The sequence below is a fragment of the Gloeobacter kilaueensis JS1 genome, assembly GCF_000484535.1.
Lineage (GTDB): Bacteria > Cyanobacteriota > Cyanobacteriia > Gloeobacterales > Gloeobacteraceae > Gloeobacter > Gloeobacter kilaueensis.
On the sequence record NC_022600.1, the window covers coordinates 3,118,014 to 3,174,071 of the forward strand.

Annotated in this window: 56 protein-coding genes (1 of these 56 cut by a window edge); 28 read left to right on the top strand and 28 right to left on the bottom strand. The window is 61.2% G+C overall.

The genetic code is table 11. The features are described 5' to 3' along the window. Positions 1-27: 27 nt before the first annotated feature. The 4 genes from GKIL_RS22790 to bchM form a co-directional block, all read right to left on the bottom strand. Positions 28-2,469, bottom strand: a complete 2,442-nt coding sequence (locus tag GKIL_RS22790; protein ID WP_023174423.1) for an SBBP repeat-containing protein — start codon at positions 2,467-2,469, stop codon at positions 28-30. Positions 2,470-2,590: 121 nt separating this feature from the next. After that, positions 2,591-5,017: a DUF7948 domain-containing protein gene (locus GKIL_RS22795; RefSeq protein ID WP_187293821.1), complete on the bottom strand. Its 2,427-nt coding sequence runs from the start codon at positions 5,015-5,017 to the stop codon at positions 2,591-2,593. Positions 5,018-5,142: 125 nt separating this feature from the next. Continuing rightward, on the bottom strand, positions 5,143-5,835 hold the full coding sequence (locus tag GKIL_RS14415; protein WP_023174425.1) for a response regulator: 693 nt from the start codon (positions 5,833-5,835) through the stop codon (positions 5,143-5,145). 65 nt (positions 5,836-5,900) lie between these two features. Beyond that, entirely contained in the window at positions 5,901-6,566 is a 666-nt protein-coding gene (gene bchM, locus GKIL_RS14420) for a magnesium protoporphyrin IX methyltransferase (protein WP_023174426.1), read from the bottom strand. A 121-nt stretch (positions 6,567-6,687) separates the two neighbouring features. Between bchM and GKIL_RS14425 the strand changes: the two genes are divergently transcribed. The 3 genes from GKIL_RS14425 to GKIL_RS14435 are packed head-to-tail and all read left to right on the top strand — an operon-like array spanning position 6,688 to position 11,183. Beyond that, positions 6,688-8,355: an FAD-dependent oxidoreductase gene (locus GKIL_RS14425; RefSeq protein ID WP_023174428.1), complete on the top strand. Its 1,668-nt coding sequence runs from the start codon at positions 6,688-6,690 to the stop codon at positions 8,353-8,355. Further along, a complete protein-coding gene (locus GKIL_RS14430) occupies positions 8,355-9,737 on the top strand; it encodes an ATP-binding protein (protein WP_023174429.1) in 1,383 nt (460 codons plus the stop codon). The genes GKIL_RS14425 and GKIL_RS14430 overlap by 1 nt, the downstream gene beginning before the upstream one ends. Before the next feature lie 12 nt (positions 9,738-9,749). Then, entirely contained in the window at positions 9,750-11,183 is a 1,434-nt protein-coding gene (locus tag GKIL_RS14435; RefSeq protein ID WP_023174430.1) for a sensor histidine kinase, read from the top strand. A gap of 34 nt (positions 11,184-11,217) precedes the next feature. Here the strand turns inward: GKIL_RS14435 and GKIL_RS14440 are convergent, their stop codons facing one another. Beyond that, positions 11,218-11,502, bottom strand: coding sequence for a BrnA antitoxin family protein (locus GKIL_RS14440; RefSeq protein WP_023174431.1), 285 nt, complete (start codon positions 11,500-11,502; stop codon positions 11,218-11,220). Beyond that, positions 11,483-11,773, bottom strand: coding sequence for a BrnT family toxin (locus GKIL_RS14445; RefSeq protein ID WP_041244805.1), 291 nt, complete (start codon positions 11,771-11,773; stop codon positions 11,483-11,485). The genes GKIL_RS14440 and GKIL_RS14445 overlap by 20 nt, the downstream gene beginning before the upstream one ends. Positions 11,774-11,999: 226 nt before the next feature. On the opposite strand from GKIL_RS14445, the gene GKIL_RS14450 reads away from it, so the two are divergent. After that, entirely contained in the window at positions 12,000-12,395 is a 396-nt protein-coding gene (locus GKIL_RS14450) for a hypothetical protein (protein ID WP_023174433.1), read from the top strand. Here the strand turns inward: GKIL_RS14450 and GKIL_RS14455 are convergent. Beyond that, positions 12,365-12,940, bottom strand: coding sequence for a GNAT family N-acetyltransferase (locus tag GKIL_RS14455; RefSeq protein WP_041244806.1), 576 nt, complete (start codon positions 12,938-12,940; stop codon positions 12,365-12,367). The genes GKIL_RS14450 and GKIL_RS14455 overlap by 31 nt on opposite strands. Positions 12,941-13,296: 356 nt before the next feature. Here GKIL_RS14455 and aroB point away from each other — a divergent pair, with 356 nt between their 5' ends. Next, complete coding sequence (aroB, locus tag GKIL_RS14460; RefSeq protein ID WP_023174435.1) at positions 13,297-14,382, top strand: 3-dehydroquinate synthase; 1,086 nt, start codon at positions 13,297-13,299, stop codon at positions 14,380-14,382. 6 nt (positions 14,383-14,388) lie between these two features. On the opposite strand, the gene GKIL_RS14465 is transcribed toward aroB, so the two are convergent. Together GKIL_RS14465 and GKIL_RS14470 are read right to left on the bottom strand one after the other, a co-directional pair. Next, entirely contained in the window at positions 14,389-15,123 is a 735-nt protein-coding gene (locus GKIL_RS14465) for a pentapeptide repeat-containing protein (protein WP_023174436.1), read from the bottom strand. A 56-nt stretch (positions 15,124-15,179) separates the two neighbouring features. Beyond that, on the bottom strand, positions 15,180-16,457 hold the full coding sequence (locus GKIL_RS14470) for a polysaccharide deacetylase family protein (RefSeq protein WP_023174437.1): 1,278 nt from the start codon (positions 16,455-16,457) through the stop codon (positions 15,180-15,182). Positions 16,458-16,507: 50 nt separating this feature from the next. On the opposite strand from GKIL_RS14470, the gene cysE reads away from it, so the two are divergent. After that, positions 16,508-17,278 carry a serine O-acetyltransferase gene (gene cysE / locus GKIL_RS14475; RefSeq protein WP_023174438.1) on the top strand — a complete coding sequence of 257 codons (771 nt, stop codon included), beginning with the start codon at positions 16,508-16,510 and terminating at the stop codon, positions 17,276-17,278. Here cysE and GKIL_RS14480 read toward each other — a convergent pair. Continuing rightward, the gene (locus GKIL_RS14480) at positions 17,275-20,007 is read right to left on the bottom strand and encodes a glycerol-3-phosphate acyltransferase (RefSeq protein WP_023174439.1); all 2,733 of its coding nucleotides are present in this window, start codon (positions 20,005-20,007) and stop codon (positions 17,275-17,277) included. The genes cysE and GKIL_RS14480 overlap by 4 nt on opposite strands. Positions 20,008-20,091: 84 nt before the next feature. Beyond that, a complete protein-coding gene (locus GKIL_RS14485; protein ID WP_023174440.1) occupies positions 20,092-21,207 on the bottom strand; it encodes a 3-deoxy-7-phosphoheptulonate synthase in 1,116 nt (371 codons plus the stop codon). Positions 21,208-21,296: 89 nt separating this feature from the next. On the opposite strand from GKIL_RS14485, the gene GKIL_RS14490 reads away from it, so the two are divergent. The 6 genes from GKIL_RS14490 (at position 21,297) to GKIL_RS14515 (ending at position 25,530) form a co-directional block, all read left to right on the top strand. Next, positions 21,297-21,854 (top strand): Uma2 family endonuclease, encoded by a 558-nt coding sequence (locus GKIL_RS14490; protein ID WP_023174441.1) that lies wholly within the window; start codon positions 21,297-21,299, stop codon positions 21,852-21,854. Between the two features lie 5 nt (positions 21,855-21,859). After that, entirely contained in the window at positions 21,860-23,314 is a 1,455-nt protein-coding gene (locus GKIL_RS14495) for a pyridoxal phosphate-dependent decarboxylase family protein (protein ID WP_023174443.1), read from the top strand. Positions 23,315-23,434: 120 nt separating this feature from the next. Further along, on the top strand, positions 23,435-23,809 hold the full coding sequence (gene crcB / locus GKIL_RS14500) for a fluoride efflux transporter CrcB (RefSeq protein WP_051382829.1): 375 nt from the start codon (positions 23,435-23,437) through the stop codon (positions 23,807-23,809). Positions 23,810-23,992: 183 nt separating this feature from the next. Then, positions 23,993-24,274, top strand: a complete 282-nt coding sequence (locus GKIL_RS14505) for a hypothetical protein (protein ID WP_023174446.1) — start codon at positions 23,993-23,995, stop codon at positions 24,272-24,274. Positions 24,275-24,296: 22 nt separating this feature from the next. After that, positions 24,297-24,977 (top strand): 5'-methylthioadenosine/S-adenosylhomocysteine nucleosidase family protein, encoded by a 681-nt coding sequence (locus GKIL_RS14510; RefSeq protein WP_023174447.1) that lies wholly within the window; start codon positions 24,297-24,299, stop codon positions 24,975-24,977. A gap of 103 nt (positions 24,978-25,080) precedes the next feature. Further along, positions 25,081-25,530: a fasciclin domain-containing protein gene (locus GKIL_RS14515; protein WP_420841367.1), complete on the top strand. Its 450-nt coding sequence runs from the start codon at positions 25,081-25,083 to the stop codon at positions 25,528-25,530. 37 nt (positions 25,531-25,567) lie between these two features. Here GKIL_RS14515 and GKIL_RS14520 read toward each other — a convergent pair whose 3' ends face one another. Then, complete coding sequence (locus GKIL_RS14520; RefSeq protein ID WP_023174449.1) at positions 25,568-25,822, bottom strand: hypothetical protein; 255 nt, start codon at positions 25,820-25,822, stop codon at positions 25,568-25,570. A gap of 69 nt (positions 25,823-25,891) precedes the next feature. Continuing rightward, positions 25,892-26,665 carry a hypothetical protein gene (locus GKIL_RS14525; RefSeq protein ID WP_023174450.1) on the bottom strand — a complete coding sequence of 258 codons (774 nt, stop codon included), beginning with the start codon at positions 26,663-26,665 and terminating at the stop codon, positions 25,892-25,894. A gap of 51 nt (positions 26,666-26,716) precedes the next feature. Here GKIL_RS14525 and GKIL_RS14530 point away from each other — a divergent pair, with 51 nt between their 5' ends. The 3 genes from GKIL_RS14530 (at position 26,717) to GKIL_RS14540 (ending at position 29,584) form a co-directional block, all read left to right on the top strand. Continuing rightward, positions 26,717-27,013 carry a hypothetical protein gene (locus tag GKIL_RS14530; RefSeq protein ID WP_023174452.1) on the top strand — a complete coding sequence of 99 codons (297 nt, stop codon included), beginning with the start codon at positions 26,717-26,719 and terminating at the stop codon, positions 27,011-27,013. 116 nt (positions 27,014-27,129) lie between these two features. Continuing rightward, positions 27,130-28,650, top strand: a complete 1,521-nt coding sequence (exaC, locus tag GKIL_RS14535; RefSeq protein ID WP_023174453.1) for an acetaldehyde dehydrogenase ExaC — start codon at positions 27,130-27,132, stop codon at positions 28,648-28,650. A gap of 247 nt (positions 28,651-28,897) precedes the next feature. Beyond that, positions 28,898-29,584, top strand: a complete 687-nt coding sequence (locus tag GKIL_RS14540) for a Uma2 family endonuclease (protein WP_023174454.1) — start codon at positions 28,898-28,900, stop codon at positions 29,582-29,584. Positions 29,585-29,599: 15 nt separating this feature from the next. Here GKIL_RS14540 and GKIL_RS14545 read toward each other — a convergent pair whose 3' ends face one another. Next, the gene (locus tag GKIL_RS14545) at positions 29,600-30,724 is read right to left on the bottom strand and encodes a PstS family phosphate ABC transporter substrate-binding protein (RefSeq protein WP_023174455.1); all 1,125 of its coding nucleotides are present in this window, start codon (positions 30,722-30,724) and stop codon (positions 29,600-29,602) included. Positions 30,725-30,966: 242 nt separating this feature from the next. On the opposite strand from GKIL_RS14545, the gene dnaG reads away from it, so the two are divergent. The 3 genes from dnaG (at position 30,967) to GKIL_RS14560 (ending at position 35,135) form a co-directional block, all read left to right on the top strand. Next, on the top strand, positions 30,967-32,883 hold the full coding sequence (gene dnaG / locus GKIL_RS14550) for a DNA primase (RefSeq protein ID WP_023174457.1): 1,917 nt from the start codon (positions 30,967-30,969) through the stop codon (positions 32,881-32,883). Between the two features lie 75 nt (positions 32,884-32,958). After that, entirely contained in the window at positions 32,959-34,452 is a 1,494-nt protein-coding gene (locus GKIL_RS14555) for a sensor histidine kinase (RefSeq protein WP_023174459.1), read from the top strand. Then, positions 34,449-35,135 carry a response regulator gene (locus tag GKIL_RS14560; RefSeq protein ID WP_023174460.1) on the top strand — a complete coding sequence of 229 codons (687 nt, stop codon included), beginning with the start codon at positions 34,449-34,451 and terminating at the stop codon, positions 35,133-35,135. Before GKIL_RS14555 ends, GKIL_RS14560 begins: the two co-directional genes overlap by 4 nt. Here the strand turns inward: GKIL_RS14560 and phoU are convergent. Further along, complete coding sequence (phoU, locus tag GKIL_RS14565) at positions 35,132-35,767, bottom strand: phosphate signaling complex protein PhoU (protein ID WP_023174462.1); 636 nt, start codon at positions 35,765-35,767, stop codon at positions 35,132-35,134. The genes GKIL_RS14560 and phoU overlap by 4 nt on opposite strands. A gap of 72 nt (positions 35,768-35,839) precedes the next feature. Then, complete coding sequence (locus tag GKIL_RS14570; RefSeq protein ID WP_023174463.1) at positions 35,840-36,871, bottom strand: hypothetical protein; 1,032 nt, start codon at positions 36,869-36,871, stop codon at positions 35,840-35,842. Positions 36,872-36,895: 24 nt separating this feature from the next. Between GKIL_RS14570 and GKIL_RS14575 the strand changes: the two genes are divergently transcribed. Both GKIL_RS14575 and GKIL_RS14580 read left to right on the top strand, forming a co-directional pair. Then, on the top strand, positions 36,896-37,507 hold the full coding sequence (locus GKIL_RS14575; protein ID WP_023174464.1) for a hypothetical protein: 612 nt from the start codon (positions 36,896-36,898) through the stop codon (positions 37,505-37,507). Between the two features lie 52 nt (positions 37,508-37,559). Beyond that, positions 37,560-38,822 carry an ArsB/NhaD family transporter gene (locus GKIL_RS14580; RefSeq protein WP_023174465.1) on the top strand — a complete coding sequence of 421 codons (1,263 nt, stop codon included), beginning with the start codon at positions 37,560-37,562 and terminating at the stop codon, positions 38,820-38,822. Here the strand turns inward: GKIL_RS14580 and GKIL_RS14585 are convergent. From GKIL_RS14585 to hemL, 3 genes are all read right to left on the bottom strand, one after another. Continuing rightward, a complete protein-coding gene (locus tag GKIL_RS14585; protein WP_023174466.1) occupies positions 38,819-39,580 on the bottom strand; it encodes an HAD family hydrolase in 762 nt (253 codons plus the stop codon). The two genes, GKIL_RS14580 and GKIL_RS14585, sit on opposite strands and share 4 nt — an antisense overlap. A 65-nt stretch (positions 39,581-39,645) precedes the next feature. Beyond that, positions 39,646-40,155, bottom strand: a complete 510-nt coding sequence (gene lspA / locus GKIL_RS14590) for a signal peptidase II (protein WP_023174468.1) — start codon at positions 40,153-40,155, stop codon at positions 39,646-39,648. Between the two features lie 48 nt (positions 40,156-40,203). Continuing rightward, positions 40,204-41,502 carry a glutamate-1-semialdehyde 2,1-aminomutase gene (gene hemL, locus GKIL_RS14595; RefSeq protein WP_023174470.1) on the bottom strand — a complete coding sequence of 433 codons (1,299 nt, stop codon included), beginning with the start codon at positions 41,500-41,502 and terminating at the stop codon, positions 40,204-40,206. A gap of 102 nt (positions 41,503-41,604) precedes the next feature. Between hemL and GKIL_RS14600 the strand changes: the two genes are divergently transcribed. From GKIL_RS14600 to GKIL_RS14610, 3 genes are all read left to right on the top strand, one after another. Beyond that, entirely contained in the window at positions 41,605-41,943 is a 339-nt protein-coding gene (locus GKIL_RS14600; RefSeq protein ID WP_041244813.1) for a hypothetical protein, read from the top strand. A 5-nt stretch (positions 41,944-41,948) separates the two neighbouring features. Further along, a complete protein-coding gene (gene proB, locus GKIL_RS14605) occupies positions 41,949-43,058 on the top strand; it encodes a glutamate 5-kinase (RefSeq protein ID WP_023174472.1) in 1,110 nt (369 codons plus the stop codon). A gap of 64 nt (positions 43,059-43,122) precedes the next feature. Next, positions 43,123-44,043: a hypothetical protein gene (locus GKIL_RS14610; protein ID WP_144080404.1), complete on the top strand. Its 921-nt coding sequence runs from the start codon at positions 43,123-43,125 to the stop codon at positions 44,041-44,043. Here GKIL_RS14610 and GKIL_RS23685 read toward each other — a convergent pair. The 5 genes from GKIL_RS23685 to GKIL_RS14630 all read right to left on the bottom strand — a co-directional run bounded on the left by GKIL_RS23685 (position 43,978) and on the right by GKIL_RS14630 (position 49,040). Continuing rightward, on the bottom strand, positions 43,978-45,198 hold the full coding sequence (locus GKIL_RS23685) for a DNA cytosine methyltransferase (protein ID WP_023174474.1): 1,221 nt from the start codon (positions 45,196-45,198) through the stop codon (positions 43,978-43,980). The two genes, GKIL_RS14610 and GKIL_RS23685, sit on opposite strands and share 66 nt — an antisense overlap. A gap of 51 nt (positions 45,199-45,249) precedes the next feature. Next, positions 45,250-45,495: a helix-turn-helix domain-containing protein gene (locus tag GKIL_RS25935; RefSeq protein ID WP_023174475.1), complete on the bottom strand. Its 246-nt coding sequence runs from the start codon at positions 45,493-45,495 to the stop codon at positions 45,250-45,252. Between the two features lie 79 nt (positions 45,496-45,574). After that, positions 45,575-48,268: a M1 family metallopeptidase gene (locus GKIL_RS14620; protein ID WP_051382830.1), complete on the bottom strand. Its 2,694-nt coding sequence runs from the start codon at positions 48,266-48,268 to the stop codon at positions 45,575-45,577. An 86-nt stretch (positions 48,269-48,354) separates the two neighbouring features. Continuing rightward, the gene (locus GKIL_RS14625) at positions 48,355-48,735 is read right to left on the bottom strand and encodes a VOC family protein (protein ID WP_023174477.1); all 381 of its coding nucleotides are present in this window, start codon (positions 48,733-48,735) and stop codon (positions 48,355-48,357) included. Then, entirely contained in the window at positions 48,735-49,040 is a 306-nt protein-coding gene (locus tag GKIL_RS14630; protein WP_023174478.1) for a hypothetical protein, read from the bottom strand. Before GKIL_RS14630 ends, GKIL_RS14625 begins: the two co-directional genes overlap by 1 nt. An 85-nt stretch (positions 49,041-49,125) precedes the next feature. On the opposite strand from GKIL_RS14630, the gene GKIL_RS14635 reads away from it, so the two are divergent. The 3 genes from GKIL_RS14635 to GKIL_RS14645 are packed head-to-tail and all read left to right on the top strand — an operon-like array spanning position 49,126 to position 50,638. Further along, positions 49,126-49,416 carry a hypothetical protein gene (locus GKIL_RS14635; RefSeq protein ID WP_023174479.1) on the top strand — a complete coding sequence of 97 codons (291 nt, stop codon included), beginning with the start codon at positions 49,126-49,128 and terminating at the stop codon, positions 49,414-49,416. Between the two features lie 12 nt (positions 49,417-49,428). Beyond that, on the top strand, positions 49,429-49,875 hold the full coding sequence (locus GKIL_RS14640; protein WP_023174480.1) for a hypothetical protein: 447 nt from the start codon (positions 49,429-49,431) through the stop codon (positions 49,873-49,875). Positions 49,876-49,888: 13 nt separating this feature from the next. Continuing rightward, the gene (locus GKIL_RS14645; protein ID WP_023174481.1) at positions 49,889-50,638 is read left to right on the top strand and encodes a hypothetical protein; all 750 of its coding nucleotides are present in this window, start codon (positions 49,889-49,891) and stop codon (positions 50,636-50,638) included. Here the strand turns inward: GKIL_RS14645 and GKIL_RS14650 are convergent. Then, the gene (locus tag GKIL_RS14650) at positions 50,606-51,385 is read right to left on the bottom strand and encodes a YdcF family protein (protein WP_023174482.1); all 780 of its coding nucleotides are present in this window, start codon (positions 51,383-51,385) and stop codon (positions 50,606-50,608) included. The two genes, GKIL_RS14645 and GKIL_RS14650, sit on opposite strands and share 33 nt — an antisense overlap. Before the next feature lie 193 nt (positions 51,386-51,578). Further along, complete coding sequence (locus tag GKIL_RS14655) at positions 51,579-52,496, bottom strand: NADP-dependent oxidoreductase (protein ID WP_023174484.1); 918 nt, start codon at positions 52,494-52,496, stop codon at positions 51,579-51,581. 97 nt (positions 52,497-52,593) lie between these two features. On the opposite strand from GKIL_RS14655, the gene GKIL_RS14660 reads away from it, so the two are divergent. After that, positions 52,594-53,352 carry an AraC family transcriptional regulator gene (locus tag GKIL_RS14660; protein WP_223173774.1) on the top strand — a complete coding sequence of 253 codons (759 nt, stop codon included), beginning with the start codon at positions 52,594-52,596 and terminating at the stop codon, positions 53,350-53,352. 199 nt (positions 53,353-53,551) lie between these two features. Here the strand turns inward: GKIL_RS14660 and GKIL_RS14665 are convergent, their stop codons facing one another. Further along, positions 53,552-54,259, bottom strand: coding sequence for an endonuclease III domain-containing protein (locus tag GKIL_RS14665; RefSeq protein WP_023174487.1), 708 nt, complete (start codon positions 54,257-54,259; stop codon positions 53,552-53,554). 98 nt (positions 54,260-54,357) lie between these two features. On the opposite strand from GKIL_RS14665, the gene GKIL_RS22800 reads away from it, so the two are divergent. Next, positions 54,358-55,755, top strand: a complete 1,398-nt coding sequence (locus GKIL_RS22800; protein WP_023174488.1) for a serine/threonine-protein kinase — start codon at positions 54,358-54,360, stop codon at positions 55,753-55,755. On the opposite strand, the gene GKIL_RS14675 is transcribed toward GKIL_RS22800, so the two are convergent. Further along, positions 55,752-56,058, bottom strand: the final stretch of a protein-coding gene (locus GKIL_RS14675) for a c-type heme family protein (protein ID WP_023174489.1). 683 nt of this gene lie beyond the right edge of the window; the window shows 307 of its 990 coding nt (coding positions 684-990); the start codon falls outside the window, past its right edge — the gene reads right to left on this strand; it ends in the stop codon at positions 55,752-55,754. The genes GKIL_RS22800 and GKIL_RS14675 overlap by 4 nt on opposite strands.

Here is a 56,058-nt window from a genome sequence, read left to right on the forward strand (position 1 = left end):
CATGTGAAATTCGCGCACCAGTCGCTCTCAGGGCGTAACCGTAAAAGCAGTGGGACTCTGGGCTTTGCCGAAGGGCACGTACACGTCAATCTTGGCAGTTGTTGCTCCCGTCGGGACAGTAACCACCAGTTGGGTGTCCGAGACGATGGTGAAAGGAGCCTTCTTACCGTTGGCAAAGTAGACATAGGATGTCTTCGAGAAGCCAGTGCCGGTGAGGGTAATCGCTGTTCCGACGGAGCCACTCGCAGGAGAAAAGCTGTTAACTAAGGGTGTGGAGGGGTTGATCTTTGTGATGAAGGCGTCGAGATTGCCCTTGCGTGTTCCCTGCGGAGCACCGGGAGTGGCTGGGAAGTCTGCGGAAGCAGTAAACCCAGTTGCGTAAGCATTGCCTGCGCCGTCTACTGTAAGGCCGTAGCCGACATCGTTGCCTCCGCCTTTGAGGAGGGTAGAAAAAGCAAGCGCAGAGCCAGTGGGGTTTAGTTTGCTCACAAAGATATTGTCATTCGCTGTATCTGGACTGAAGTAAATGGGATTGACCAGCGGGAAATTGGTGGAATAGGTTTCACCGATCACGAAGGCATTGCCAGCCCCGTCCAGCACAATGGTAGAGCCATAGTCAGTACCACTACCTCCCAGATAGGTGGAGTAGACCAAGGCAGTTCCCGCCGCATTCAACTTCGACACGAAAACATCCGTAGTACCACCTAATTTGGTCTGTCGTGCGCCGGGTGTGGTCGGGAAGTTGGAGGAATAGGTGTATCCAGTTGCGTAAGCATTGCCCGCACTGTCCACAGCGATGCCATTGCCATAATCAGTGTTCCCGCCTCCCAGATAGGTGGAGTAGACCAGAGCAGTTCCCGACGCATTCAACTTCGATACAAACACGTCGAGGTCACCACTGAGTTGAGTTTGCGGTGCATCGGGAGTAGTTGGGAAGTCGATAGCATCGGTGTAGCCGGTCACGTAGGCATTTCCCGCACTGTCTACTACCAGGCTTTTGCCATAATCGCCATTCTCACCTCCTAAATAAGTGGAATAGACCAGGGCAGTTCCCGATGCATTCAACTTCGCTACGTATGTGTCGTAGGAGCCAGCAGATTGAGCCTGTAGGGCACCAGGGGTCGTCGGGAAGTTATCGGAAGAGGTATAGCCGGTCACATAGGCGTTGCCCGCATCGTCCACGGCGACGTCGTAGTTGAACTCATCGTACCTGCCTCCCAAATAGGTGGAGTAGACCAGGGCAGCTCCCGCCGCGTTCAACTTCGCTACGAACGCATCGAAGTAAAAGCCACCGCTAATGGATTGAGTCTGCAATGCGCCAGGAGTAGTCGGGAAGTTGGTGGAATTGGTAAAGCCAGTCACGTAGGCATTGCCCGCATTGTCCACTGCAATGGAACGGCCGTAGTCAGCGTTCCCGCCTCCCAGGTACGTGGAGTAGACCAAGGCGGTTCCCGCTGCGTTCAACTTCGCCACATACGTGTCGATACCACCACTGGATTGAGTCTGAAGCGAACCGGATATGCTCGGGAAGTTGGTAGAAGCGGTTTGGCCGGTTACATAAGCATTACCGCCCCCATCCACTGCGACGGCGTAGCCATATTCGTCGCTATCGCCCCCTAGGTAGGTGGAGTAGGACAGCACCGGGTCGATGATTAACGTTCTATCCTGCCTACGTCCTTGTACTGCAAAACCTACTGTCTGCGCGTCCAGTTGCACATATCGACCCTGCAACTGCCTCTTACTGCCGGAACCGTACTCGTTGATTACAGGCGGCAACTGCCGAATTTGTCCCGCTTCGCTGTTGACGACTAGTCCGCCTTGCTTGTCGATGAAGACGCGCTGTGCTCCACTGAACCGTAAGCGGATGCGGCTCGGATCTGCTTTCGGTGCTACCACAAAGTCGTACTCTAGCTGCCCGTGCTCACTGTGGTAGATCAGGTCAACGCCAGGATACACACCCTTGCTTTCGACACGAGCATAGGTAGCCACATCGGTGTGCCACTGGCTTGGGTCGTTGCCTTTCAGATAGTTGACCTTGCCTGGCAGGGCATCAATTCCTGCTAACTGTGCCTGACTGTTGGCTCCCAGCAGTTGCATCTGTACCAATGCAGTCTTTGTGTTTGTCTTTGGACGCAAGCGGGAAGGTTGGATTTTACCCTTGTCTTTGGTCAAGCCCGGTGTAGCGGACTGAAAAGCAAACAGTGCCTCAGTCGGCAGCAAAGCCACTCTGTAGCCACCTGTACGCGCCAGAAAGCGCACAGCAGCAGGTGCTTGACCGACGTTGGGCTCGAAACTCACAGGCAACTGGCCGTACTGCTGATGAGCAACGCTCAGCTTCTCAGCCGAAGCAGGTACTGGTGCAGGAGAACTCTTTACCGCTACGACTGGTGGCAGCGGCGCAGAAAGAACCTGGGTCTGGGACAAGAGAGTAGCGACACTGAAAAAAGCAGCAGCGCGGCGGTAGAACATGGGGAGACCTCGGTAAACAGAATCGTGCGCATTATAAGAGAACCACTTGGAGCCCAGTCGGTAACCTGCAAAACACTTTACATCTTGTAAGCAGAGCCAATGCGCATCAGCTGTCAACTGCTCAAGGGGTGATAGTGAAAGCGGTAGGACTTTGCGCTTTGCCGAAGGGCACATACACGTCGATCTTGGCAGTTGTTGCTCCGATTGGCACAGTAACGACTAGTTGCGTGTCTGAGACGATGGTGAAGGGTGCCTTCTTACCGTTGGTGAAATAGACGTAGGAGGTCTTCAAGAAGCCGGTGCCGGTGAGGGTAATGGTGCTACCAACTGGGCCGCTGGTCGGAAAGAAGCTGGTGATCAAGGGCGTCGAGAGGCTGATCTTGGTTATGATTACATCGCTGTAGCCGCCCTTGAACGTTGCCTGCGGAGCACCAGGAGTTACTGGAAAGGTTGGCCCGGCATAGCCCGTTACGTAGGCGTTCCCCGACTTGTCTATTGCCAGGCTATATATGTACCCACTGTTTTTGAGATAGCTAGAGAATAGTAAGCCGGAGCCTGTAGCATTCAGCCTACTGACGAAACCGCTACCGCCGCCAGTGTAAATACCGTTAACTGTTGGGAAGTAGGTTGAGTCGGTGAATCCGGCCACATAAGCATTGCCTACTTCATCCACCGCTATGCCAAAGCCATAATCAGTGCCATCGGCACCCAGGTAGGTAGAGTAGACAAGAGCAGTGCCCGTTTCGTTCAGCTTCGTCACAAATGCGTCGTAGGGAACACCGCCGCTATACCGAGGCTGGCGCACACCCGGCGTGGTCGGGAAGTTAGCTGACGAGGTGGAGCCAATCACATAAGCATTGCCCACTGCGTCTGTTGCTATTGCCGAGGCAAAATCTGTATCCTTACCCCCCAGGTAGGTAGAGTAGACGAAAGCTGTGCCCGTTGCATTCAGTTTCGCCACAAACCCGTCTAGGTAACCACCGCCATACTGAGTTTGTAGCGCACCGGGAGTCGTCGGGAAGTTTGGGCTTGTATAGGTTTCAATGTTAGTCTCACCAGCGACATAGGCATTGCCAGCGTTGTCTATTACGATGCTCTTTCCAGTTTCCTCTGCCCCACCCCCGAGATAGGTGGAGTAGACAAGGGCAGTACCTGTTGTGTTCAGCTTCGTCACAAATGCGTCCTGGATGCCACCGCCAAACTGGGTCTGTGCTGCGCCGGGTGTGATTGGGAAGCCTGTTGAAGAGGCTTCTCCGGTCACATAAGCATTACCAGAAGTATCCAGTGCTATGCCATAGCCTACGCCATAACTGCCTGCCAGATAGGTGGAATAGACAAGAGCCGTGCCCGTCGCGTTCAGCTTTGTCACGAACGGACCGATAGCACTATTAGTCTGCAGTGCGCCGGGTGTAGTGGGGAAGTCACTTGACTGGGTAAAGCCAGTCACATATGCATTGCCAGCCTTGTCCACTGCTATGCCATAGCCGGAATCCCTATCACCGCCGCCAAGATAGGTAGAGTAGACAAGAGCGGTGCCCGTTTCGTTCAGCTTCGTCACGAATGCGTCTTTTGCGCTGGTAATGACGTTACTCTGGTTCTGCACTACACCGGGCGTGATTGGGAAGTCTGTTGAAGAGGTTTCTCCGGTCACATAAGCATTACCAGAAGTATCCAGTGCTATGCCATAGCCATAGTCATCGTTGGTGCCCCCCAGGTAGGTGGAGTAGCTGAGCACTGGGTCGATCACTAACTGCGCTCCTTGCTCACGCCCTTCTACCACGAAACCTACCGTTTTACTGTCGAGCTGCACATAGTAGCCCTTTAGCTGCTGCCTGTGCCCGGCTTTGTTTTGATAGACCACAGGCGGCTTCTGGTGCAGTTGACCGGCCACGCTCTGGACTATTAGAGCACCCTGCTTATCGATGAACACACGCTTGGCTCCCGCAAAGCGCAACTTGATCTGCTCTATTTGCGCTCCTGGTGCTACAACAAAGTCGTACTCCAGCTGCCCATGCTCGCTGTGGTAAATCAAGTCGATACCAGGATACACACCCTTGCTTTTGACACGACCATAAGTTGCCACATCGGTATGCCACTGGCTCCGGTCGTTGCCTTTTAGATAGTTCACCTTGCCTGGTAGAGCGTCGATTCCTTCTATCTGTGTCTGGCTATTGGCTCCTACCAGTTGCATCTGTACCAGTGCCGTCTTCGTCGAGCGAGGGGGAAGCTGTTGCTTATCCCTGCCCCTGGTAAGGGCTGGAGTTGCGGAGTGAAAAGCAAACAGCGCTCCTGTGGGTAGCAAGGCTACTCTATAACCGCCTGTACGAGCAAGGAAGCGCACAGCAGCAGGTGCTTGACCAACATTCGGCTCAAAGCTCACAGGCAACTGGCCGTACTGCTGGCGGGCAACGCTCAGCTTCTCAGCTGAAGCAGGGGACATAGCAGGAGGACTCTTTACCGCTACGACTGGCAGCGGTGCGGAAAGAACCTGGGACTGAGCAAGAAGGGCAACGGCAGCAAAAGCGGTGGCAACCGGACGCAAGAGCATGGGGCACCTAAGCGAGTGTGGTGCCCGCATTATAGGGATGCACACTACAGCCGGGTCGGTAACCTGCAAAACACTTTACATCTTGTAAGCAGGACAAACCGCTTTGAGACAGCTTTGTGGATGTCCTACCGTACCAGACCCGTCCGCAGCGCAGTTACGGCTGCCTGGGTGCGGTCGTCGGCGCAGAGTTTGCTCAGGATATTGCGTACATGGGTCTTGACTGTTCCGACAGTGATGAATAATTCGTCGGCGATGTCCTGATTGGAGTGGCCCTCGACGATGTGCTGCAGCACCTCCAGCTCGCGCTCGGTGAGGGGCGAAGCTTCGAGAATCTGGGTGAGTTCTGGTCCCGCCGCTTCGATCTGCACGGTACTGCCGACCTCCCCGCCGGGTTGGCCGCGCACCTGGGTGAGTACCGTGCGGGCTATCGAAGGATCGATCCAGCTGTTGCCCTCGCGCGTCGTCTGCAAAGCGGTGAGCAAATCGGCAGAACCGATATCTTTCATACAATAAGAGTCGGCCCCGGCAGCGAAGGCGGCAAGAACGACCTGATCGTTGTCGCGCAGGGTGAGAATGAGTACGCGCACGTCAGGATCGTCGCTTTTGAGGCGGCGGGTCACCTCGATACCGTCGATATCGGGTAGACCGATATCGACGATTGCAACATCGGGATTCTGGGCATGGACGACGCGCAGGCCGTCTGTACCGTTGGCCGCCTCGCCTACCAGCTCTACATCCTGGTGCTGCTGGAGGGTCATCCGCATCCCGGCGCGGGTTAGATCATGATCTTCGATAAGTACAACTCGAATCGGAGACATAGCTTTCTGCTCCCGATACCACCTACAGGTTCATGGTAGTCCGGGTGGTGGGCAAAGCGGGGGGACTAACGCCCGGTCATCAGCAGCCTTGCAAAGTAGAATTTGTCGTCGATCGCTGCCCGGCGAACAATTTTCCAGCCCTGCCGGAGCAAGATCGCTTCGATGTCTTCGCTGCGGTGCTGGTAGGCGCGGGTGGTCTTGTTTGCCCCTGGAAAAAACTCGCCGACTTTTTTGAGGGCAGCAAACAGCAGCGTCTTGGGGGCATAGGTGATGAGCAGGTGTTCCCCTGCCAGGGAGCTGAGATGGGCGAGCATCTTTTCGACCTGGGCAAGCGGGTAGTGGATGAGCACATCCAGACAGATCACGATGTCGTAGTGGCCGCCGATGCGCTCGAGTTCGAGCACCTCGAAGTGGGGGTTGTCGGGCGGAAGTTGCAATTGCTGGCGGCGGTGGCTCGCTTCGAGGATCATCTTCTCAGAAATATCGGTGGCAAGGACCTGGGCTCCGCGCTGGGCAAGCGGCAGGCTCAAACTTCCCAGTCCGCAACCGGCATCGCAGATCGACTTGCCGGAGATATTGCCCAGCCAGTCGAGCACCCGGTCGCAGGTGCGCTGGTGGCCCACCCGAATCGAATGCTGGATGCGGTTGACGGCCTCATCGCCGTAGATCCGCTTCCAGCGCTCGAAGCCGGTGTTGTTGAAGTAGTCGCGGACGATCAGCTTTTCTTCCATGGGGGATATTTTAGGTTATTTCGACGGGCCAGAGGGTTCAGCAATTATCGAGGCTGTCGTTTGCCGGAACAGTTGGCTACCTTGAGAAAGTAAGCCGTGCAGTCTCTGGCGGAGGAGAACCATGCCCAAACCCGTCATCCTCGCTGTCGATGACGACCCCGATGTGCTGCAGGCAGTCTCCCGCGATCTGCGCCACCAGTACGGCGAGCGCTTTCGGATCGTGCGCGCCGACTCCGGCAGTGCTGCGCTGCAGGCGGTGGAGCAACTGGCCGAGCGCAACGAGACGGTGGCAATTTTTCTGGTCGATCAGCGGATGCCCCAGATGAGCGGCGTCGAGTTTCTGGAGCGGGTGATCGAGCGTGCGCCACAGGCCAAGCGCGTCTTGCTCACCGCCTACGCCGACACCGAGGCGGCGATCCGCGCCATCAACAATGTCCGGCTCGACTACTACCTGCTCAAGCCCTGGGATCCGCCGGAGGAGCGCCTCTATCCGGTGCTCGACGATCTATTGGACGATTGGCTCGCGGCCTTCAAGCCGCCCTTCGAGGGCATCCGCGTCATCGGCAACCGCTGGTCGGCAGAGTCGCACCAGGTCAAAGATTTTTTAGCCCGCAACCAGGTGCCCTACCAGTGGATGGACCTCGACCAGGACGAGGAAGCGCGGCGGCTATTCAGCAGCGGCGAGACGGCCAGTGGGGTGCAGCGGTTGCCGGTGGTGCTCTTTACCGACGGCACCCGCCTCTGCCGGCCTTCTAACCTGGAGATGGCAGGCAAGCTCGGTCTGCGCACCCAGGCGGAGCGGCCCTTCTACGATCTGGCGATCGTGGGCGGTGGACCGGCGGGACTGGCGGCGGCGGTCTACGGGGCTTCGGAGGGGCTAACGACGGTGATGATCGAGCGGGAGGCACCCGGCGGTCAGGCCGGTTCCAGTTCGCGCATCGAAAATTATCTGGGCTTTCCGGTGGGCCTGAGCGGGGCGGACCTGGCCCGCAGAGCCGCCATTCAGGCGCGCCGCTTTGGGGTCGAAATTCTTTCTCCCCAGTCGGTGGTGGACGTGCGCATTCAAGATCCGTATCGGATCGTCAAACTCAAGGACGGCAGCGAAATTAGCTGCCACGCGCTGCTTATTGCCACGGGCGTCTCCTACCGCAAGCTCGACGTGCCGGGGATCGCAGAACTCACGGGCCGGGGGGTCTACTACGGGGCGGCGCTCACCGAAGCCCTCGCCTGCTCGAACGAAGAAGTCTACGTCGTGGGCGGAGCCAATTCGGCGGGCCAGGCGGCGATGTATTTTTCGCGCTATGCCCAGAATGTGACGATGCTGGTGCGCGCCGATTCGCTTACCCAGAGCATGTCCCAGTACCTCATCGATCAGATTGCCGCCACCAGCAACATCGCCGTGCGCACCTGCACGAGCGTCGTCGAGGTCAAAGGCCGCGAGCGCCTCGAAGCGCTGGTGTTGGCGAACGCGGTGAGCGGCGAACAGGAGACCGTCGATGCCACTTCGCTCTTTATCTTTATCGGGGCCAGTCCCCAGACCGACTGGCTTGAGGGGGTGGTCCAGCGCGACCGCCAGGGATTTATTCTCGCGGGGGCCGATCTGCTCACCGGCGGCCAGCGCCCCAAAGGCTGGTCGCTCGAACGCGATCCGTTCTTGCTGGAGACGAGCGTGCCGGGCATCTTTGTCGCTGGCGATGTGCGCTACGGTTCGGTCAAGCGCGTCGCCTCCGGCGTCGGCGAGGGGGCAATTGCTGTCCAGTTCATCCACCGCTATCTCAGTAAAGTCTGATGCTCCACGATCCCGAGCAACTTGAGTTGTTTCCAAAGCTCAGCGACGACGAGGTGCAGCGCCTGGCTGCCCACGGACGCCCGGTCGAATTTGCCCCTGGCGAGCTGCTTTTTAAAGAAGGCGATCCGGCCTGCCACTTCTACGTCGTGCTCGAAGGGCAGGTGCAGATCACCAAGCGCATCCACGGCAAAGAAAAGATTCTCATCACCCACGGGGCGGGCGAATTTACCGGCGACCTGCCGATGTTTGTGAGTGGCACCGCCACCGTCACCGCCCGCGCCATCGTCCCCAGCCGCGTGCTCGAAATCGAACTGGCGGCCTTCCGCCAGGCGCTGGCCGATTGTTCGCCGGGGGCCGCCTCGATTCTCACGGCGATGGCCGCCCGCGCCCAGGATCTGGAGACCCAGTTGCGCCATCAGGAGAAGCTGGCGGCCCTGGGCAAGCTCTCCGCCGGTCTTGCCCACGAACTGAACAATCCCGCCGCCGCCGGTCGCCGGGCCGCCCAGCAGTTGCGGGAGGCGCTACTCGCTGTCCAATCGCGGATGCTGGATGTCTGCGAGGGGCTTTTTCCGCCCCCCCAGCGGTTGCTCCTCGTCGAATTGCAGCAGCAGGCCCTCGCCCACCGCCTCGGGGCACCCCGGCTCGCCCCCCTTGAGCAGAGCGACCGCGAGGACGCCCTGGCCGACTGGCTGGCCGACCACGAGATCGCCGACGGCTGGAAGCTTGCCCCGACTTTAGTGACCTCGGGCATCGGCCCCGACCAGCTTGCCCCTCTAGCCGACCAGTTGCCTGGCCTGGCATTTCCCGAGGCGCTGCGCTGGTTGAGTGAGACTTTGAGCCTCACCGGGCTGGTGGACGAAGTCGAGCAGAGCACGGCCCGCATCTCCCAGCTCGTCAAGGCGATCAAGTCCTACACCTACATGGATCAGGCTCCCCTGCAGGAGGTCGATGTCCACGAGGGCATCGAGAACACGCTCACGATTCTCCACCACAAACTCAAGTACGGCGTTACGATCGTCCGTGAGTACGCTGAAGATCTGCCGCGCCTCTGCGCCTATGGCAGCGAACTCAACCAGGTCTGGACCAACCTGATCGACAATGCGATCGATGCGATGAACGGCAAGGGCCAGATCACGATCCGCACCTCCCTCTACCCGGATACGGTCCTCGTCGAACTCATCGATACTGGCAGCGGCATTCCCCCGGACATCCAGCCGCGCATCTTTGAACCCTTCTTTACCACCAAAGGGGTGGGCCAGGGTTCCGGCCTCGGCCTCGACATCGTCCGCCGCATCGTCGCCCACCATCGCGGATCGATCCGCGTCGAATCCCAGCCGGGCCACACCCGCTTCAAAGTCTGTCTGCCCATTCGCCAACCTTGAGCCACACACGCCATGGAACTCATTAACCACGATTCTCCTCAGCCGGCAGTCCTTGCCACCGAGGAACTGCGCCGGGTACCACTGTTTGAGAATCTGCCGGAGGACCAGCTGTGCTGGCTAATCCGCCAGGGCCGCCTGCGGCTGCTCGACACGGGCGATATTGTGCGCGCTCAGGGGACGCCCGCCGATTACGTCTTCGTGCTGCTCGACGGTGCGATTCAGATTGTCAAGAAAAAAGGCAATCAAGAAATTCTACTTGTCACCCACACCGAGCGCACTCTCTTCGGTGAGTTGCCGGTGCTCACAGGCGATCCCCATTACTGGGCAGAGGGCCGCGCCCTTGCCCCCAGCCGCATTCTTGAGCTGGACAAGGAAGATTTTTGGGAGCTTTTGTCTAGTTGCCGCTGTGTGACGACGGTTATTCTGCGCACGATGGCCCAGCGGATGCAGGAGGTGCAGGCGCTCGCCCAGCAGCGCGAACGGCTCATCGCCCTCGGTACCCTCGCCGCCGGTCTGGCCCACGAACTGAATAACCCCGCCTCAGCCGCGCGGCGGGCCGCCTCTCAATTGCGCGGCTCCTTTCAGAAGTTGCAGCCCGCTGCCCTCAAGCTCTGCCGCTACGCCAAAGACGAAGAGAAGCAGGCGGTGCTGAACGTCCTTGAGCAGGAGGTCGTCGAGCGGGCCACCGCCGCCCTTGCCCTCGATCCGATCACCCGCAGCGACCGCGAGGAACAACTGGCCGACTGGTTGCGGGAGCACAACATCGCCAACAGCTGGAATCTCGCCTCGACCCTGGTGGGGGCGGGCCTCGATACCGACTGGCTCGTCGCTCTGACGGGCCGCATCGCTCCGGAGTCGCTTCCCAGCGTCCTCAACTGGCTGGAAGTCACCCTCGACGGCGTTGGCCTGCTCAACGAACTCGAGCACTGTACCGAGCGGGTCTCCACCCTGGTGCAGGCGGTCAAAGATTACTCCTACCTCGATCAGGCTCCTTTGCAGGAGATCGATGTCCACGAAGGGCTCGAAAGCACCCTCACCATGCTGGGCCACCGCCTCCGCAACGGGATCGCCATCTGCCGGGCCTACTGCGATTTGCCGCGCATCACCGCCTTCGGCAGCGAACTCAACCAGGTCTGGACCAACCTGCTCGACAACGCCATCGACGCCGTGCAGGACAGAAGCGATCCCTGCGTGTGGCTTCGCACCAGCCGCGAGGACCGCAATATCCTCGTCGAGATTACCGACAACGGCCCCGGCATTGCCGCCGACGTTCTGCCCCACATCTTCGAGCCCTTCTTTACGACCAAAGATATCGGCAAGGGCACGGGCCTCGGACTGCACATCAGCTATCGCATCGTCGTCGAACAGCACAGAGGTGATATTCGCGTTCACTCTGCTCCTGGCCGCACCTGCTTCCAGGTCCGCCTGCCCATTACCCCAGGCTGAACCGGCTGTTTTGCCTGTAGGCTTTCAGGGAGTCTTACAGCTGATGCTGGGCGATATATTCCCGCAGCGCCCGGTTGATGCTGGTCTGGTAGCCCTCACCTTGAAGATGGTTGCGTTTGAACCAGTCGATCAGATCGGCGTCGAGCCGCAGCGTAATCTGCTGCTTGATCGGGCGATAAAACAAGCCGCGCCGGGCAGCGCTCCAGTCTCCAGTCGCCTCTGGGATGAGATCGGTGCGGATAGGTCTGTCCGCTGCCGCCAGGGCATCGATCTCCGCCTGTACTTCTGGCGGCACAGGGTTAGAGTGTTCCTTCTTCATAAGCCCTCCGCTCATAAGGAGTTGCCTCGCGGGCACTAATGATTCTGCCTGTCTCTTCACCAGTATCCGGATCAGGGTCCGGCCAGGTATGCACGACGAAAATAGTCATGTTGCCGATCATGCCAATGGTCTGCCAGCGCTCCTCGTGTGGGTATGGATCAGGGCGACTCACCGCCAAAAGATCGCGGAAAACATACTGTGCACTTTCAAAACTTAAGCCGTGATCGCACTTATTGGTTCGGTTCTTCTCATTGTCCCAGGTCCACGCCAAAAACATCCCCTACACCAGAGTAGCTACATGATCGTAGCTACCGTTATCCCTTGTCAAGGGAGACATTCGCGTTCACTCCGTTCCCGGTTGTACCAGCTTCGAGGTGCGCCTGTCCATCACTCCAGGCTGAACCGACCGGATCCTCCCCCAGTCTCTATCTAAAGAAAGAATGGCTGTTTCCACTCGCATCGGCCATCTTAGAAACAGACAATGGGAGGCCCAAGCAATGAAAAGTGTACTGGCTGCCCTGGCGACCGCAGCGCTGCTTGCTGCTGCACCGACTGCCCTCTTTGCCCAGACAGGCGAACCGGGCAAGTCCGGTCCCGAGATCGACCCCAATCAGGTGCAATTTCCAGAAAAGTGCCGGGCGCTCACCAGTCCCGACATCACCGACCCGCTCAACTACAACAATCTCACCGACGCTGAAAAGATGCAGCGGGCCAAAAGTACGAGTCTGAGCAAGCCCATCGTCACAACGACCAACCTGGCAGATCGCCCGGAGGTCGTCAGCCGCTCCGACGAGGGATTGCTCATCGATCCGCCCAGCGGCTACACTGCCACTCCGACCCCGAGCAAGCCGGGGCCGGATGTCTACTGTTTCCCGAGCGCCTTCCGGCAGTAGTCTGAACATGACAGCCGATAGAGCACATGGCGTCGGAGGGGATGGCCTGATGGTAACAGCGGATGATCGAAGTCGTCCGCTTCTGAATGGTTCATGCCCAACCGCTCCATCACGCGCCGCGAGCGACGATTGGCCGGTACGGTGAAGGAGACAATTTCAGAAAGGCCCAATCGCTCGAACCCACAGGCGAGGGCGGCTCTGGCCGCTTCGGTGGCGTAGCCCTGGCCCCAGTAATCGAAGGCGAGCCGCCAGCCCACTTCGACGCAGGGGGTGAAGGGGGCGCTAAATCGCGGCACCGAGAGGCCGACGTAACCAATAAAATCGGCTCTACCCGGCACCTCGACTGCCCAGAGACCAAAGCCCCGCTGGGCAAATTGCTCGCGGATGCGCCCGGCCATAGCGTCGCTCGCCTGCCGATCGAGGCGACCCGGCAGGTACTCCATGACCTGCGGATCGGCGTTGAGGTCAGCAAAAGGCGCAAGATCGCTCTCCCGCCAGGCGCGGAGGATCAACCGCTCGGTGACGAGCTTGAGAATTGGACCCATCGCAATAATTTCTAGGTAGACGAAGGCCATTAAACGTCAGATCAAGGCAGCCCTACGTCCCTTGCAGAAGAAAAATAAGACAAATCTGAAACCGACGTCACTTGGCCCGATGGCAGCCCAGTTACAGTGAACCCCCCCTCTTCTCCTCTGCCCGGCGGGGCAGGGGAGGAGAGCGGGGGGCAGGGGGGGTGTGGAGGGGTGGGGACGGTTTTAGCAAGTACCCAAAAGCAAAAGAACAACCGACTCCCAAAAATCTGATTCCTCCACTCCAGCCCAAAACCTGATGCTTATTTAGCTTCGTCTACTTAGAAAGCCAGCGCTACACTCAATAGTGCGCGATTTTACAAGTTGCTCCGATGATTCGCATTCCGGTTGCCCTGCCCTCCAGCCACTACGACATCCGCATCGAACCGGGCGGGCTCGATCAGCTGGGAGCGGCCCTCCTGGATCTGGGCAAGGCGGACCGGGTGCTGGTGGTGAGCAACCCGACGATCTTGAAGCACTACGGCGCACGGGTGCAGCGCTCGCTCCTGCAGGCAGGTTTTGAGAGCGCCAGTCTGGCTCTGCCCGCCGGTGAGCGCTACAAGACCTTGCGGACGGTCGAACGCATCTACCAGGCTGCCCTCGACTGTCGCCTGGAGCGCTCCAGCATCATCGTCGCCCTGGGAGGAGGGGTCATCGGCGATATGACCGGTTTTGCCGCCAGCACCTGGCTTAGGGGCGTCCGGGTCGTTCAGGTGCCGACGACGCTACTTGCCATGGTCGATGCAGCGATCGGCGGCAAGACCGGCGTCAACCACCCGCAGGGCAAGAATCTGATCGGTACTTTTTATCAGCCCAGCCTGGTGCTGGTCGATCCGGACGTGCTCGCCACCCTGCCCCGGCGCGAGCGGCGCTCGGCGATGGCCGAGGTGATCAAGTACGGCGTCATCTGGGATGCGGAACTGTTCCGCTGGCTGGAGACGCTCAGCGATCTCGACCGGCTGGAGCCGGCCCAGCTTACCCGGATCCTCGTGCGCTCCTGCCAGACAAAGGCGGAAGTGGTGGTGCGCGACGAGCGCGAGGGCGGCCTGCGCGCCATTCTCAACTACGGCCACACCGTCGGCCACGCCATCGAAAGCGTCACGAACTACCGCCGCTACCTGCACGGCGAAGGAGTTGCCCTCGGCATGGTGGCAGCGGGCCGTCTGGCGGCGAACCTGGGCCTCTGGTCCGCGTCGGAGGCAGCCCGCCAAGAAGCACTGATCGCTGGAGCCCACCTGCCGGTGCGTTGGGCAGGCGACATTGCCACCGACGCTCTCATCGAGCGGATGCAGACCGACAAAAAAGTGGTCACAGGCCGCGTGCGCTTCGTGCTGCCGGAGGCGATTGGCCGGGCCAGCATCGGTGTCGAGGTACCCGAGGCTGTCCTGCGCTCTGTGCTGGACAGCCTGGCAGACTGAGAACTGCTATTCGTCTTCTTCGACGATCCGGGAGGCAAAAACGCCGTTATCCGGCTCGCTGGCAGAAGCGGCTGGCGCGGGGGCTGCCGAGGCAACCAGGACCGGCTCGGGCCGGTAACGATCGAGGCCCAGGGCACCGCGCTCGAAGAGGCGCTGTCCCAGTTCGGGATCGATGTCGCTGCGGTAGAAGTCCGCTCCCTGCACCTGGGTGCTCTCGGCGAGAACGGCTCCGCCCAGGGCAGCCCGGCTGAGGTCGGCATCGGAGAGAGTCGCCGATTCGAGCTGTACCTCTGTGAGCGTGCTGTCGCGCAGAACCGCTCCGCTGAGATCTGCACCGCTCAGATTCGCACCGCTGAGATCCGCGTAAGAAAGATCCGCTCCCCGGAGGTTGCTCTGGGCAAAATCCACCCCGCGCAGGTTGCTGCGCGAAAGGTCTGCCCCTTCCAGATTCGCCCCGCTCAGGCTGGCCGCTTCGAGGTTGGCATCGCGCAAACGGGCACCCCTGAGAGCGGCATTGCTGAGGTTGGCACCGATGAGGTCGGCGCGGGAAAGATCCGTTCCATTGAGATCCGCACCGCTCAGATCTGCCAGAACGAGGTGGACGCGGGCCAGATTGAGCCCGGCCAGATTCGCCCCGGCGAGGTTCGCCCGCAGCAGATCCGCCCCGTCAAAATCGATAGTGTCGGCCTGACCGCTGCGAATGCGGTCGATCAGGGTTTGTTTTTTAGAAAGCTGACTCATGTTTTTGTCCTGTCCATGCGCTTTGCAATTATAGTCTCACTGGCCGGTGAAAACCTTCAAGCCGAAGGCAGGGTGGCCCGTGCCCACCGCAGACATTGAAGCGCTTGCTCGGCCCAAAAATCGCTGTCCCAGTACACAAAACAACTGGTCTCACAAAGAAGCAGGGCCCGTTCAGCCACAGCAAGCGCCTGAGCGGGCGGCAATTTTTGCGAGCGCAACTGTGCCAGGTCAAAGCTCAACTGCTCGACCCCTGCGAGAATCTGCTGCCTGCGGGTGCCCGCCTGCCAGCTCTGGTGGCCGCCGATCCAGGAGCCGCCCTCCGCCTTTAGGCGCACTGTGCTGGTAGGACCGTCCGGTAGATAGCGATCGATATACTCACTCACCGTCAAAAAGGCGATGTCCGGCCACTCCCCCCGCCGCTCGAACAGCGGCGCAAAGCCCTGAGAAAAGTACTCAAACATCATCACGTTGCCGTTCTCGCCGTCGGAGGTGGGCACCACCAGTGCCGGTAGACTGGCCCCGGTGCCGCGCAGTGCCTCGCCCCGGTGGCGGGTACCGTCGATGCAGCCTTCGGCGGTCTGACCGCTCTGCTGCCGGATGCCCATCTCGGTGTCGCGCACGACGCAGCAGATCTCCTCGCGCTCACCTCCAACTTCAATCACCAGGCGGTGGACCTGATTTTCCAGTTGCTCGCGGCGACTGTCTGTCGGCAGGGCAAGAGCTGCCGCAGGCAAGATGAGCCACTCGTAGCCGCACTTTTTAAGGAGCCGCACAAAGCGCAGCGCTCCTTCGCCGTCACCCATCATTCCCATCTCCGGCAGCCAGAAACCCCGCACCCGCCCCAGTGCCGCTTCGCCGAACAGTTCAGAATAGACGCGCTGCCACTCGCGGATCTGCGCTTCGTGATCGCGCTCGGGGGTGGCCGGAAAGTAGCAGTGGCTGTAGGCGGTACCGGCCACCTCGATCGCTTCTGGATAATCCGTGAGTGCCTGGCGCAATAGACCAACCACGTCGCCCAGCGCTTCATCCTGCACCCAGGTGCCGGCAAAGGTGCCGTCGCTTGAGAGGCGGGCCAGCTCCTCCAATAGCACCCCCGAATAGTCGAGCATCAACCGGGGAGCCAGCCCCCGCTCCGCCAGATTCAGGACATAGCGCGCCGGATTGACGTAGGCGCGGGCGAACCAACCGGCATTCCAGCGCTCCTCAGAATTTTCTGGCCCGGCCAGCATCTTTGCCAGGTTGCCGGTGAGGCGCGCACTGGAGCCTTCTCCCACCCAGATTGGCGGCTGGTGCATGTGCAGCCAGGGAACGAACACGGCGGTTGGCTGTATCATCGCTTACACACCCACAGATCCAGCCTGCTTGCCCGGCTGGAAGGCTTAAGATGAGGGTACACCCTGGGTATTACCTCGGCGAAGCTGTGTACAAAGCTCTGGTCCATTTTGGCGCGACGATCCGGGACGATTTTCGGGCGGCCTTCGAGAAAGATCCGGCGGCCCGTTCCTGGCTTGAAGTTGTTACCTGCTATCCAGGATTGCACGCGATTGCCGTCCATCGCGTCGCCCATCTACTCTACCAGCGACGACTTTTCTGGCTGGCCCGCCTGCTCTCGCACCTGGCCCGCTGGCTCACCGGCATCGAGATTCACCCCGGTGCCACGATCGGCCCCGGCATCTTCATCGATCACGGCATGGGCGTGGTGATTGGCGAGACGGCGATCGTCGGTCGCGACGCCCTCATCTACCAGGGCGTCACCCTGGGCGGCACCGGCAAGCAAAAGGGCAAGCGCCACCCCACCCTGGGCAACGATGTCGTCGTCGGGGCTGGGGCAAAGGTGCTGGGCGACATCGAGGTGGGCGACAACACCCGCATCGGTGCCGGCTCGGTCGTCCTGCGCTCGGTACCGAGCGACTGCACGGTGGTCGGTGTGCCTGGCCGCGTCGTCTACCAGGCTGGTGAGCGCATCGACCCGCTCGCCCACGGTCAGGTGCCTGACCCGCTCGCCGACGTTATCCGCACCCTCGTGCGCCGTATCGACGAACTTGAAACCGAAATCCAGCAGTTGCGCGGCGACAAGGACGGCACTCCCGCCGCCCCCGTCTGCTCAATTCAGTCGCGGGTTCTCGAAGACTTTTTGCACGGCACGGGAATCTAACCGAGAATTTCTATCCTGCCGCTGCTGCCGTCCACCCGCACCCGCTGTCCGTCGCGCAGGCGCACGGTCGCTCCGGCAACGTTCATCACCGCCGGTAGGCCGTACTCGCGGGCGATGATCGCTCCGTGGGAGAGTTTGCCCCCGACTTCGCTCACGATCGCCGACGCCTGGGCAAGTAGCGGTGCCCAACCGGCGTCGGTGTAGGGCACGACCAGCACGGTCCGGGTATCGAGGCGGGCGCTGGCGTTGAAGGTATGTAGCACGCGCACGGTGCCTTCTACCTGGCCCCGGCTCGCGGCGATGCCCCGCAGGTTATCGGCAGTTTCTACAGTTGGTGAGACTTCCTCCGGCATCTGCATCCCGTAGACGATCTGGGGTACGCGGCGCTGGCGCTGGTGCTCGAAGGCAGCCCGGCGCTCAGCCACCAGTGCCGCCGGATTCGCCTCAAGTCGCCCATCTACCAGGGCACGGACTTCTTCTTCGCCCAAAAAGAAAATGTCGCCCGCTGCCCGCAGCACACCCGCCTCGCGCCACTGCGCTTCGAGGGCGACGAAAGTCCAGCGCAGGTGAGCAAGCAAGCGGTCGTACCCTTCGGCCACCCTGGCGCGGGTGCGCGCACGGCGGCGCACCAGACGGCGGCGCAGGCGATCGAGAGCGGTGCGGGGTTGGGAACGGACGGCGAGCGGGCGCGGAATCTGCACCATCGCTATAAAAAGTTCGCGGACAGTTTCCGGGTGCTCGCGCCAGGTGGGAACGGCAATGTCGGTGCCCACCTCGCTCAGGTAGCCGTAGCGCTCGATGAAGGCAGCGAGCTTTGCGTCCCTATCGAAGGCGGTCGGCTCCAGGCGCGCTTCGCTCGCCAGTTCCCCCAGCTCGCGCACCGCCTGCACTTCAGCGCTCGCCTCCTCCCCCAGCCAGTCCTCGGGTACCGCCAACAGCGCTCGTCTGAGCGCCAGGCCCAGGGGCGCGAGGATATTGAAGTAGGTGACGAGGCGCAGGCCGACGACGATCCGCTCGGCGCGCCCGATGAGCTGTCCGGGGGTGAGCGCCTCCGGCTTTTCTGCCGCCAGTCCCGCCAGCAGCGGTGCGAGCACATCTTGATCGATGACTCGAAAATCTTTCTCAAGCTCCAGATCGCGGCCTGCCAGCCGCAACAAACCCGGCAGGTTGGCCATCACACTCGTGAGGGGCGGACGAGAGAAGCGGCTGCCCCGGTAGAGAAAATCGAGGCTCTCCGGCGGCAGGCCCATGCGCTGGAAGATCTCGGTAAGCAGCGTGGCGTTGAAGTAGGCCCAGCCCTCCAGGAGCGTCGCCGTCTGGTTGAAGTCGATGCCCCGCGCCCGCCCGCCCAGAACGATTTTGAAGATCTCGCCCCAGACGCCGCAGGTGAGGGGCTGATTGATCGACCAGGTGAGCGGTCGGATCGTGCCGGGGATGACTTCGGCGGCGATCGTGCGCGTCCAGACCGGCTGCAGGGTCGTGATGGGCCGCGCCTGGAGAACCCAGATCCGCTCGCCGTCGAAGGTCCATTCGATGTCCTGGGGTTTTCCAGCAAAGCAGCGCTCGACCGCCAGAGCCACATCTCTCAGCGCTTCGAGCACGTTCGCTGGAATCTCGCCTGTCGGGACGGCAGTGTCGCTGCGATCGACGATGGCCCGCAGGGGGGTGATCTGGCCGCCCACCACCGCCGCTGCCCCGCCCGCCACCGCTTCGACAACCAGGGCTTCATCGCCGCTTACCGGGTCGCGGGTAAAGACGACGCCCGAATACACCCCCTGAATCTGGGGCTGGACGAGGACCGCCATCGCGCTCTTTTCGATCCCCCGATCGCGGCGGTACTGAACCGCTGCCGGTGCGTCGTGGCTGGCGCGCACCTGATCGACCGCCGCCAGGAGTTCTTTAGCCGTGGTCAGATTGGCGACGCTCAAATATTGACCGGCGGCAGAAGCAGTGCTGCCATCCTCGCCGGTGGCCGAGGAGCGGGCGATCCAGGGCCTCTGGGCGCTGGGGAAGACAAGGGCAAGCAGCGCTTCGGCGGCTTTTCCTGCCGGAAGCACCCAGCCTGCGGGTGCGCAAACCCCGGCCCGCCTGAGCTGCGCTAGGTTCGCCGCCTTAAAACCTGCCACCTCGGGATCGAGGGGCTGATCGAGGTTCAACACTGTGTTCCACTGTTCGCGCTCCATGTCATCCGGCAGCCGCACCAGCGCATATCCCAACCACAGCGCGAGCAGAGCTGCCGCCGCTGTTACCGGCAACGAGCCGCTCTGCCCGTAAAAGACGAGCGGCAGGGCGATGAGTGTCGCGAGCTGCGACCGCCGCCGTCCCCTTCTGCCGCGCCAGATCACCAGAGGCACCAGCCAGATCAAACCCACCAGATACGTGACCGTCGGCGCGTAGACGAGGAGTCCCCAAAAAGCGTTCGTCACCCCCGCTCCCCGCCCCAGCCAATAGCGGCCCGCCACCAGGGCGCTGAGCGCCAGAAGCGGCCAATCCGGCTCCCCCGCCACGCCGCTTGCGATCAAGACGACGACGATGCCCCTCGCCGCTTCAGCTAGAGCCGCGAGGATTCCCACCCACCGGCCAGCGTGAATAAACGCCGCTGAGACGCCGACGTTGCCCGTGCCCAGGCGACGCAGGTCCTTACCTGTGAGGGCGCGCACCAGCCAGCCGCTCAGGGGCAGCCCTCCCAGCAAAAAAGCGCCAGCGAGCAACAGAACCGGCAGCACCACGGCAATTCGTTCTGAGTGACACCTGCCTCACACTAGCTCAGCTTCCGGTGCTATCTGGGCCGCAGCAGGAGTAAGCGATTACTCTCAACCGCCAGTTGAGCGCCGTCGGCCCGCCGAGCGGTACAGAAGTTGCAGCAACTGCTCGGTTTCCTCCCAGCCGATGCAGGCATCGGTGATGCTCTGGCCGTAGCAGAGGCGGGTGCCGTCCCCCAGTTCCTGCCGCCCGGCAACGAGGTGGCTCTCGATCATCAAGGCGGCGATCCGGCTATCGCCCTCGCCGATGCGGGAGGCCAGTTGTTCGCCCACCGTCAGCTGCAGGCGGTGGTCCTTGCCGCTGTTGGCGTGGCTGCAGTCGATCATCAAGCGCTCGGTAAGCCCCGCCTTTGCCAGAGCCCGGCAGGCATCATCGACCTGAGCGGGCAAATAGTTGGGGCCATTCTTGCCGCCGCGCAGGATGATGTGGCAGTCCGGGTTGCCGGCGGTGACGATGATCGCGGTTCTCCCCTCGCGGGTGTGGGACAAAAACTGGTGGCCGCGCCGGGCGGAGAGCACCGCCTCGATGGCGACGGCGACATCCCCGGCGGAGTTGTTCTTAAAGCCCACCGGGCAGGAGAGGGCCGAGGCGATCTGCCGGTGGACCTGGCTTTCGACCGTCCGCGCCCCGATTGCTCCCCAGCTCACCAGATCGACGATATATTCCGGCGTAATCGGATCGAGAAATTCGGTGGCGGCGGGCAGCCCCAGCCGGGCAATGTCGAGGAGCAGTGCCCGAGCCAACTCTAGACCTTCGCCGATCCGGCAACTGTTGTCGAGGCCGGGATCGTTGATGAGCCCCTTCCAGCCGACGGTGGTGCGCGGCTTTTCAAAGTAGACGCGCATCGCGATCAAAAGCGCGTCCTCGAACTTTTGCGCCAGAACGGCAAGCCGCCGGGCGTACTCGCGGGCCGCCTCAGGGTCGTGTACGGAGCAGGGACCGACCACCACCAGTAGCCGCCGGTCCTCACCGGAGAGCACCTGGCGAATCTGACGGCGACCGGCGCGCACGGTTTTTTGGGCCACAGCGTCTATCTGGCAGCGCTCGCGCAAGGAGGCAGGCGATGGAATTTCGCTGACCGCCAGAATCCGAATATCGTCCAGCGGTTCGCCAGGGTCTGTCGCCTCCATCGCTGCCGGGTGGGACAGCCGCTCGGTCTCGATCATCTTTTTGGCTGAAATCCAGGTATTTTCTTGATTGTAGGCATCCTGGCATAGCGTTGGCTTACTCTGGAGAGAGCCTGCAGGGCAAGCGGATGAACGTTACCGAATTGCGGCCCTGGACGATCGAGGAATACCACCGCCTGATCGCTGCGGGCATTCTCACCAGCGACGATCAGGTGGAACTGCTCGCCGGTCAGATCGTGCAGATGAGCCCCCAGTACCCGCCCCACGCCGCCACAACCCAGCGCACCTTTAACTATCTGAGCAGACTACTGGGCGATCGGGCCTTCCTGCGGATGCAACTGCCCATCACCCTGCTACCGGCTTCGGAGCCGGAGCCGGATATTGCCGTAGTGAAAAGCGATCCGGGAGAGTACGCGGATCGCCACCCGACAGCAGCGGATATTTTTTTGCTCGTTGAGGTTGCCGACACGACGCTCGCCCGCGACCGGACCCAAAAAGCAGCGATCTACGCCCGAGCGGGCGTTGCCGATTACTGGATTCTGAATGTGAATCAAAAACAGGTTTACCTCCTGCGCCAGCCTGCAGGAGACACCTACACTCAGATCTCTACCTGGGTTAGCGGCGCTGCGCTCTCACCGCTGCTTTTCCCGGATGTCAGCATAGACGTGAGCGCACTATTTCCGTGAGCGCTATGGAGGCTGAAGAATTTCGGCGCTTGGGCTACCGGCTGGTGGACATGGCCGCCGATTATCTGGAACGACTGCCTGGGGGACCGGTCTTTCAGCCGATGCCCGATGAGGCGCGCCAGACGCTCCTGAACCAACCGCTGCCCGAGGCGGGACTGGCCGCCGATCGCATTCTTGATCGCCTGGCCGACACGGTGCTCCCTTACCCGATGGGCAACGGCCATCCGCGCTTTTTTGGCTGGGTCAACTCGCCCCCGGAGCCCCTGGCCGCCCTGACGGAACTGTTGGCCGCCACGATGAACCCGAGTTGTGCCGGTGGCGATCACGCCGCTATCTACCTTGAGCACTGTGCTGTGCGCTGGCTGATGGAACTGGTCGGTTACCCCACTGCCAGGAGCGGCGGTCTGCTGGTGAGCGGTGGCTCGATGGCTTCGCTCACCTGCCTGGCGGCAGCCCGCCACTGGGCCGCCACGACGAACGGTTGGGATGTCCGCTCCCAGGGACTCAGTTCGGATCATCCGCCCCTGGTGCTCTACGTCTCTGAGGAAGGCCACAGTTGTCTGCGCAAGGCTGCCGAACTGCTGGGCCTGGGCAACCGTCAGGTCCGGACTGTGCCGGTGGATGATCGCTACCGCCTGATGGTACCCGCCCTGGCCGAAGCCGTTGCCCGCGACCGCAGCGCGGGCTATCAGCCTTTCTGTGTCGTCGGGAGCGCCGGAACGGTGAATACGGGCGCTATCGATCCGCTCTCACAGCTGGCTGACTTTTGCGGGAGCGAAAATCTCTGGCTGCATGTGGACGGAGCTTACGGGGCGGTGGGCATCCTCGATACTCGTATCGAGGCGTGCTACCAGGGCCTTGGGCGGGCCCACTCCCTCGCCCTCGACCCGCACAAGTGGCTGGCGGTGCCGGTGGAGTGTGGTTGCGCCCTGGTGCGCGAGGGTGAGTTATTGCGCGATGCGTTCGCTCTGGTACCCGCCTACCTGCGCACCGAGGAGGGCAAAGGGTTTGGTGGCCTGCCCTGGTTCTCGGAGTACGGCTTTCAGCAGACGCGCGGCTTTCGGGCCCTCAAGCTCTGGACGACGCTGCTTTATAAGGGCCGCGATGGACTGGCGGCGACGGTTGCTCGCCACAACACCCTCGCCTGTTTGCTTGCGCGTTTGATCGAGCAGGCAGAAAATCTCGAACTGCTCGCTCCCGTCCAGCTCTCGATCGTCTGCTTCCGCTTCGTTCCTGCCGCTTTAAAGGATGTTCCAGAACAGCTGGAAAACCTCAATCGACAGATCGTTCTTCAGATTCAAGCCGGTGGCCGGGCTTTTTTAAGCAGCACCACACTGCAGGGCCGCTTCGCGCTGCGCGCCTGTATCCTGCACCCCCAGACCAGCGAGGCGGATCTTACCGAGTTGATTTCGCTTGTGCGCGCAGTCGGGGAACAACTGGTTGCCGCAGCGGACAGTTGACTGCGATTGGCCTGCCGATTACCCTGAAAATCGGTGGTGAGGCCCACCTTTCCAGTCCCCTGGAAGAACCGCCCTCTGGCCAACGGTCTCTGGCACACAGTCGCACGGAGAGAAGCTGTCGTGTTGGAGTCGATTCTGGTCATGGTGGGTGGGGGGCTCGGCAGCCTGGCCCGCTACTGGGTAGGAACAGCCGTCGTTCAGCGCTTTGGAACGGTTTTTCCGGCAGGAACATTGCTCATCAACGTTGCAGGTTCATTCGTTCTGGGCGTGCTTTTTGCTCTGGGCGTGCTGTCGCTCGTCGGTTCACGGACCCGGCTACTTTTGGGGGCGGGGTTCTGCGGCGGATTTACGACTTTCAGCACCTTCAGCGTCGAGAGCCTGAACCTGCTGCAAAAAGGCAGTGTCCTCCCAGCGATGGTCTATCTGCTGGGCAACGTTCTGGGGGGTCTGGCAGCGGCCTGGCTCGGCTTTGGCCTCACAAAAGCCCTCAGCTAGTTCCCTGGGTTATTACAGAGTGTGAGCAAGCTGATCCGATGGGGATCGCGCTCTCTATAATGTCGCAAACTACCCCCCAGACATCGCTGAGGAGTGCGGCCCGCAACTCTTTCTTGCGGTGGAGTTTTTGCTCTTGTAAGTTCTGCCATTCTCACGCTACCGGCACTGCCCGTTGGAGGCGCTATGCTCTCGCAAAAACGCAAGATTGCCGTCACGATCAGCCCCGAACAGTACCGGCGGGAATGGCGTCTGGTCGGCAAGTTTCATCGCCGCACCAACGAGCTATTAGAACTGGTGGCGATGCCCCCCGAGACGACCTGCCCCGCCAACGCCAGGGACTATTATTGCCTGCTCCTTACCGGTGGCTCGATCCGTGAAAGTCTGCACCTGAGGGGAGTGAACGCCCTCGAACAACCGCTCACCTGGACCTTCGACTCCTTCGGTCACGAACTAGGCTGGTGTTGAACTGTCCGGTGAGTGCGTATCCGTGCCGATCGATGCTGTGCTGGTGCCACGGGGAGCTGAGTATCAGGTTGTCCGCCAGGGCTTTGGTGGCGGTGGGACTCGTGCCCGGATCGTCGCTATTCCTGCCGGATTGGCGGCGGGGGCTTTTTTAGAAACCCTGCCCTACCGGAGCTGGCAGCGCGTCTGGGTACTGGGACTGTGCGGCAGTATGAGCCGCTATCTGCCCGTAGGAACCATCGTCATCTACCGCCACTGCCGGCAGCTGGGCGCGCCGGAAGCGCTCCTGGCCTGCGACCGGCAGCCGATCCAGCTGTTGCAGGCGTACCTGCCCGAAGCAAAGCTGGTGGGTGCCCTCACCAGCGACCGGGTGATTACCGCCGCCCGCGAAAAGCGCCGCCTCGCCGAGGCGTACCAGGCCCAGGTGGTCGATATGGAGGGCTTCGCGCTCCTGCAGGTTCTTGCTGCCGCCGGTGTCGAGGTGGGCATGGTGCGGGTGGTGAGCGACGGCAGCGACCACGATCTGCCTGCCATCGGGGCGACAATCGCCGACGGTGCCATTCAACCCTTGCCTTTAGCCCTGGCGCTGCTCAAAGATCCCCTCGCCGCTACCCGGCTGGTCGGTGGTTCGCTGCAGGCCCTCGGGGTGCTCAAAGAAATCTCGGTCCGCCTGTACGCCACGAACCAAACTCCGCCAGATCGGTAATTGCAGAACCGACTGACGGAACCATCTTCGGCACTATAGAACACAAATCGCTTTCGAATCTCTTTATTTCGGACGATTTTCTCTTCCTTCCGGAAGAGTAACTTTGTTACGTCCAATACCAAATTCAAGGGAGAAGCGCATGGCAACGATCGTAGATACGGCTGTACAGGCAGGCACCTTTAAGACCCTCGCTCAGGCGCTCAGCGCCGCTGGCCTGGTCGATACGCTCAAAGGCAGTGGACCTTTCACCGTCTTTGCGCCGACGGACACCGCCTTCCAGAACCTGCCGTCCGGCACTCTTGACGACCTGCTGCGGCCCGAGAACAAGTCCAAACTCGCCGACATCCTCAAGTACCATGTCGTGTCGGGCCGGGTCCGCTCCAACGAGATCCAGAGCGGCAACGTGCAGACGGTGGAGGGCCAGAGCCTCAACATCCAGAAGCAGGGCCAGCAGGTGCGCGTCAACGACGCCAACGTGACCCAGGCGGATATTGCCGCCGACAACGGCGTGATCCACGTCATCGACCGGGTGCTGCTGCCCAACAACCGGTAGTGCCCTTGTAACCGGCACCCCCCGGCCTCGGGGGCTCTCAGTAGCGGGCGGTGCTGGGCTGGAGAATAAAACCGAACTCCTCCTGCACCGCCCGGTCCGCCGGGTGCTCGCAACGATAAAAGTAAGCTTCCAGATGGGCGCTGTAGACCAGCTCAGCGGTACGCACTTCGCCCCTCGCCTGTAATAGCCAGTCGGCAATATCTCTGGCCGGAGTGTAGTGAACCTGGCGTCCGTGGGCAGCCTGATCGGGATGGGCAAAAGTTTGAAACAGAAATTGCGGCAAATTTGACATCTTCGCGCTTCAGTTCAACGTGTTCCCATCACCGATACAGCAATGTTTTGGCCCTGTCGGATGCATTCGCTACGATTTGCATTTAATCAGTTCCAGGCAGTAGATCATATAGAGCGTCCAGCCCAGGGGGCCGACGAGTCTGAGGGCAAGTACACCCCCAGCCAAACCCGGATTGCCGGGCAACAACAGCGGCGCGAGGCCGGTGGGGCCGACCAGCAGGCTGAGGGGTAGACCGAGCGCAAGGACGAGCAGCCCAAGGGGCAAAAACGCGACCGCCGCCGACCACCAGCGCCCCCGCGTCAACTGCCAGCTGCGGGGCAGGGGCGAGAGCGGACCGTGGGATTCGCCAAAGTGCAGGGGCACGGTGACGAACAGGCGCACCCCCAGGTAGATGCCCGGCACCGCCAGGACGATCATCAGGGCGAAGGGCAGAGCCACCGCCACCAGCCCTTCGTGCCCCTGGAAAGCCTGCTCGAAGCGCCTGTAGGCAAAGTAAAACAGCCAGCCCGTCGGAGCAATCGCCGCAAGCACGGTAAGAATGCTGGTGGCGATGAGTACGGGCCAGGTGCGCACCCCCCTGGTGAGCGCCGCCCCAAAATCGGGAACGGCAGCGGTGAGCACCTGACAGGCAAAGGCGAGGCTGGTGCCGGTGAGAATCGGATCGAGGACGAGGGGGACCAGGGCTGCCGCTGCCCCGCGCCCTGGACCGTCGGCGAGGCTATTGACGCCCAAATTGGCAACCAGGGCCACCAGTTGCAGGACCAGTAAAGGCCAGTAGATGCGGGGAGTGACCGCCAGCAGGCGAGGGTAGAGACTCTGAAGCGACAGGGACGACTGGGGCATGGGTGGTGTGAGAATCATTAACTACAATGTAAGAAAAACTGCGAGGCTCGGATGCAGTCATTTCGTCGTCTGGTCGTGCTGTTGCTGAGCTGGCTTGTCGCCGCTCAGCCCGTTCTGCCCGCCGATCCTAAAAAGCCACCGACCGACCCGCTTCTTGAGCTGAACCGGGCAATCTACGGCCCCAATTTTCTGGGCGGTCCCCAGGCCAATCCGCCCGTTCCGCCCCTTGCCACACCCACCAGCCCGATCGTCGCACCGCCCGGCAACGGCTCCACCCCACCGGGGATGCCCTTCGGCATGAACGTGCCCACTCCCCAGAGACACTGCATTCAGAACCACTGCTGGTAGCCCGGCGACACTTCCGCAAACATCCAATACGAATTGTGTAAGGGCCGCGAAGATCGTTGTAAAGAACGTATCGGCTGATACATTTTGGGTAGGGTAGTTTTTGGAGGTTGATCGCGATGGTACTGGCAACCCCGGCAACATCGGGAAGTGAAGCGATTTTCAAATCCCGCTACGACAACTTTATCGGCGGCAAATGGGTACCGCCAATCAAAGGGCAATACACCGACAACATCACCCCCATCAGCGGCAAGGTGCTCTGCCAGGTGCCGCGCTCGACGGTCGAAGATATCGAGCTGGCCCTCGACGCCGCCCACGCTGCCTTCGAGCGCTGGAGCCGCACGACGGTGAGCGAGCGCTCGAATCTGCTCAATAAAATTGCCGACCGCATCGAGCAGAACCTGCACAAACTGGCCCTCGCCGAGACCTGGGACAACGGCAAGCCGATTCGCGAGACGACCGCCGCCGACATTCCCCTGGCCGTCGATCACTTCCGTTACTTCGCAGGCTGCATCCGCGCCCAGGAAGGGGCGATAAGCCAGATCGACAACGACACGGTGGCTTACCACTTCCAGGAACCGCTCGGCGTAGTGGCCCAGATCATTCCCTGGAACTTTCCGCTGCTGATGGCCGCCTGGAAACTCGCCCCGGCCCTCGTCACCGGCAACTGCGTGGTGCTCAAGCCCGCTGGTCCCACCCCGGCCTCGATTCTCGTCTTGATGGAGCTGATCGGCGATCTGCTGCCGGCGGGCGTGCTCAACGTCGTCAACGGCCCCGGCCCTGAGATCGGTAGAGCCCTCGCCACCAGCCGCCGCGTCGCCAAGATTGCCTTTACGGGCGAAACCGAGACCGGGCGGCAGATCATGCAGTACGCCTCCCAGAACCTCGTGCCCGTCACCCTCGAACTGGGGGGCAAGTCGCCCAACGTCTTTTTTGAAGACATTCTGCTGCGCGACGACGACTTTCTGGATAAGGCGGTCGAGGGCTTCGTGATGTTTGCCTTCAACCAGGGCGAAGTCTGCACCTGTCCGTCGCGGGCGCTCATTCAAGAGTCGATCTACGAAAAATTTATCGAGCGGGCGATCCGCCGGGTGGCGGCGATCAAGCAGGGCAACCCCCTCGATCCGGCGACGATGGTCGGAGCCCAGGTCTCCCGCACCCAGCTTGAGAAGATTACCCGCTACGTGGCCCTCGGCAAAGAAGAAGGAGCCCAGGTGCTCATCGGCGGCGAACGGCTCGACGCCGGGCCCGAGTTCGCAGAAGGCTTTTACTTCAAGCCGACCGTCTTCAAGGGCACCAACCAGATGCGCATCTTCCAGGAAGAGATCTTTGGTCCCGTGCTTGCCGTCACCACCTTCAAGGACACCGACGAGGCGCTGCGCATCGCCAACGACACCCACTACGGCCTCGGTGCCGGCGTCTGGACCCGCGACATCAACACCGCCTACCGCATGGGCCGGGGCATCCAGGCGGGCCGCGTCTGGGTCAACTGCTACCACCTCTACCCGGCCCACGCCGCCTTCGGCGGTTACAAATCCAGTGGCGTTGGTCGCGAGAACCACCGGATGATGCTCAACCACTACCAGCAGACCAAGAACATGTTGGTGAGCCACAACCCGAAACCCCTTGGTTTCTTCTAAACGTCCGACTTCGCTCTCCGTCGAGTCTTCCTTCTCACCCGCCTGTGCGGCGGGTGTTTTTTTATACAGTCTCCGGCAGGAACTTACCGGTGAGTCCAAAGAAGAATGCTTACAAGCAGGCAGAAGCGGATTATTTGATTGATAATCAGATAGTTAGAGAAGAAGCGCTACTCAGGCAACTCGTCACGGTCAAGACTTTAGAAGTTGTGTATGGGGCAGAGTATAAGTATTCTGCGTGTTTGCGTCTATGCAGGACATCAAAAATCTGGAAGGATCTCAGTCCCGCCTGTTTAGCGCCTCCGAGTACTATCGGATGGTCGAGGCCGACATGGTGATGCAAGGAGAGCAGTGGGACGGACAGCGGGGCCGGATTGTCACCGCTCATGCCCAACGAGAACACCTCTGGAGCGTCGATGCATACTATCGATTAGCAGCGTTAGGCATCCTGCATCCAGAGGAGCGCTTAGAACTGATCAATGGACAGATCTTGACTATGAGTCCGCAGGGCCCTTTGCATGCTGAGACCGTAGAGTTGATCGCTGCATATTTGCGGGTAGCCCTGGCAGGCCGTTTTCTCATTCGCAATGAAAAACCGGTTCATCTCAGCGATCTAGATGAACCAGTACCGGATCTGGCTGTGGTAGAAGTACTGCGCTACAGCGCGCAGCATCCAGTGCCGGACCAGATCCGTCTCATTATCGAGGTCGCCGACAGCAGCCTGGACTTCGACCGCAAGGTCAAAAGTAAGCTATATGCCAGAGCCGGTATACAGGAGTGCTGGGTGGTCAACATCAGACAGAGGCAACTGCATGTGTTCACTCAACCAACAGATTTGGGCTATCAGAGTGAAAACGTCCTCACAGAAAACACCATGACCTTGCCATGTCTGGGAGGTGTGAGTGTCGCTGTGAGCGAGTTGCTGGTCCCAAATTGAGGAGTTCTTGTCCACCTAAAAAACCCGCAGAGGCACGAGCCCGGCTTGCTGGATGAGCTTCTGGCCCTCATCGCAAAGCAGCAGGTTGACGTAGGCGAGCCCGGCCTGCTCGTCTAGCTGTCCATCGCGGCGGATGACGACGAACTGTCGCAGCGCCAGGGGATAGGTGCCGTCTCGAACCGCAGCGGCGTTGACCTTCCCATCGGGGCCGACCGGTGAGATCCGCTCGCCGGAGGTGGTCCTGATCGCGAGCAGCCGCACGCTTTTTTGACCGGCGACGAGGGCGGCGGTGCTCTGGCTGATTCCGCCTGGGGTGGTGGCCACCTTGCGGATCGCAGCGGTAAAGTCGCGCACCGGCTGCATATTGGTACCGGCCCCCTGGGCCTTGAGACTCTTGCCGGAGTAGGACGGGAAGAAGGGCCGGATGGCCAGGTCCGGGCCGCCGACTTGCTTCCAGTTGGTGATCGTGCCCCGGAAGATGGCGCGGGCCTGCTCGACGCTCAGACTGTCGATGCCCAGGGCCGGATGGACAAAGTAAACGCGGGCGTCGTAGGCGATCGGGATCTGCTGGAGGACGAAGCCGTGATTTTGGGCTCTTGCGTACTGGGCGTCGGTGACAGGCATCGACGCCTGGGCAAAGGCCAGCTCGCCTGAGAGCACTTTCTCGGTGCCCCAGTTAGAATCGCCACTGCCGCTCACAGGCTCGGTGTAGCGCAGGCGAAATTTAGGATAAGCCTTCTGAAACTGGGCGAGGGCCACCTGTGAGCGCAGGGGAGCGAGGGGCCGCGAGCCTCCGTAGGTAAACAAGCCCTCCGGCACACCCGGTACATCGCCCATGGTCGGGTAGATCTGAACGCCGTTGGGTGGGGTGCGGTTCAGACTGGCGGCAGCGATCGGTCCAGCGGGCAAGATGCCTGTGTCCACCGCCGGAGAAAGCTGTTTCCAGAGCCAGTAGCCGCCCCCGGCCACTGCCAGGGCAACCGCCAGGCTGACTCCTAGAGTGATCGGGCTTCGGGCGTCAGCAATGGGGACGGGCCTGGCTTTAAAAGGGTTGTTGCAAATTTCGCAGCGCAACTGGTCTGGGGCGTTGTACTCGTAGCCGCAGTTGCGACAGGCAACTCTGGAGAGATTTGAAGTCATAGCAGTCCTCTTCGGTACCGTGGAAGAGAGTGCCGTGCCATTTTTGAAGGCACGACCAGAGATACACGGAAATTCTGGGGTGGAATGGCGCGAATGTGCGAGCCAGGTTATCACAGCTGCTTTCGCGGCGATGTATTGGCTATCACTCTCTACCGCCCGCCTGTTCCTGCCTGCAGCAAGAGTCTTCCGCGATTTGCGGCATCTTTTGCGGTAGAATTGGTCACTCTATACTGGGCAGGCTCGTGAGCGCCCCGCAGCTGCATCCGCGCACCATCGACGAAGTCCGCACGCGGGCGGAACTGGTCGATGTCGTCTCCGAGCGGGTCGTCCTGCGCAAGGCCGGGCGCGACTTCAAGGGGCTGTGTCCTTTTCACGAGGACCGCAACCCGAGCTTTTTTGTCTCGCCCACCAAGCAAATTTACAAGTGCTTCAGCTGCGGTGCTTCGGGCGATGTCTTCAAGTTCGTCATGGAACTGGACAAGTCCAGCTTCTCGGAGGTGGTGCTGGAGTTGGCCCGCCGCTACGGCGTGTCTGTCCAGATGCTGGGGGGCGAACAAAAGGCCGAGTACACCCGCCGTCTTTCTAAGCGCCAGCAGTTGGGCGAGATTGTCGAACTGGCGGCACAGTTTTACAGTTATGCCCTCTGGGGCGAGCGGGGCAGCGAGGCACGGAGCTACTTGCTTGCCAAGCGCGCCCTGACAGAAAAGACCATCCGCGACTTTCGCCTGGGCTACGCTCCCCAGGGCTGGCAGACCCTTTATACCTACCTCGTCGAGCAAAAGCGCTTTCCCGCCGCCCTGGTAGAAGAAGCAGGACTCATCGTGGCGCGCACCAGCGGATCGGGCTACTACGACCGCTTTCGCCACCGGCTGATGATCCCGATCTGCGATGGCAAAGGCCAGGTGATTGCCTTCGGGGGCCGGGCGATGGGCGACGACGAGCCCAAGTACCTCAACTCGCCCGAGAGCGAACTGTTTGACAAGGGCCAGACCCTTTTTGCCCTGCACGCCGCCCGCGAGGCGGTGAGCCGCACCGATACAGCGATCGTGGTCGAGGGCTACTTCGATGCGATTGCCCTGCACCAGGCGGGCATTGCCCAGGTGGTGGCAACCCTGGGCACCGCCCTGCGCGCCGATCAGATCAAGCAGCTGTTGCGCTACAGCGAATCAAAGCGGGTCGTACTCAACTTCGACGGCGATCAGGCGGGCATCAAGGCAGCGGAGCGGGCGATAGGCGAACTGCGGATGCTCGCGGTCAAATCCGGCGTGCAGCTGCGGATTTTGACTTTGCCCACTGGCAAGGACCCGGACGAATTTTTGCGCGCCCATCCGCCCCAGGAGTATCTCAGGCTCGCCGGTGAAGCACCGCTGTGGGTCGATTGGCAGATCGAGCGGTTTTTTGCCGGGCGGGATCTGACTTCTGCCGCCGAGCTGCAGCAGGTGAGCCAGCAGTTGGTCGAACTGCTCTCGGGCCTGATGGGTTCGATCACCCGCACCCACTACATTCACCTGATTGCCGGCAGGCTCTCTGGCGGCAACGGTCGGCTCGCCTCCCAGCTCGAAGACGAGTTGCGCCGCCGCATCCGCACCCACCGCTGGGGCGGTGACAGCCAGCGGGCCAAAAAGCGCGAGCCTTTCCCGCCTGCCTGCTACCAGGCGGAGGTACAGCTATTGCAGATTTATCTGCATTTTCCTGAGTACCGCGAAGACATCCACCAGGGCCTCGAAGAGAACGAACTGGAATTTTCGGTGCTCCACCACCGTCAGCTCTGGCAAAAAATTCTCGAATTGCGCGAGCAGATGGGCAGCGACGAGGATGTCGTCGTCGCCCTGCGCACCCTCTACGCGGGCGATCCAGAATTGAATGGCCGGTTGGGACAACTGCTCTGGCTCAACGAGCACAACCGCATCGCCCTGATGCGCCCGCGCATGGTGATTCGCGCCGGACTTGCCACCTTGCAACTCGATCGCTGTGAGCGGCGCTATGCCTACTTAAATCAGCTGTGCGACGAAGCTGAGCAGCGCGGAGCCTGGGAAGAGTCGGATTACTTCGTCGAGCAGCGCAACGAAGAGTACCATCGTATCAACGCCCTCAAAAGCCATCTCACCCTCAAGCTGGGCGAAAGTTCCGAGACAGTTCTCTGGCAAGAAAGTCCATAGACTAGAAAGAATAGTACTATCTATGAAACACCTGACTTTCGCAGAGAGTCAGCCACTTTTCCGACGCAACACCTGATGCTGACCCTGTTGAAGACCCGCCTGCTGGCACCGCTCTACCTGAGCCTGGTGCTGCTTGCAGCATTTGTCATCCTGCGCATGTTCTTGAACGCCCAACTCAGCCACCTGCGCGGCGTCGCCAGCGAGCAGATCAAGCACACCCTGCTGGTGCAGCGCGAGGCTGACCGGTTGATGGCCGTCGCCTTTCAGGAGCAGGCGGACCTGCGCAACTATCTGCTCACTAAACAGATAGCGAACCTGTCGGATTTTGAGCAGGACCGGACGAGTTTTGAGAGCAGCCTGACGATCTTGAGTGGCCTGATGCAGGACAATCCGGTGCAACTCGAAAAGCTCGACGATATCGATCGGCTGCACCAGCGCTGGCTCGACACCTTTGCCCTGCAGGCGGTAGACGGCAAACCTACCCGCCGCGACAGCCGTCCGGTCTTTGAACTGATGCGGCAGCTGGTCTCGACTTTGCAGTGGGAGGAAGAGCGCCTGCAGGGCGAACGGGACAACCGCTACCAGTCGCTGGTGCGGCTGTCGGAGAGCACCGACGTACTGGGCAGCCTGCTGATACTGATCGGTATTGGCTTCAACGGCTGGCTGTTGCGCCGCCGGGTCGAACAGCCGCTGGTGGCGGTGACCGAAGTCGGACGCTCCTGGCGCAGCGGCAAGCTCGAGCAGCGCATCGGCTATCGCTCACCCGATGAAATTGGCACCCTCGCCCGCGTCCTCGATTCAATGGCCCTTGAACTCAAGATTCGTCAGCAACAGGCCGAAGAGCACGCCCAGCAACTCGAAGATCTGATCGCTGCCCTCTCGCACGATCTGCGCACGCCGCTACTGGCTGCCCGTGCCACCCTCAACTCGCTGATCAGCGGTGCCTACGGCCAGGTGAGCGCCGAGTGGCAGGATATTTTCCGGGAATACCAGCAGACCAACGAGGATCTGCTCAAACTGGTGAACAACCTGCTCGAAGTCTCGCGCTACGAGGCCGGGCGCAAGGTGCTGGTACCCGAGATCCTTAACTGGCAAAACCTCGTCGCACGAGTCATCACCCAGGTCAAAAAAAGCAGTGCGACGACCGTGACAATCGTTCAGTGCCTTGAGCCGGCCCTGCCCAACACCTTCGGCGACGAGGTCGAGATTCGTCGAGTCATTCAGAATTTGCTGGAGAACGCTGTCCGGGTGAGCCCTGCCAGGGGACAGGTCGAAGTTGCCGTCAGCGCCGCTCATCGGCAGGTGCGCGTCAGCATTCGCGACGGCGGACCCGGCATCGCCGCTTCCGAGCGCGAAAAACTCTTTCATCGCTTTATCCAGGGCCGGGGCCGCCGGGGTGGAGCCGGGCTGGGTTTGTACTTGTGCCGTCAAATTGTGCAGTTTCATGGCGGTAGTATCGGTGTAGAGAGCACGCCCGGTTCCGGCAGCACCTTCTGGTTCACCTTGCCGTGCTCGCTGGAACCGTCGCAGACATTCGCATCTATCGAAACAGGTGGGGGAGAAAGATGACCGAAGAGGGTTCTGTTATCCGTGTATTGCTGGTCGAAGACCACGCCCTGATGCGCCGGGGCATCAAGGGCCAGTTTGCCTTGATCAAGCGCTTCGAGATCGTCGGTGAAGCCGCCGACGGTGCGCAGGCAGTGGAGATGGCTACCCAGTACGAACCGGATATCGTCTTGATGGACATCGATCTGCCGGTGCTCGATGGCATCGGTGCCACCCAGCAGATCAAAAGCGCCCGGCCCCAGGTGCGGGTGCTGGCCCTCACCGCCTTCGACGAGGACACCCAGGTAGTCGGAATGCTCGCCGCTGGGGCGGACGGTTATTGTCTAAAAAGCGTCGAATGGGACCAGTTGATGGCGGTCATCGACCTGTTGATGGGAGGCGGTGCCTACCTCGACCCGCAGGTGGCGCAGAAGGTGGCGCGGTTACTGAAGCCCGGAGCCCAGGCTGCCGCCCCGTCTGCTCCTGTGGGTGCGGCGCATTCGAGCTTTCAAGGCCCTGCCTTGAGTAGCCGCGAGCGCGAGATCTTAAAGCTCATCGCCGAGGGTGAATCCAATCAAGAAATTGCCGACAAGCTCTACCTGTCGCTCGGCACCGTCAAGTCCTACGTGCGCATGGTCCTCAACAAACTGAGCGTCGATGATCGGGTGCAGGCGGCAGCCAAGGCCGTGCGCGAAGGGTTGATCTAAGGGGCAGCAAAGGCGGCCTGCTCGGCGACGTTGACGGCGTGATCGGCGATGCGCTCCAGGAATTTGCACACCAGCACCAGATTGAGAGGAACGGCGCTGTCGGGGGGTGGCTCCTGCTCCAACAAAGCACTCAAGTTCGAAAAAAGCCGCAGATAATCGGCATCGACCGCATCGTCCATCGCCCTCACCCCCAGGCCGGTCTGCCGGTCGAGGTGTACCCAGCTTTCGCGGGCGGTGCGCAGCATTTCTGCGGTCCGCTCGCCCATCGCCGCAAATTGATCGATAAAGGGCGGCAACGGTTTACCGCTCAGAGCCAGGGCAACATCGGCAATATCGTCGGCATAATCGCTCACCCGCTCCAGATCGACGATCGCTTCGAGGATGGCCGTGATGTAGCGCAGGTCGCGGGCGACCGGTGCCTGCAGGTTGATAAGCGCCAGACACCGCTCGTAGATGGTGCGGTTGAGCGCGTCCACCTCCGCTTCGAGCTGCTTGACCCGCTGTGCTGCCGCAATATCCGAGCGCACCAGGGCCGTCAGGGCGTCGTCGAGCGCCATCAAGGCGAGCGAACCCATCCAGATAAGCTCGCTGCGCGTATCGTCGAGATCCTGCAGAAAATGCTGGCGGGTCACATCGCCTGACGATGATTTTCTTTAGAATAACGACTGAATAGAGAGTTTTCCAGAGAAAATAGGCGGCAATCCTCAGTTTGCCACCGCCTTGAGATCGTCGGTCAGATGCAGGATGTAGGTACCGCCGCCCTGGAGGACGACCGCCTTCGGGGGCGGCGGGGCATTAAAAAGTCCGCCCAGCAGGCCACCGACGATCGCGCCGAGGCCGCCGCCCAGTACGGTGCCCAGCATTCCACCGGCCAGGGTGCCGTTCGCTCCCGTAGATTGTCGGTAGGCCGGGATCATGGGTGTCGCCGCCGACAGTGTGAGCTTTCGCTCGCCGGTGTCGATCTGCTGGAGGACCAGCCTTGCCCCCTCCGGATTGGACTGCACCTGGCCCTCGCCGATGCTGCCGCTCGGGATCAAGATCGATCCGAGTTCGTCGAGGACGCTCCAGACGACGACGAACCGCACCGGCACACTTTGATCGCCGCTCACGGTCAGGCCCTTTTCGAGGGTGACGGTGATCGCACTGCCTGTGCGCAACAGCGTGCCGTCCCCCCGCGCCGGATCGGCCACCGGCTGCCCGGCTGTGAGCGGTTCGCCGATCACCGGCAGATTGGCTGCCCTCGGGGCGACGACGACGCGCCTTTGATCGAGCTGGGTTCGGGGGAGGACGGCCATCTGGGGAAGGGCTCCGGCGTAGAGCACGATCGCCATCCGCGCCAGTCCCGCCCCGTTTGCCTTGAGCAGATGGCCTGCCTGCCGGGAGGTGACGGCGCACTGCACCGGGCCGGGCCTGCCCAGTAAGCGGGCGCGCAGCGTCACCTGCAAATTCCGGTCTTCTCTGGTGGCCAGCAACCGGGCCACCTGGACGAGCGAGAGCTTCAGCTCCTCGGCGCTGGTATAGAGCTGGTTGCTCTCCACCAGCCAGTTCTGGCCCTGGCGGCTGAGGCGAAACTGATCGCCAAGCAGCCCGGTTTCTAAAAGTGCGCTCTGCAACTGGATGAGGGTGGCTGCCCCTGCCGCCGCCGGCTGGAGAACCAGCATCGCCACCAACAGATAGATGAGCCTGCTGTACCGCTTTTGTCGATCGCCGCTTCGAGCCCCTAGGATGGAAACCACCGTGGACCTCCGGGTACGCAAAAGATGATGCTGCCTACATGGTACGTACAGGCTACCCTCGCCGGGGCACTCATCGCACCGGGCCTCCTTCTGGCCCAATCGGTTCCTGATCCGTCCTCTGAGCCGTCGCTCTCGACGCGGCTGGAGGTGCTGCAGGTCGTGCCGGAGTGGGTGCGCGGGACCTGGCGCTACACGTCGATCGTCGTCAAAGAGCAGGGTTTTGCGAACCTGGGCCGCTACCGCCAGGAAGAGCTGACCCTGCCGGGGGATCTTTCGGCGTTCTACTACACCCACTACGACAGTGGCGAGCGCCTGCAGCGGCTCTGCTGGCAGGTCAACCGCCACACCGACCGCTTTTTTAGTTTTACCGAGCGCCTGCGCGACCAGCGCGGGGCCATCCTTGAGAGCACCGCCGAGATTACCCGCGTTGCGCCGGGCCGCTCTGCCATCCGCCAGCGGACCCTTGTGCTCAAAGCCGGTGGCTGGACCGGCACCAGGGCGCGGGGCGGTCTTTTTGAGTTTGCCGACGGCAAAAGCGGCGCATCTCACCTGCGCACCGGCCTGATGATCCGCGATCCCGGCACCGAGAACCAGCCCGGTGCCGGGGTGGATCTGCAGAAGTTGCGCTGCACCTGAAGCCGGAGCGTTCTTTAGATTTCAAAATTGCACCCGACGCAAGAAAACGACCATGCCCCATCCCCTGGCGCTCCTGATTTTCGTCGCCGTCCTGCTCCTGGTGCTTGCCCGGCCCTACCGGTTGCCGGTCGCCTACCCGGCGGTGGCCGGGGCTGCGCTGATGCTACTGCTTGGAGCTGTCCAGCCTGCCGACGTCCTTCAGGTGGTGCGATTGAGCTGGGATGCGGTGCTCACCTTGATTGCGCTGGTGATTCTCTCGATGGCGCTCAGGGCAAACGGCTTTTTTCGCTGGGCCGCCCTGCAGGTGGTGCGCCGCTCCGGCGGCAATGGCCGCGTCCTGTTGGTGGTGCTCATCGCCCTCACGGCCCTGGTCGCTGCGATTCTCGCCAACGACGGGGCGGTGCTCATTCTTACCCCCCTCGCCTGGGAGCTGATGGACGAACTGGAGGTAGACCCACCGGGCCGCTTTGCCTATCTCTTTGCCGTTGGCTTCGTCTGCGACGCAGCGAGCACCCCCCTGCTGGTGAGCAACCTCACCAATATTCTCTTTGCCGATGCCTTTGGCCTCGATTTTCTCTCCTTTGCCCGCACGATGGCGCTACCCACTCTTTTTGCCCTGACAAGCAGCGCCGTTACGCTGTTGGCCTTGTTCTGGTCCGCCCTGCCCGAGCGCTATGCTGCTGGGACCCTCGCCGTCCCCGGCGCTGCCCTGCGGGACCGGCAGGCTTTTATTACCGCCTGGCTGGGCCTGGCTGCGATGGCCGTCGGTTATCTGAGTGCTTCTGTTATCCACCTGCCGGTTTCGCTGGCAGTGATGCCTGTGAGCACCGTTCTTTTGGTGCAGGCCGTGCAGCGCAAGTTGCTCACTCCCCGCCAGATCTTCAGCGAAGGACCCTGGGGCATCCTCTTTTTTGCCGTCGGTCTATTTGTCGTCGTCGTCGGCCTCTACCGCGCCGGGGGGCTGCAACCGCTCGTCGCCGCCCTCGAACAACTGAGCCGTAGCGGGCAGTCCTTTGGCGTCGGAGGGCTGGTCACCGGTCTTTCTGCTATTTTTAATAACCTGCCTGCCGCTCTGGTCGTCCTTCTGGGCCTCAAATCCGCTGCCGCCCCTCCCCACGAGCTGCAGCGAGCTGTCTACGCGAGCATCCTGGGCACCAACATCGGCTGCAAACTCACCCCCATCGGCTCGCTCTCTACCCTGCTGTGGCTCGAACTGTTGCGCGCGCGCGGCCTTGTCATCCGCTGGGGACAATACCTGCGCTACGCCGTGCCCCTCACCTTGATTGTCCTGTTCAGCAGTCTGGCCGGACTTTAACTGCCGTGCAGCCGCCGCAACAGTGCCAGATCGACGTAGCGCGACCCGCCGGCGTCGCCTGCGAGCACCGCGAAGGGAGCGTCCGCTTCGCCGAACTGATCGACTACCAGAGCAGCCCCGTCGAAATTCTGGCCGCGCGTATAGTCGTTGATCGTGACGATCGTCTTGAGATCCGCGCCCCTCGAAGAGCGCACCCCGTTCGCCGAATCTTCAAAAGCCAGGCACTCCTCCGCCGGCCAGCCTGTCTGCTCTAATACATAAAAATAAATGTCCGGTGCAGGTTTTTTGGCCGGGACGATATCGCCTGCCCCGATGCAGGCGAACCAATCGAGGGCATCCTCTCCGAGCGTACTGACAAGCAGTGCCTCGACATTTTTGGGCGTCGTCGTCGTCGCGATGGCGAGTTGCACCCCGGCCTGCCGCGCCTCTTCAAAAAGTCGCCCGACCCCAGGCCGCAGCGGAATCGCCCCCCCCTCCAGAATCTCGACAAAATGCCGCGTCTTGGCGGCGTGCAGCGCGGCGATAAAACCATCGAGATCCTGCGGTGCGTCAAAATCGGGCCGGTAGCGATCGATGAAATAGCGAATGCGCTCTTTGCCACCGGTCACACTCAACAACTCGCCGTACAAGGGCACCGTCCAGTCCCAATCCAGCCCCGCATCCGCAAACGCCCGGTTGAAGGCAACCCGGTGGCCATCGCGCTCGGTATCGGCCAGCGTACCATCCACATCGAAGATCAACGCGCGCAGCTCACCCATGCCCATCTCGATCGAAGCCCGGCGCTCATCCTATCACGCAGCCACCCCTTCCCCTGGAGAGCGCCCTACTCCCCCTCCCCCTGGGGGGGACGGGGCTGGGGGGAGAGGTTCGATTTTGATCGCTGCTCGCTCAAAAAAGTACCGATGAGTAGACAGGCGAGGCCGAGGTTGATGGCGATGTCGGCCCCGTTAAAGACCGGAAACTGGATAAAGCGAAATTCGAGAAAGTCGGTCACCTCACCGAAGGCAAAGCGGTCAAAGCCGTTGCCGATCGCTCCGCCCAGGAGCAGGCCAAAACCAATCTGCTCCCAGATGCCAAAGCGCGGGCCGACAAGACCGTAGATGAGCAGGGCAACGCTGACAATTAGCGAGATCCATTTGAGCCAGTCGCTGCCTCCGGCAAACAGGCTGAAGGCGGCACCGCTATTTTTGGTGAGGGTGAGGTGGAGAATATTTGGCAGCAGGGGAACGCTTTCGCCGGTGAGAAGCTGGCTTGCCGCCCAGAACTTGGTGAGCCGGTCGATGGCGATCGCAAGAGCGGCCACCAGCCAGAACCAGGGATTTTTCCATCTCACGGGCGCTGCTCCTACCAGTTGTACGTTCAAGGGTAACTGTAAACGGTCCTACAGGGTCGCCAGTACCGTGCGCGCCGCTGCGATCGTGTAATCGATGTCAGCCTCGGTGTGGGCGAGGGACATGAACCCGGCCTCGAACTGCGAAGGGGCAAGGTACACGCCCCGCTCCAGCATTCCCCGGTGGAAGCGGGCGAATTTTTTAAGATCCGAGTGCCGGGCATCGGCGAAGCTGTCGATCGGTCCCCCGGCGAAAAAGAGGGTAAACATTGCCCCGACCCGGTTGCCGGTGACAGTATGGCCCGTCTCCTGGGCCGCTTTGATGAGGCCGTCCGCCAGACGGGCTGAGAGGGCTTCGAGGCGCTCGTAGGTACCGGGGCGAGCAAGAATTTCGAGGGTCTTGATCCCGGCAGTCATCGCCAGCGGATTGCCACTCAGGGTACCGGCCTGGTACATCGGCCCGGCGGGTGCGACCAGTTGCAAGATCTCGCGCCGACCGGCGTAGGCACCGACCGGCAGACCACCGCCAATAATCTTGCCCAGGCAGGTGAGATCCGGTTCGATGCCGAAGCGGGCCTGGGCACCGCCGTAGGCGAGCCGAAAGCCGGTCATCACCTCGTCAAAGATAAGCAGCGCCCCGTAGCGGCGGGTCAGATCCCTCAGCCCCTCCAGAAAACCGGGCTTGGGGACAAGACAACCGGCGTTGCCGACCACCGGCTCCAAGATCACCCCGGCGATCGTGTCCGGGTACTGGCCAAAGAGCGCCTCGACGGCAGCCAGATCGTTGTAGGGAGCCGTCAGCGTCGAGGCAGTGGTCGCTTTGGGTACACCGGGCGAATCGGGCAGTCCGAGGGTGGCGACGCCGGAACCGGCCTGCACCAGGAGCATGTCGGCGTGGCCGTGGTAGCAGCCTTCGAACTTGATAATCTTTTCGCGCCCCGTAAAGGCGCGGGCCAGGCGCAGGGCCGACATCGTTGCCTCGGTGCCGGAATTGACGAAGCGGACCATCTCCACCGCCGGAATCGCCTCGATCACTGTGCGGGCGAGTTGATTTTCAAGCCGGGTCGGCGCGCCGTAGCTGGTGCCTTTCGGAAGGGCGGCGGCGAGGGCTGTGATCACCTCGGGGTTGGCGTGCCCGACGATGGACGGCCCCCAGGTATTGATGTAATCGATGTAGCGGTTGCCATCGACGTCCCAGATATACGCCCCCTCGGCCCGCTCGATAAAGACCGGCTCACCGCCCACCGACTTGAAGGCGCGCACGGGCGAGTTGACGCCACCCGGCATCAACTGCTGGGCCTCGGCAAACAGTTCGTGGGACCGGGTGGTTTGAAAGGCACTGCTGATCATGGCGCTCCCGCTGCGGACGTTTTTGCTCAGACCAGATTAACCTACCGCACGCATCGCCCGGCAGGGCGTACAATGCAGGCTGCCTGCATCCGCCAAGAAGCAATGAGCCTCGTGAATCTGACCGTTAACTTTGCCGGTGGCAACTTTAGCGCGGTCCTGCCCGCCTCTGCCCTGCACGAGCTTGATGCGAGTCTCCTGCAACTGCTCGAACATTTGCGCACAGCGACGAGCCAGAGTGGCCGCCGCATCCCTCAGCCCGCCACCGAGTACCGCTACAGCGGCGAGATTTTCCTGGAAGTCTTCTGCAATCCCAACCTCTGGCCCTCGCCCTTCGCCGCTAAAGTACTCGTTACCCTCAGAGCAAGCGAGGTGCGCCTGTCGGTCGAAGTGGACCTCAGCCAGCTGCGGGAGGACGTTCACCTGTCGCTGCAGGCGGTCTGAAGGCGGTGGCGACCCTCGTAGTCAAGATCGGCACCTCGAGCCTGAGCGACGCTGCCACAGGCGATCTGCGCCTTGCCACCCTCGGAGGACTCGCAGAAACGCTCACCCGCCTGCGGCGCAAGGGCGAGCGGGTATTACTCGTCAGCAGCGGCGCGGTCGGCATTGGCTGTGCCCGCCTTGGCCTCAAGGAGCGGCCAGCGAGCGTGGCGGGCAAGCAGGCAGCGGCGGCGGTCGGTCAGGGGCTTTTGATGAGCATCTACGACCGCTTCTTTGGAGCGCTGGGCCAGCCGGTGGCCCAGGTGTTGCTCACCCGCCAGGATCTGATGGACCGCACGCGCTACCTCAACGCCCGCGAGACCCTGGGCGAGTTGCTGCGCCTCGGGACGATCCCGATCGTCAACGAAAACGATACGGTCGCCACCGAAGAACTGCGCTTCGGCGACAACGACGCCCTTTCGGCCCTGGTGGCGGGGCTTATCGAGGCGGACTGGCTCATCTTGCTCACCGATGTCGCCGGTCTCTATTCGGCCAACCCGCGCCTCGACCCGGCAGCCCACCTGCTCCCCGAAATCTCCGAGATCTCCGAATCGCTGCTTCTATCGGCGCGGGGCAAGAGCACCTGGGGCAGCGGCGGGATGGCAAGCAAACTCGAAGCCGCCCGGATCGCGGCGATGGCCGGGGTGACTACCGTGATCACAGAAGGAAGCACCCCGCAAAATATTGTCCGCATCCTGGCGGGCGAGGCGGTTGGCACCCGCTTTCGCCTGAGCGGGCCCAGAGGCCGCGCCTCATTGCGCAAGCGCTGGATCGGCCACGGGCTGGTGCCGACGGGTACGCTGCAGCTCGACGCGGGCGCAGTGGAGGCGGTGCGCAGCGGCGGCAAGTCGCTTTTACCTGCCGGAATTGTCGCCATCGACGGTAATTTCGAGGCCGGTGCCCTTGTTCGGCTCACCGACACCGGGGGGCACGAATTTGCCCGAGGACTGGTCAACTATTCAAGCAGCGAACTCGCAAAAATTCGCGGCCACAACAGCCAGCAGATCGCAGCGATCTTAGATCAGCAGGGACCGCCCAAAACAGCCGTACACCGCGATAACCTGATCGTCTGGAGCTAGGACGCAAGGATAAGCAAAAAAACCTGCGTCAAGATCATGTCAATTGTGCCTCAGGAGCCCTGTAGTGAATTCAACAAACAATCCAGCGGTAGATGCGTTGATTTCATTTTTCGCTTCTGAATTGGAACAGAGGCGCGGACTTGGAGATTACCAAACCATGCTCGCTGCCCTCTGGAACAAGCGCAAGCAACCTCAGTTGATTCAGAAACAGAATGCACTGCCTTATGGCTATCGCTCGACGGTTATGCCCACCTATGTTCGACAAAAATTTGGCGCGGTGCTGCTGCGTTGGGGAGCGACGGCAATCCGTGGAGATCTAACCGCTAAAAAGGCGCATATCAGCACATTTATTGAACTGGTCAATGAATTGCCTCAACAAACGAATTTGCTTGAAGAAGCATTCGATCGCATAGCGTTCATGCTGACTGAATATCTTCAGGCTCGCAGTCCCATTATCACGATTCCCTCGGCGAGCCGCAGCCAGCAAGTGCTTACGGCAATGCTGAATCAACCAAGCGGCGGCAGGGTCCAGCAGGGTCTGGTTTATGCGCTGGTTAAAACGTTATACGACGAGCCACTGCGTACACTGGTGAGAACCAAGCCTGTTTTCGCAGGCGACAGGCAAAGCGGCCAGCTTGGAGACGTGGAGGTGATTGATATTCCCTCTGGGAAAATCATTACCGCTGTCGAAGTCAAAGCGCAAAAACTAGATCAGCTGACTTACGACGATGTTGTTCGGACCCATTCTGCTCAAGATCGTGCATATTTGCTATTGATTCTCGTCGAGGCTATTAAAGCACGGATTGTCTCGAATGATGACAGTGTATTCATTATCAGGTTGCCTGATTTCTGCTATACAATACTAGCCGAAATTATTATCCATAAAAAATTAAGCGCAGAGGAAGCTATTCATCAGGTGCTAGTAATTTATAACGACTTCTGTGACAACATCCAGAAGGATTCCACTCTGCGCATTGACAGCTAAATACTTTGCAATCGCCCTACCAAGCCATTCGACCACGGGAACAGCGACTGCATCGCCGAATGCCTTTAGACCGATGTGTTGGGATGCTGGCAGCAGGAATCCGTCGGCCCCCTGCAATCTAGCGTACTCCCGGACGCTCATATAGCGCATGTGTATCGTGCCGTCCGGCTGCACCGCGATCAGCACTTGCCGGCTACTGCCGCCTACCGGAGTGCGTAGGCACCCAGCGATCCCATCGTCGCGGGTCTCTAGACAGACAAGGCCGGAGCGCATTCTCCGATAGGCTGTGAGGTAAACAATATTTCCTGACTGCCTGGCGTTGCGCTGCGCTTTATGCAGACGCTCGCAACTGCCATTACGAACATAGGCTAGCTCCCGCTCTAATTCTTGCTGGTTGAACCACCGGTGATCAGCGTCGGTCTCCACAATGTCTGCTAGTGACTTCGTCCGGCAATTCTTTAAAGATGGCAGCTGCATGAAGTGCCAGAAAAGATCAGGATTATCCAGGATCACCTTTAAGACGGCCCTGGTTCGACATGGGTGAGACTGGGAGGCGACATCTAGCAACTTGTCGGTGCCAAGACCGTCACAGCGGGCTAGCAGCGCATTCTGGAACGCCGTTAGGTACACGCGTGGTCTGCTCTGGGGCAGAAAATGCACCGCGTCGATGAGCAGTAGGTCGCAGGCGTAGCCCCGCTCGTTAAGCGAAGAGAGTACTGCTCGAATGTCCGCGCCGCAGTGGGAGGTGAGCAAGCCGACCACATTCTCGAGCATGATCACCTTGGGTAATCTCCCTTTTTCGGCAAGCTGGTCGAGTACATTCAAAAACCTGTAGAAAGCACTACTGTGTTGACCAGCCAGACCTCTGCGTTTGCCTGCCAGCGACAGGTCGATGCAGGGAAAGGAGGCTGTGACAAAATCCACTCCAGGAGGAACGTCCTCTCCCTGCACTTGTGCCACGTCAGCTATCAGCAGATGCTCAGCCCTGAAATTATTTCGATAGATTTCTCCTTTTTCTGGATCGATGTCGTTAGCGAAGACGCACTGGAAGCGCACTTCCTTCACCCGCTCAAGACCAAGCCGAACTAGGCCGATGCCACAGAAAAACTCGGCGAAGAAAATTTCGGGTTGCTGGCTTGATGGTGAGAGGTTCATGGTGGACTCCTCCAGGCTCGATCCCAGTGTATCGCGATATCGTGATACATGCTAGTGAGAAGAACGCCTACGGTACGGCACTTTAGTAGCGTCGCGTGATTGAAGATATTGGCGCACGGCTCCCCTGGTAGTAACCCAGTTGCGTCCAATTTTCTTCGCCTGAAGCCTGCCGTTAATCGCATACTTGCGCAGAGTATTCTGGGACAGACCGACCTCGGCGGCAGCTTCAGCTAAGCTTAGCCAATCTTCTATGGGCAGTTCACTTGAAGCGGAGTGCTCAGAATCCTGCTCTTCCATAGCGCTAAAAATAGCACCTTCCACTGTGAGAACACTACACGTAGAGAGATTGCAACTGATCGTCTGGAGCTGAGAAGTCCTACTGCACCCCGACGCAGAAGCTGGCGTTGGCGGTGCCGCTACCCAGTGTCTGCTTGCAGGACCAGGCGTCGATCTTCGGTAGCTCCCGCTGCTGCAATTCGTCGCGAAAGGCGATGCGCTCAGCGATCTTCTTGATCTCGATCATCGCTTCAGGAGGGAGGCTGGTCCTGGCAAAGTCGAGCAATTCCTGGGCGTGGGCATCGTCGTTGAAGTTGTTGGCCACATTCGCCACGTAGGTGTAGCGGCTAAAGAACGCCTGCTTGGCTAAAAGCGGCTGCAGGTTGGCTTTTAGAAATTCCCAGGCCAACTGCGGGTGTTCGCCGACGTCGGCCACCCGGCGCACGAGGTTGGAGGCGGCTCCTGGCTCCAGTTCGTCGCCGAGCGAGAGGGCCAGAGTCTGCTGGGCCAGCTTCGGATCGAGGGCCGCTGCCATCGCCCCGTAGAACTGATTTTTTTCTTCGGTGCCGGTTGCCTTGAGTCCGAGATTGTGCAGCTGATCGTAAGTCTGCTGGTCCGCGTAGCGTCCGACGATGTGCAGCACCGCCGGGCGCAGGTTGCCGCTCAGGCTCTCGGGCGCTTTTAGAAAACTGGCAAAGCGCCGCTGCGCCTCGACGATCACCGGCTCGTCGCCAAAGTCGCCCAGGGTAGTGAGCACGTCGTTGCGCAACAGCGCGTCCGTCTGGGGCTCTGCTGGTTGGGCCTGCCAGCCCAGCCGCTCGTAAAGCGGCTGCAACAGCTTGCGACCGTAAGCTTGAAAGGCGCTGCGGCCCGGTTTGCCCAGTTGCAGCTCGTCCAGGTTGCCCAAAGCATCGATCACCTGGGTCCAGAGGGCGACGTTGCTCTGGGGCTGCACCTTCTGGGCCAGGCTCAGATAGTCGCCCGAGGTCGCCCGTCCGGCTTTGACCAGCGCCCAGGTGTCGCTCAATAGATTCAACTGGTCGGCTGCCCGCAGCTCGTCGAAGGCGGCGCTCAGCGCCCTGCGATCGGCGTCGCTGTACTGGACCCGGTAATAGCCAGTGTCTCCGGCGTTGAGCTTGAGGGGCACAGCACAGCTGTCGGCGGTGAGTGGAGCGCTCCTGCTGCCGATCAGGGTGGTCTGGGTCGGCGGATTGTCGCTGCCCTGCGTGTAGTTCACCGGTACCTGCCACAGCAAGGGTTTTGCGCTCGGATCGTGGATGGTAAAGCGCTCCTGGCTGAGGGTGAGCTGCTCTTTGCCCTGGGCGCAACCGCCCGCTTTTTGAACGCTCAGAACCGGGAAACCCGGCTGCTCGGTCCAGCTTGCCGCGATCGTGCCCACCGGTTGGCCGCTGGCGCGCTCCAGTTCCTGCCAGAGATCGGCGGTGGTGGTGCTGGAATATTTGTGGGCAGCCATGTAGCTACGGATGCCGCCCTTGAATTTTTCTTCGCCCAGGTAGCCCTCGAACATGCGGATGATCGATTCGCCTTTTTGATAGGTGATGTCGTCGAAGGCACTCGCCGCCTCCGCCGGGTCCTTGATCGGCTGCTGAATCGGATGGGTGGTGCTGCGCGCATCGGCTTCCATCGCCCGCTCCTTCGAGGCGTTCTCCCGCAGCCAGACCTGCCACTCCGGGTTGAAGTGATCGGTGGCCTTGTTCTCCATCCAGGAGGCAAAGCCCTCGTTGAGCCAGAGATTGTCCCACCAGGCCATCGTCACCAGATCACCGAACCACTGGTGGGAAACTTCGTGGGCGACGGTCTTGTAGATGTCTTCTTTTGTCTTCTGGGAGGAGCGGGCCGGGTCGTACAGTAGCACCGCCTCGTTGTAGGTGATACCGCCCCAGTTTTCCATCGCCCCGCTGAAGCCCCCCGGCACAGCGATCATGTCGAGCTTGGGCAGGGGATACTTCACCCCAAAATAATCGTTGTAGTAGGGCAGAATCTGCTTGAGCACCCCCAGGGCGTAGCGGCCCTGTTCTTTTTTGCCCTCGGTGGTGAGCACACGGAGCTTGACGCCTTCGACCTCGTCGCTCACCGCCTCAAATTCACCGGCGCACAGAACGACCAGATAGCTTGCCATCGGCGGCGTGCTCAAAAAGCGCACGCGCTTATAGCCGCCTGTGAGGGGCTCCTCGCGCTCGACGGGCATATTCGAGACGGCAGTGAATGCCTGGGGCAAACTGACGGTGAGCTGGAAGCTGGCGCGAAAGACCGGCTCGTCCCAGTTGGGAAAGAGCCGCCGGGCGTCGGTCGATTCCATCTGGGAGCCGAACATCAGTTTTTGCTGACCGTCGGGGGTCTGGTAGCGGGTGTAAAAAAGACCCTGCGCTGCCTGGTTCACCCGGCCTCGAAAGTCGAGGACGAGCTTGTGGCTGCCGGCGGCAATCGTCCTGGCAAATGTAAGAATGGCGGTCTGTTGTTTGTCGTCGATCTTGATTTTTGCAGGCAGCTTCAAATCGCTCAGGGCTGCCCTCGAAATCTGCAGTTCGAGGGCGTTGAGGGTGATCGTGCGCGTCGGCTTGCGCACGTCGATGTCGATGGTCTCGCTGCCCCTCACTGTCAATGTCTTTGGATCCGGCACCAGATTGATCGCGTAGTGCTTGGGCACGACAGCTTTGGGGAGCTGGCCGGGGGTCGTCTCAAAGGAGAACTTTGACTCAGCGGCAGCCGGGTGGCAGAGGGCGAGGGCGGCGATGAGCGACAGGCCGCCGCTGCAAAAAGTGCGGATCTTCATCGAGGACTCCGAGTAGGGAGGGTACCCGTGCGTGGGCATAGTCGCTCCTTGACGGTTGGAACTGTAGAAATGTTCCCATCTCCTGCTCAGGCGGCGGCCAATAGCTCGATGGGCAACCCGTCCGGATCGACGATAAAGGCGACCATGTAAGTGCGTTCACCGATCTGCTGCGGCCTCGGTTCAAGAAGGACCGGCACTCCAGCCGCCGCCAGCCGCTCGACGGTGGCCGCTACATCGTCCACCAAAAAGGAGGTGTGGTAGTAGCCGGTGTAGTGTTCGTCGAGCCAGGCGTCGGGGGCCGGTTTTGGCTCTGGAATCTGAATCAGTTCGATCCGGCCCAGTGCCCCCGCAAGCCAGCAGGCGAGAGTCATGCCGGTTGTAAAGCGCTCCTCGACCTCAAAGCCCAGCAGGCCATAAAAGGCAATCGAGCGGAAGATGTCGGCGGTGCGAATCGAAACGTGGTGCATCAGCGAATATCCAGCTTGGCCAGCAGAATCTCGGCTATGGCGTTGGCGACGACGAACTCGCTGCAGGCGCTCATCGCAAAGTCGAAGTGGCGCAACTCGGCGAGCAGGGCGATGTGGATGGCCGAGACCAGATCTTCGCCCTCCAGGCGCTGGCGAATATAGACCTGGGCGGCGCGCTCGGCGATGGCCGGGTGGATGGCCTCGGCTAAAAATTCTCTGTCCAGCCAGGCGAGCAACTGGCCCCGCAACCATTGCCCTTCCGCCTCGATGTCTGTGACCGGCGGCAGCCAGATATCCTGCACCATGCCCTCACTTTAACAGCCACAGGCCAGATCGCCCGGCGCACAGTTTCTCAAGGTAGGATGCTCTTGAGTCTTTGCGGAGAATCGCATGGAGCAGCAACCGCCCCGCACCGGCTGGTTCGACGAGGCCAACGGCGTCACCAGGCTTTCTGAGTACTTCCAGCGCATGGAATCGTGGCAGCAGGCGATCGCCGACGGCAAGATCACCCCAGAAGAAATCCGCGATCAATCCAGCCGGGTGATTGCGCTTCTAAAAGAAGTCGAGCCCCTTGTCAGCGAACCCGAGCACCAGCTCATCACCGAGACACTCTACGAAATAGCGGTGCTGCAAGCGATGCAGGCTTCCGCTGTCGCCAGTTCCCTGCGCACCAGCCAGTAAGGAGCCCCGCTCATGAAAGTGAAAGCTTATCAGATTCCCGATACTTCGCCGCAGTACCTGGCCACCTCGATCGAGTCGTGGTTCCGCTCGGAGAATTTCGAGACCCAAAGTTTTGCTGGTCCTGAGAACACCTACATCGTCCAGGGCCGCAAGGACAACCTGCTGCGCTATTTCCTCGGTCTTTCTGCCGCCCTCACCGTTACCGTCGGTACCCAACCGGACGGTGCGCTGACGGTGGCGATCGGTGCCGGTAGCTGGTTTGACAAGTTTCTGGCCGGTTTTGCCGGGGTCTTTTTGTTCGCTCCCCTCGCCTTCACCGCCGTCTACGGCGTCTGGAAGCAGGACAACCTCGAGAACAAACTCTGGGACTACATCTCCCAGCGCCTGCCAGGGGCAGTCGAGGTACCCGTCACCATTCCTGACCCGCAGTTCCACCCGGTTCGACTGACCCCGTCTTGAGAGGAAAGCTTCGATGCAGACACGTACCTACCAGGCTCCAGCCACCAGCGCCGAAGCGCTCGTCGAGAAAGTGCGCCAGTGGTTTTCTGACAACCACTACGAGACTCAGACCCTGCGCCTGCCAGGGGGCAGTCTGGTGGTGCAGGGCTACCGCGACGACATCTGGCGGGTAGCGGTCGGTCTGGCCGCTGCCCTCACCGTTCAGGTCAAGGCGCTGCCCGGCGACACCCTCGAAGTGACGATCGGCGGCGGTGCCTGGGGAGACAAGCTGTTTGTCGCGGGCATCGGCCTGCTGCTTTTTTATCCGCTGGTGCTGCCTGCCGCCTGGGGCACCTGGGAGCAGTACAAGCTCGATCAGGATATCTGGAAGGTGATCGAGGCGGATCTGCCGGGCGGGAGCACCACCGTCGAACCTGCCGCCGTCACCGCCACCGATACTGCGGCTACTCCTCTGCCCGAGAGCTGGTTCAACGAGCAGACCAACGAGGTCTACTCGGTGCAGTTCTTTCAGCGCATGGAGTCGTGGCAGCGAGCGATCGCCGATGGCCGCATCGAACCGAGAGAAATCGAGGAGCAGGCCGAGCGGGTGACCAGCCTGCTCAAGCGCCTCGAAGCGACCCTGAGCGATAGCGCCCACGCCAAGCTGACGCAGGCTCTGGGCGAGCTGGCGGTGCTGCAGGGGATGCAGTCGTTTGCCCTGCTGCAGCACATCGACAGCCAGGGACCGGTTTCAGGCCCAGCCCCGCAGCCGGTAGACCAGTAGACCCACCCACTCCTTGAGGGCGAGGGTCGAATTGTCCATCGCCTCGGCGGTGGGCAGCCAGGTGAGCAACCAGTCGCTGACGATCGCGTCGCTGCGAAAGTCGGTCGCTGCCGGGATCACCTCAAAACCGGCGCGGCGGAAGATCGCCACCGAGCGGGGCATGTGGTAGGCGCTGGTGACAAGCAAGATCCGGCGGACGGCCTGGGGCAAAAGCAGGGCGCTACTCTGCTGGGCATTCTCAAAAGTGTTCTGCGAGCCGGTCTCGACGAGCACAGCCTTTGCTGGAACACCGAATTCGCCGATCAAACGGCGCATGTACTGGGCCTCGGGCAACTGCCCCGGCTCGCTGTAGAAGGGCACATTGCCGCCGCTCATCAAGATGACAGGCGCTTTGCCTGCCCGAAACAACCGGGCGGCGTGCAGCACCCGGTCGCTCGCCTCGGCCAGTTCTACCCCGTCGTGCAGGCGGGTGGGCATCCGAACCGATCCGCCCAGCACGACGATCGCTTGGGCGGTCGGCAGCTTCGCAATCGGCCCACCGGGATACTGCGATTCGAGCGATCCGAGCAGGGCAGTGGAGACGAGGGGCGAGGCAAAGATCCCCAGCAACAAAAACACCGCACCGCAGAGTCCAATTGCCGTTTTGGGCCAGCGCCGCCCCAAGAGCGCCACGGCCACCACCAGCACCATGCTCAGCCCGATCGGATAGATAAAAGCCGGCAGCACCTTGCTCAGATAAAGAAACATCCAGACAGTCCCGACGCACCTGCCCCACAGCTTAGCAGGCTGACTGGAAGCGGTTTTCTAAGAGGCCGTCAATTTCCGGGGGGTGATGCTGAAACAGCTCTACGATACGAATCAGCTCTTAACTTGACAATGCCATAAGAGCTACAAATTGTAGGATTGTTCTGTCGCTTTTCAGTTTTTGTCACAAAGCCCTCTATTGAGCAACCGCGAGGACAATTTTGCCACGGGCTCGACCGCCCTCAGAAAGGGCAAGCGCCTGCTTGATCTCGGCAAATGGTAGCACCGTATCGACATGCGGCTTGACCTTGCCGGCTTCGACAAGGTTCTTGATTTCGGTCAGATTCCTTGCACTCGGCAAGGTGAAGGACCGCGTGACACTAACGCCGTAGCGCTCGGCCTCGTTTTCCGGGAACGCCACCACAGTGACCATGAAGCCACCTTTTTTCAGAGTCTGGAACGCTCGCTGGAATATCTCGCCGCCCACCGTGTCGAATACGACATCCATGTCCTTGGCGGCCTGCTCGAAAAGCCCGCTGGTGTAGTCGATGAACTCGTCGGCACCTAGGCTGCGGACGAACTCCTCGTTCCGCGCCGAGGCCACGGCTGTGACGTGCGCGCCCTTCGCCTTGGCGAACTGTATCGCGAGCGAACCGACGCTGCCCGAGCTGTTGGTGATGAGGAGGCGCTGGCTGGCAGCGAGGCCGGCCACGTCGAAAATCGCCTGCCACGCGGTGGAGCCGGCCAGCGGCAGCGCCGCCGCCTGGACAAAGTCGAGATTGGACGGGGTGCGCACCATGTCCGCTGCCATCGCGACGGCGTATTCGGCGAAGGCACCGGTATGGACCATACCGAAGATGGCTTCGCCCTCCTTAAAGCCGTCAACACCGTCGCCTATCTTCTCGATCGTGCCAACAAGCTCGCCGCCCATAGGAATGGGCAAGGTCATGCCCAGGCGTTGGCCGGCTCCATTTCGTATCTTCCAATCGACCGGGTTCACCCCTGCTGCACGGACCTTGATCAGCACCTCGCCGGACTGAGGCTCTGGCCGGTCGATTTCTTGGATCTGAACCACATCATTGGTGCCGTACTCGTGGATGAGAACGGCTTTCATCTTTGAACTCATGATGACCATTTTTCAGTTATTGACGGATGTAGAATAGCAGCCTGGATACGCGACGTAACGCCAATCGGTATCGCGCAAAGGCCAATTGTTGAAGCCTCCCTTTAGCATCTACCGCATCACGAAGCAGCGCAGCGATAGTCTGCCGCTTCACTCCCATCAGGAAGGGCAGCTGACCTATGCTGCGTCCGGCATGGTGCAGATCCACACTGACGCGGGCGTATGGATGGTTCCGCCCCAGCTTGCCGCCTGGGTTCCGCCGGACCTGCATCATCGGCTAGAAATAATGACCGACGCCGAACTCTGGATGGTCCACTGGCAGCCCTCGGCAGTACGAGCATGGGGACGCCAGGTCTCGCTGGATCGAGCCTTTGCGTTGTGGATCACGCCCTTACTGCGTTCTCTGCTTAACGAAGCCGTTTCTACAGACCTTGAGGCGGAGAAGGCGGAGCTTGTCGTGCGGCTGATGCTCCATGAGCTTACAGCCATGGAGGAGGCACCGACTTTCCTGCCGTTGCCGACGAGCCCAGTGGGCAAATGCGTGGCGGACCTTGCTCTCGCCGACCATCGCAACTTGCTAAGTCTAAGTGAGATCGCGTCGCGTTCAGCGACTTCCGTCCGGACCGTCACTAGACTGTTCCCTTTGGAAACCGGACTCACCCTAAAAGCCTGGCGACAACGGGCAAGAATCGTGTGGGCCATGGAACAGCTCGCACGCGGTCATGCACCTTCCCATGTTGCCAGGCAGACCGGCTACGCCAGCACTGCAGCGTTCTGTTCTGCTTTCCGACAAGTCACAGCGATGACACCGACCGCATTCATGAGCCGTGGTGCGGAGGTTCCTTGATTTGAGGCGGGGCTCGCCGAAGCGCAAGAAGGTTCTGTTGCAAAAATAGTTTGTGATGAAACCGTCCGTGCCTGGTGCCGCAAGCTTGGACAGAGCTTCGCTAATCAAATGAGCTGTCGGACTTGCTGCTGCGGGAGCATCGTAGTAGGTCTGTCCCTGGAAAACTCGCCCACCCCCCGGAAATTGACGGCTTCGATTTCTAGCCGTCCTGCACCGTCGCTGCGAGTTCAGCGCTCACGGGTGTGCCAGCCGTAAGGGCCAGACCGCCCGGACAATCGACCAGCAGTGGACAGACTGGGCAGCGGGGCGCTCCGGCGACGCAGCACTTGCGGCCATGCTCCACGAGCAGGTTGTTCCAGCTGCGCCAGCTATGGCGCGGCAGACAGGCGATCAGATCCTGCTCGATCCGGCGCGGGTCGCTCGATGTGGTGAGGCCCAGAAGCTTCGAGATGCGCCGCACGTGGGTATCGACGGCCACCCCCTCGACGATCCCAAAGCAGTCGGCGAGCACGAGATTGGCGATCTTGCGGGCGACCCCCGGCAGGGCAGTCAACTCGGCCATCGTCGCCGGTACCTGGCCACCGTGGCGCGAACAGAGAATCCGCCCAATGGCGATCAAGTTGCGCGCCTTGGTTGGCCCCAGGCCGGTCGGGCGCACGTACGGCAAAAGTTCCTCCTCATCGGCGGCGGCAAAGGCGGCTGCGTCCGGATAGCGGGCAAACAGCGCCGGGGTGATCCGGTTGACCCGCTCGTCCTTGCACTGGGTGGCAAGGACGGTCGCCACCAGATACTCGAACGGGTCGCGGCTGGTGAGGCCCAGGCTCAACCCGTGGGGGTAGGCCGCCTCCAGGCGCAACAGCAGGCGGGCGGCGCGCGCTCGGCGCTCGTCTTGCAGGGTGACGGACATGACAATCGGGCGGGTGGAAACTCTCCACAGGATGGCATACCGTGCAAGCAATCGCCCCAGAACGCTAGGATGATGGCGAACGATTCGGTCGTCTGGCTTTGAGTGCAGAGTTTGCGCACCGCGACGGTCTGGTCGGCCGCACGGTCGGTCGCTACCGCCTGACGGGAAAAATAGGCTCCGGCGGTATGGGTTCGGTCTACAAGGCCGTGCATATCGAGATCGAAGATCTGGTCGTCGCCGTCAAATTGCTCTCGCAGAGCTTGCTGGCCGACGATGGTCTGCGCCGCCGCTTCCGCGACGAGGCGGCGATCTGTGCGCGGCTGGGCGAGCGCAGCCCGCACATCGTCCAGATCCGCGACTATGGCATCCTCGAAGATCTCGACCTGCCGTATTTCACGATGGAATTTTTGCAGGGCCGCTCGCTCCAGGAGCGCATCTACGAGCGGGTACCGATTGAGCTCGCGATCTCGATTGCCTGGCAGATCTGCGAGGGATTGCAGGTGGCCCACGAGGCGGGCATCGTCCACCGCGACCTCAAACCGGGCAACATCTATTTAATCCGCGACCCCCGCCTGGGTGAAAAAGTCAAGATTCTCGACTTCGGCATCGCCCGGATCGTTCAGGACGCAGCGGTGGCGGCCCAGGGCCGGATGGCGACCCAGGGGTACCTGGGCACCCCCCAGTATTCTTCGCCCGAGCAGTTGCGCGGCCAGGGAGTCGATGGGCGCTCGGATATTTATAGCCTCGGGATGATCCTCTACGAACTTTTTGCCGGGGTCTGTCCGTTCGCCGTCGAAGATCAAAGCTTCGGCACCTGGTATCAGATTCATACCGAAGCGCTGCCATCGACGATGAGCGCTGCCAACCCCCGCGCCCTGGTGCCCAACGCGATCGAGCAGGTGATCTTGCGCTGTCTGGCCAAAAAGCCCTCGGAGCGACCCGCAAGCCCGCTCGAAATCATCGAACAACTGCGCACGGCAGTCGAGCGGCCCGAGACGCGCATCGCCGCCTCCCTGCCCCTCACCCGCCCGCCTGCGACCGGCTTCGTTCTCGCTCCCGAGCAACTGGCCCGCCTTGAAAATCAGCTCGCAAAACTCGTGGGTCCCATCGCCCCCACCTTGATTCGCCAGGCGCTCGGGAGCGCCGCCAACGCGGGCGAACTGGTGGAATTGCTCTCTGCCCAGCTCAGCGAGAGCCAGCGGCAGGCGTTCAGTCAAAAAGCCCTCGCCCAACTGGCTGCCACCTCGACGTTGCCCTCGCTGCCGCCGACCGCCACCTCCCTGCCGCCCAATCCGCCCAGCCAGCCCGGCGTCGATCCGGCTTTTGTCCAGCGCTGCGAGCGCGAACTGAGCCTGCTGGTGGGTCCCATCGCCACTTTTTTGATCCAGAACGCCCTCAAAGGCGCACCCGCCAGTCCGGCTCACCTCGTCGATCGCCTGGCAGGCGAGATTGGTGACGAGCGCAAGGCCGCCCAGTTTCGCCAGAAATTGCTCTAGCGAGTCTGCTGGTTGAGGAGCTTGAGGGCGATCTCAAGACTCGCCTTCATCCGGTTGAAGGCGGTGGCGAGGGTGCCGATCTCGTCGGTCGAGTCCTCGCTGAAGCTGGCCTCCATCTGGCCGGTGCTCACCGCGTCGGCAGTTACGGCCATCCGACCGATGCGCCGGATCACCGAGCGCTTGAGAAGCGAGTTGACCACCAGCAACAGCAGCACGAAGACAGCCACCAGTGCGCCCATCACAAAGCTCCACGAGCGCCAGGCACTGGCGTAAACTTCGTCCACCGGTACCGAGATCGTCTGG

Coding starts and splice junctions, on each gene's coding strand:
- bchM (WP_023174426.1), bottom strand. CDS start 6,566: ATGGAAGAAAAGCTGATCGTCCGCGACTACTTCAACAACACCGGCTTC.
- GKIL_RS14530 (WP_023174452.1), top strand. CDS start 26,717: ATGCAGTCATTTCGTCGTCTGGTCGTGCTGTTGCTGAGCTGGCTTGTC.
- GKIL_RS14440 (WP_023174431.1), bottom strand. CDS start 11,502: ATGAAGAAGGAACACTCTAACCCTGTGCCGCCAGAAGTACAGGCGGAG.
- GKIL_RS14560 (WP_023174460.1), top strand. CDS start 34,449: ATGACCGAAGAGGGTTCTGTTATCCGTGTATTGCTGGTCGAAGACCAC.
- GKIL_RS14415 (WP_023174425.1), bottom strand. CDS start 5,835: ATGTCTCCGATTCGAGTTGTACTTATCGAAGATCATGATCTAACCCGC.
- GKIL_RS14520 (WP_023174449.1), bottom strand. CDS start 25,822: ATGTCAAATTTGCCGCAATTTCTGTTTCAAACTTTTGCCCATCCCGAT.
- GKIL_RS25935 (WP_023174475.1), bottom strand. CDS start 45,495: ATGGAAGAGCAGGATTCTGAGCACTCCGCTTCAAGTGAACTGCCCATA.
- GKIL_RS14620 (WP_051382830.1), bottom strand. CDS start 48,268: ATGAAGATCCGCACTTTTTGCAGCGGCGGCCTGTCGCTCATCGCCGCC.
- GKIL_RS14580 (WP_023174465.1), top strand. CDS start 37,560: ATGCCCCATCCCCTGGCGCTCCTGATTTTCGTCGCCGTCCTGCTCCTG.
- cysE (WP_023174438.1), top strand. CDS start 16,508: ATGAGGGTACACCCTGGGTATTACCTCGGCGAAGCTGTGTACAAAGCT.
- GKIL_RS22790 (WP_023174423.1), bottom strand. CDS start 2,469: ATGTTCTACCGCCGCGCTGCTGCTTTTTTCAGTGTCGCTACTCTCTTG.
- GKIL_RS22795 (WP_187293821.1), bottom strand. CDS start 5,017: ATGCTCTTGCGTCCGGTTGCCACCGCTTTTGCTGCCGTTGCCCTTCTT.
- GKIL_RS14635 (WP_023174479.1), top strand. CDS start 49,126: ATGGAGCAGCAACCGCCCCGCACCGGCTGGTTCGACGAGGCCAACGGC.
- GKIL_RS14665 (WP_023174487.1), bottom strand. CDS start 54,259: ATGTCCGTCACCCTGCAAGACGAGCGCCGAGCGCGCGCCGCCCGCCTG.
- GKIL_RS23685 (WP_023174474.1), bottom strand. CDS start 45,198: ATGAACCTCTCACCATCAAGCCAGCAACCCGAAATTTTCTTCGCCGAG.
- GKIL_RS14600 (WP_041244813.1), top strand. CDS start 41,605: ATGAGCCTCGTGAATCTGACCGTTAACTTTGCCGGTGGCAACTTTAGC.
- GKIL_RS14505 (WP_023174446.1), top strand. CDS start 23,993: ATGCTCTCGCAAAAACGCAAGATTGCCGTCACGATCAGCCCCGAACAG.
- aroB (WP_023174435.1), top strand. CDS start 13,297: ATGATTCGCATTCCGGTTGCCCTGCCCTCCAGCCACTACGACATCCGC.
- GKIL_RS14625 (WP_023174477.1), bottom strand. CDS start 48,735: ATGCACCACGTTTCGATTCGCACCGCCGACATCTTCCGCTCGATTGCC.
- GKIL_RS14640 (WP_023174480.1), top strand. CDS start 49,429: ATGAAAGTGAAAGCTTATCAGATTCCCGATACTTCGCCGCAGTACCTG.
- GKIL_RS14470 (WP_023174437.1), bottom strand. CDS start 16,457: ATGATACAGCCAACCGCCGTGTTCGTTCCCTGGCTGCACATGCACCAG.
- GKIL_RS14485 (WP_023174440.1), bottom strand. CDS start 21,207: ATGATCGAGACCGAGCGGCTGTCCCACCCGGCAGCGATGGAGGCGACA.
- GKIL_RS14555 (WP_023174459.1), top strand. CDS start 32,959: ATGCTGACCCTGTTGAAGACCCGCCTGCTGGCACCGCTCTACCTGAGC.
- GKIL_RS14650 (WP_023174482.1), bottom strand. CDS start 51,385: ATGTTTCTTTATCTGAGCAAGGTGCTGCCGGCTTTTATCTATCCGATC.
- GKIL_RS14645 (WP_023174481.1), top strand. CDS start 49,889: ATGCAGACACGTACCTACCAGGCTCCAGCCACCAGCGCCGAAGCGCTC.
- GKIL_RS14545 (WP_023174455.1), bottom strand. CDS start 30,724: ATGACTTCAAATCTCTCCAGAGTTGCCTGTCGCAACTGCGGCTACGAG.
- GKIL_RS14575 (WP_023174464.1), top strand. CDS start 36,896: ATGATGCTGCCTACATGGTACGTACAGGCTACCCTCGCCGGGGCACTC.
- GKIL_RS14450 (WP_023174433.1), top strand. CDS start 12,000: ATGAAAAGTGTACTGGCTGCCCTGGCGACCGCAGCGCTGCTTGCTGCT.
- GKIL_RS14585 (WP_023174466.1), bottom strand. CDS start 39,580: ATGGGTGAGCTGCGCGCGTTGATCTTCGATGTGGATGGTACGCTGGCC.
- GKIL_RS14430 (WP_023174429.1), top strand. CDS start 8,355: ATGCTCCACGATCCCGAGCAACTTGAGTTGTTTCCAAAGCTCAGCGAC.
- GKIL_RS14455 (WP_041244806.1), bottom strand. CDS start 12,940: ATGGGTCCAATTCTCAAGCTCGTCACCGAGCGGTTGATCCTCCGCGCC.
- GKIL_RS14425 (WP_023174428.1), top strand. CDS start 6,688: ATGCCCAAACCCGTCATCCTCGCTGTCGATGACGACCCCGATGTGCTG.
- GKIL_RS14435 (WP_023174430.1), top strand. CDS start 9,750: ATGGAACTCATTAACCACGATTCTCCTCAGCCGGCAGTCCTTGCCACC.
- GKIL_RS14495 (WP_023174443.1), top strand. CDS start 21,860: ATGGAGGCTGAAGAATTTCGGCGCTTGGGCTACCGGCTGGTGGACATG.
- hemL (WP_023174470.1), bottom strand. CDS start 41,502: ATGATCAGCAGTGCCTTTCAAACCACCCGGTCCCACGAACTGTTTGCC.
- exaC (WP_023174453.1), top strand. CDS start 27,130: ATGGTACTGGCAACCCCGGCAACATCGGGAAGTGAAGCGATTTTCAAA.
- GKIL_RS14525 (WP_023174450.1), bottom strand. CDS start 26,665: ATGCCCCAGTCGTCCCTGTCGCTTCAGAGTCTCTACCCTCGCCTGCTG.
- GKIL_RS14540 (WP_023174454.1), top strand. CDS start 28,898: ATGCAGGACATCAAAAATCTGGAAGGATCTCAGTCCCGCCTGTTTAGC.
- GKIL_RS14630 (WP_023174478.1), bottom strand. CDS start 49,040: ATGGTGCAGGATATCTGGCTGCCGCCGGTCACAGACATCGAGGCGGAA.
- GKIL_RS14490 (WP_023174441.1), top strand. CDS start 21,297: ATGAACGTTACCGAATTGCGGCCCTGGACGATCGAGGAATACCACCGC.
- GKIL_RS14465 (WP_023174436.1), bottom strand. CDS start 15,123: ATGAGTCAGCTTTCTAAAAAACAAACCCTGATCGACCGCATTCGCAGC.
- GKIL_RS14655 (WP_023174484.1), bottom strand. CDS start 52,496: ATGAAAGCCGTTCTCATCCACGAGTACGGCACCAATGATGTGGTTCAG.